Below are 57,671 nucleotides of genomic sequence, written 5' to 3' on the forward strand. Positions count from 1 at the left end.
TATTTATAATTTGGTACGTCTGGCAAAGTCAACGAATTGAAACTTATCCGGACGGTGTCTGGACTCTGTGTACTGAAACACCGTTGCATCCGCCAGATAGACGTAACTGCGGATCACGACAACTTGCGGATGTCCGGCTAGATCCAGATAGCTTTCGTCTTCTTTCGTAACCGGCTCGACAACAATCTCCTTTTTAGCGAAACTGATGACAAGACCTAATTCGTTTTCCAAATACTCGTATAGGGAACGTTCGGCTGCTTCCTTCGTCAAATCCGGAACGATGTCTTCACGAAGGAAGTCTTTATCGAGAATAATCCTCTCTCCTCCTACTTCCCGCGATCGGACAACCTTCCACAGGTTGGTTTGCTGAGGACAGTTCAACCGCTCCCCCAACTCCCCCTGTCCACTGATACGCGCCAATTCGTGAACAGACGTATGGAAGGTCTGCCCCATCTGATCGGCAAGCTCCTTGAAGCTCGTCAATCCGGAAACAGGAAATTCGAATTTCCCGTGATCGAGTACGACAGATCCCTTCCCCCGCACTTTTTGAATATAGCCGTTTTGAGCAAGCAGGTGCAAAGCTTTTCGGATTGTCTCTCTAGATGTCTGGAATTCATCTGTCAGCTCATGCTCGGAAGGAAGGGTATCCCCTGGAGTCAACACTCCACTTTGAATTCTCTCCGCCAATTCACTGTAGATAACAAAATACTTGTTTTTCATCGGTCTTCACCGTTCTTTATTTTAATTATATATCTTTCCAATGGTAAACTACCGACTCATATGGACGAAGTTCCAGTTTTTCATCAAGTGCCGGAGCATTCTCATAATTGTTTACCAACACTTCGGATTGTCCTGAAGTTTCTATATCATCCGGAAGAACAAAATCAACGGATTCCCCGTAAAAGTTGTTAACGACCAATAACCGTTCTCCGTTCCACTCCCGCAGGTACGCAAACACACGATCATGTTCCGGAGAAATCAGGCGGTAGTCTCCATGAGTAATAATATCATATTCTTTCCGCAGACGAATCAGCTCTTGATAGTGTTGGAAAATAGATCCTTCCTCTTTCATGGCTTTTTCTGCATTGATCGTTTCATAGTTGTCCGCTACGTCAATCCACGGCGTCCCGTTCGTGAAACCTGCATTCTTTTCTGCCGTCCATTGTACCGGCGTACGGGAATTGTCACGCGACTTCTGCTGAAGAATCGCAAGGATATCTTCCTCTTTGTACCCTTCCGCTTGGAACGCTTCGTACATATTCAAGGATTCCACGTCTCTGTAGCGATCGATAGAAGAGAAGCCGGGGTTCGTCATTCCGAATTCTTCCCCTTGATAAATGTAAGGAGTACCCTGCATCATGTGAATTGTCGTTGCCAGCATTTTCCCGGATTCCAACGGATAATTCTGCTCGTCTCCAAACCGGGACAACACACGGGGCTGGTCATGGTTACACCAGAATAATGCATTCCATCCATTCCCTCTGTGCATCTCTTCCTGCCATGTGGAGAGGATGCTCTTGAGCTCATGAAAATCAAAGTCCGCCACGGTCCATTTCTCCCCGTTTGGATAATCCACTTTCAGATGATGAAAGTTGAAGGTCATGCTCAATTCATTCCGCTCCGGGGCTGTATAGTTGATGCAGTGGTCAATCGTCGTCGAAGACATCTCACCGACCGTCATAAGGTCATAAGGACGAAACACTTCTTTATTCATTTCCTGCATATATTCATGCACCTTCGGCCCGTCCGTGTAAAATTTACGACCGTCTCCTGGCGCGATGGTACCATCGTCATTCGGAAACTCCTGATCTTTGGATATGAGGTTGATAACGTCCAATCGGAATCCGTCGATACCTTTCTCCGCCCAGTAGCTCATCATATCATAAACATCTTTTCGAACAGCTTCCTTTTCCCAATTGAGATCTGCCTGGGTAACATCAAACAAGTGCAGGTAATATTGGCCTGTCTCCTCTTCATATTTCCATGCACTGCCTCCGAACTTGGACTTCCAATTCGTAGGTGCCCCGCCGTCCACAGGGTCCTTCCAAATATAATAATCCCGATAAGGACTGTCCTTGGACATCCGGGATGCCTGGAACCACTCATGCTCCGTGGACGTATGGTTCACGACGATGTCCATAATAAGCTTCATGCCGCGGTCATGCGTTTCCCGCAGAAGTTGATCGAAATCTTCCATCGTCCCGTACTCTTCGTGAATATCATAGTAATCACTGATGTCATAACCGTTGTCGTTCTGAGGGGATTTGTACATAGGTGTCAGCCACAGGACATCGACTCCAAGCTCTTTCAAGTAATAGAGCTTTTCAATAATTCCTTGAATATCACCGACTCCGTTTCCAGTCGTATCACGAAAACTCTTCGGATAAATCTGATAGACGACTGCTTTCTTCCACCATGGTTGTTCATTCATGATAACACCACCGATTCTTTTTCATTTTTAAACGTCTTGCTTCCGTTTTGCATACAAGTAAGTTCCGACAAGCGGCAGCACGATGACGATTGCCATACCAATGAGGAAGTCTCCCCAATACTCCGGGATGATGGAGAAGATACCCGGTACTCCTCCGACACCAATCGAGCTTGCCAATACACCTTGAGATGAAATATATAAACCTGCAATTGCCGAGGATGCTATAGCGATAACGAATGGATATTTAAATCGTAAGTTCACTCCGAATAAAGCTGGTTCTGTAACGCCAAGCCAAGCAGATATACCGGAAGACACACCAAGACCCTTCAGTTTATCATCTTTCGCAGCGAGCCAGATGGCAAAAGCAGCTGACCCTTGTGCAATATTAGATAGAGCGAGCATCGGCCAGAGGAATGTCCCTTCTGTACTTCCTACCAGCTGAATATCAACAGCCAGGAATGTATGGTGCATCCCCGTGATGACGAGCACTCCGTATAAACCACCATAAATCAATCCGCCAAGCCAAGCAAAGGAGTTAAAGATGGAAACAAGACCATCTGTAATCGCATTCCCTACGGCGAACGTTACCGGCCCGATAATAATGAATGTAAGGATACCTGTTACTAATAGTGCTACAGGGCCGACAACAAGCAGCTGAATACTGTCTGCCACCCGCTTTCTAAGGAATAATTCAATTTTCGTCAATAGATAGGAGGCAGCCAAAACCGGCAGTACTTGTCCCTGATAACCGATTTTGTCGATTTCCCACCCGAATAAGTTCCACGTCGGGACATTTCCTTCCGTTACAGCGTCCCCGTATGCCCAAGCACTTAAGAGGTCGGGGTGAACAAGCACGAGACCGATAACAATACCAAGGATGGGACTCCCACCGAACTTCTTGACAGCTGACCAACCAATGAGACCCGGCAGAAAGGCGAAAGCCGTATTCGCAATGATAAAGATCATGTTAGCAAGGCCGGACCACTGCGGGTACACATCGATGATGGACTGGTCATCCCAGAAGATTCCTGTCGCTGTCAGAATGTTATTGATTCCGAGCAGTAAACCCGCTGTTACAATTGCCGGTAGGATTGGAATGAAGATATCCGCCAGCGTCTTGATGGCACGTTGCAGCGGATTCATCTTTTTACTGGACGCTTCCTTCACTTCCTCCTTCGATGCTTCTCCCACCCCTGCTAAAGCAATGAATTCTTTGTAAACTTTCTCCACTGTTCCTTGACCAACGACAATTTGAAATTGACCGTTCGTCGAAAAGGACCCTTTGACTGCGTCAATATTGTTCAATTTTTCATGATCGACAATGCCCTCATCATGAAGGGCCAACCGAAGACGCGTGACACAGTGAGTAGCTGCAGAGAGATTTTCCTTTCCACCGATCGCCTCTAAAATCTGCTCTGCCTGTTTTTTGTAATTCATACCGTTACCTCCCTAGTTTGGAATACCAATGCCAAAAACCGAGAAACCGCTTACGAAACAGAATGTCGGTAACCGAAGGCGATGTATTTATAACCGTATTCATACTAGTACCCTACTTCGGTTTCCAAAAATCGCAAATATTAAACGCTTCCAAAAACAACTTGTATATACATGTTCTATTGCAAGTATAACTTGTATATACAGGTTATGCAACCGCTAACATCATTTTCATTTACAAACGATAAGCAGAAGACTTTAAGTAGAAATGGAACTGTGCTATATATGTTTAGGGTAACGAAATAAATAGGAAGAAGGGATATTTATCCTGACTAATGAAACGCAAGCGAAGAGAAACCTATGGATTATGTGGTTTGCTAACTTTTTCATTGCTGGTAGTATCACAATGGTATTACCTTTCCTTTCTTTATATATAGAAGAACTCGGAAATTTCACGGATGCTTATGTCCAGACGTGGTCCGGCTGGGTCTTCGGTGTCACGTTCGTCACCGCCTTCCTCTTCTCCCCTGTCTGGGGGAAAATCGGGGACAGATACGGCAGAAAGAAAATCCTAATTCTATCAGCTTCCGGGCTGGCCGTTTCGGTTTTTCTGATGGGCTTCGTCACAAGCGTCTGGCAGCTGTTCCTGCTGCGGATGTTTATGGGTATATTCACCGGGTTCATCCCGATGTCCCAGGCGCTGATTTCCACGCAGACACCGAAGGATATTGCCGGCCAAGTTCTCGGTACTCTGCAGACAGGAAGCATAACAGGCAGTCTGCTTGGCCCGATGCTCGGGGGATGGATCGCCGATTCAATCGGGTACGCGACAACATTTCAGTTCGTATCGATTACAGTAGGGATCTCTGCTTTCCTCGTCTTATTCGGTATAAAGGAGCAGCGGGTTGTCCAGGAAAGCGAGGATGAGAAGTCCAGCTACAACTCAAAAGAGGTCATTCTGCACATTGTCAGGCACCCGATCCTGCTGATGGTCATGATTATCTCTTTATTTGTTCAAGTAGCTCACTTCAGCATCCAGCCGATCCTTTCCTTATTTGTAGGTGATTTACATGGACCGGAGAACTTGGCTCTGTTCTCAGGAATCGCCTTCTCCGCTGCAGGTCTTGGTAACTTGTTGATGGCTAAGCGCTGGGGAAGAATTGCCGATCGGGTCGGGTATATCAAAATTATGATTGCTCTCCTATTCATGGCGGGTATTGTTTATTTTCCCGCCGCTTTCGTAACGAATATCTGGCAGCTGGTTGTACTTCGCTTCCTATTAGGAGTATCCATCGGCGGCATCATACCAGTGCGCACAGCGTACATCCGTCAGGAAGCCCCTGTCGCCATGCAGGGAGAAGTGTTAGGCTACAACACCAGCCTGCGCTTTTTAGGAAACATCATCGGCCCTGCAATGGGCGGTATGATCGCAGGAGCTTATGGATTCTCCATGGTATTCTTTGTGACGAGCGCTCTCCTGATCGCCTGTGGTACGGTAATGTCCGTTGTCGTTAAGAAGAAATCACATGCCATGAAGGAAGCGCCGACCTATTAACCCTCCTGTTCTGCTATGATAGAGTCAAACGATATATGGAGGGATTGTATGGATCGTGCATTACTTATCATCGATTATACAAACGACTTTGTAGCAGATAACGGCGCCCTTACATGTGGAAAGCCCGGGCAGGAGATAGAGGGATATGTCACGGATTTGACCACGTCCTTTCTAAAGAAGAAAGAGTTCGTCATCTTCGGTGTCGATCTGCATGAAAAGGATGACATCTATCACCCGGAGACAAAGCTTTTCCCGCCGCATAATATCCGCGGAACGAAAGGCCGGGAACTTTACGGACGCTTAGCCGAGGTATACGAATCGGCCAAAGCTTCTCCATTTACCTATTGGATGGACAAAACGAGGTACAGCGCTTTTGCCGGAACGGACTTAGACATGCAGCTGAGGGCACGTGGAATACAAGAACTCCATCTGGTCGGAGTCTGCACCGATATCTGTGTACTTCATACAGCAATGGATGCTTACAACTACGGATATGACATTCACATTCATCAACAAGGAGTCGCAAGCTTTAACAACGTCGGACACAACTTTGCTCTGAAACATTTTGAACAGACGCTTGGAGCAGTTCTTCATTAAAAACAACGCCCATCCTTATAAAGGACGGGCGTTGTTTTTGGCTGTTCAGGGTCCACACATCTGATAGCACAATAGGCTTTGAAGAGAAGACGAAAATAGCGCGAGCGTCTTATTTCTCTCCTGATCCACCCGTGTGGTATAGTATGTCGGGTATTACAGGGACTTTTCTTTCATTAATAAACGATGAGGGAGGTCATCAACATGGAAACTCTATCTCGTCCCTCCCAATCTCATTTCCGTACGGTTTTTGTCCTTAGTGCAGCCGTGCTGATTGTGGTTATGAATACAACGATGTTCAACATCGCCTTACCAAATATATTGCGTGAATTTACTTTGCTGCCATCCGAGGGTGCTTGGATCGTCTCAGGATATTCAATTGTTCTGTCTATCTTCACTATTACCTTCACGAGACTGTCCGATTACCTGCCGATTCGTAAGCTGCTGACGATCGGAATTACTATCTTCAGCTTCGCTTCCATTCTAGGTTTCTTCGCTGAAAGTTACTTATGGCTGATGATTGCACGTCTTTGTCAGGCAGTCGGAGCTGCGGCAGTTCCTGGTTTATCCATGGTCTTTGCCGGCCGCTATATTCCTGCATCCCGACGCGGAAGTGCCTATGCTTTAATTGCTTCCTCCACTTCGTTAGGCTTCGGCCTTGGGCCGGTTATAGGGGGGGTGGTCACGGATTACCTGGATTGGAACTATTTGTTCATCGTCACTATTCTAGCTGTGGGCGTCCTGCCTGCGCTCTTCCGACTCATGCCGAAGGAAACGACAGGCAAGGGGCGGTTTGACGGGATCGGTGCCTTCTTATCCGGGAGCAGTGCTACGTTCTTTCTCTTGTATATATCGAGCTTCAGCACAGGCTATTTACTGGGAGGACTGCTCACAGCAGCACTCCTGTGGCTTCGTATCAACAAAACAGATACACCGTTTATCCAACCTGAGCTGTTGGCTGATGCACAGTACAGAAAAATATTGATATTGAGCTTTCTTGGGTTCACCTTACATTTCGCAGTTCTGTTTCTTATGCCTGTCATGTTGGAGCAAGTGTACGGTCAAAGCGCTGCGGCTATTGGTTTCTTTATTTTCCCCGGTGCGATTCTCTCTGCAGTTGCTGCCATATTCATCGGGAGGATGATTGATGCTTATGGGAATATCCGTGTGCTGATTTTATCCCAGTTACTGCTTTCCATAGCAGCATTGGCCTATTTCTTACTCGCCGGCCTCCACCCTTCTATGATCATGATCGCCTACATGTTCACAAGTTTCGGTTTCTCCAGCCTATCGTCCAGTTCTACGAACGAAGTATCGCAGATTCTTCCTAAAGAACAGATCGGTGCAGGAATCGGCTTAAAACAGCAGATTCATTTCATTGGAAGTGCTACAGGATCAGTCCTTGCCGGAATTTTGCTCGAGATGCGTCATGCCCCTTATGGAAAAGAAGACTTCGACCTGCCCTTCGGCATGCTTGTCTTTCTAATGACCTTGTCTTTCTCCATCTTCCTTCTTTACGCAAAAAAAAAGAAAGCGATGGAAAAAGTTCAAACAAGTGACATTTGATTTTTTAAACGTAATTTAATATGATGGAGTATGGACATTTCTGTTATTAATGAGTTTTAGTTTATAGATTTACATTTAGGAGGAATCATATATGAGCTCAAAAGATTATCGAGTTCTGCTGTATTATAAGTATGTCGACCTTCCTGACTATGAAGAATATTGCAAAAACCACTTGAAATTCTGTAAGGATCTTGGGCTGAAAGGACGTATTATCGTATCCCACGAGGGAATAAACGGTACGGTTTCCGGAACAGTCGAACAAGTGGAAGAATATATGGACTATGTGCGCTCCGATGAGCGTTTTGCTGATATTCACTTCAAAATCGATGAGCACGACGGACATGCATTCAAGAAAATGCACTGCCGCGTCAAACCGGAGCTCGTCAACTGGAGCATCGATGATGACGATATCGATCCGAAGACTTTCGGCGGCAAACACTTGAAGCCGAAAGAATTCAACGAATATTTGAAGGACGAGAACACCATCGTCATCGATGGTCGAAACGAGTACGAATACCGAATTGGACACTTTCGTAACGCCATCCGCCCGGATGTAGAGACATCACGCGAATTTCCGGAATGGATTGCTGAGAATGCAGATCAATGGAAGGATAAGAAAGTCCTTACGTATTGCACCGGAGGAATCCGCTGTGAGAAATTGACAGGAATCCTTAAGAAGAACGGTGTAGAGGACGTCTATCAACTGGAAGGCGGAATCACGACTTACGGAAAAGATCCGGAAGTCAAAGGTGAATTGTTCGACGGTAAGATGTATGTCTTTGATGAGCGCATCTCTGTTCCGATCAACCAGGTTGAAGAAAAAGTCATTGCAACTTGCGAGCATTGCGGAAAAGCAGAAGACCGCATGATCAATTGCAGTAATCCGGTATGTAACCGGCAGTACGTCTGCTGTCAAGACTGTGAAGAGAAACACCATGCCGCATGTACAGCAGAATGCAAGGAGCATCCGGAAAATCGTTGGGATGTTGAACGTAAGAAGCAGATTGATAAGTACGATCGTATTAACGGATAATGAAAATCCCCGCCCTGTCATCAAACACAGGGCGGGGATTTTTTTAATCTTTTTTTAATCGATGGGCAGCGTGAAAGGTCGAACCGATGCCGCGGTCGAAGGATAATGCATAACGAATCGCTGTTGTCACAAACGATTTCGCACGGCGGACCGCATCCTCTACAGAACTGCCTTTCGCTAATTCAGCTGCAATCGCTGCGGAATAGGTACAGCCGGCTCCACTCGTATGGATGGTCTGCACTCGTTCCGACTCAAGCTCCGTGATGCTCGTACCATCATATAAGATATCGACAGCTGGATGTCCTTCCAAAGCACCGCCTTTAAGAAGGACGTAAGAAGCGCCTAATTGATAGAGGTCCCTCGCCATCATCTTCATATCGTCTGGGTTCTCAGGGACAGGGCTATTCACCAAACGGGCGCCCTCCTGAAGGTTCGGAGTGATAATGGCAGCCTGCGGAATCAACTTCTCCACAAGCGCTGCGATAGCTTCATCCTTTAGCAGCTGGGAACCCATCTTTCCGATCATGACAGGGTCGACGACGACGTTCGACACATTCGCTTCTTTTATAAGTCTTGCTGTCAGATCAATGATCTCTTCCGTGAATAACATCCCTGTCTTAAGAGCATCGACGCCAACATGTTCCAAAGAAGCATGGATCTGAGCCTCCACTGCTTCTAAAGGCTGTGTGAAAATCCCCTGCTTTGTTGTACTATTATTTGCGACTATGGCCGTTACAGCGCTCATGCCATAGACATCGAACTCCTCAAAGGTTTTTAAATCAGCTTGTATGCCCGCGCTCCCTTGAGCTGCTGAGCCGGCGATACTTAACACTTTCGGTATACTCATAGACGTGCCTACCCCTCTCTTCTTTTCCTATTTCCTAATTGTATCAAATTGTAAGAACGCTCTGCTAACGGAATGGATTCCCCCTCCCCCGCCTTTTTGTTAGGATAGAAGGTGAAAAAGCTAGAAAAGGAGATTCTTCATTGAAACCTTTTACCGAGAAAGTCCTGGCAATTATTCAAAAGATACCAGAAGGGTCGGTCTCGACTTACGGACAGGTGGCGCGCCTTGCAGGAAACCGGAGAGCAGCCAGACAAGTATCGCGCATTCTCCATGCGATGAGTGATAAATACAGCCTGCCTTGGCATCGAGTCGTAAATAGAAACGGAGAAATTGTGCTCTCAGGAGAAGAGCGCGCTCACCTTCAGCAGCTCAAACTTGAAGCAGAAGGAATGACGGTCATCCATGGCAAGGTTTCACTTAACACCTACCAGATCCAGGATGAAGTTGTTCTGAGCTCCTTATCAGATGAAGAAGGATGGTTAGACGATGTTTGAAGTGAAGCCTTACCCGGAATTATCCTGGTCCATATCCAGACATAAAACGATGCTTCAATGTTTAAGAAAGTACGCCTATGACTATTACGCTTCCCACAACGGCTGGTTAAGCCAGTCTGACAGTTTGGCGAAACAAGCTTATCGGTTAAAGAAAATAACGAACTTGGAAATGCATTTCGGAAGCGTTGTCCACGATCTGATCTACCAGACTATCCAACAAGTCCGTAAAGAAGGAACATTCCAATCCGAGGAAGCTTTTACAGAAGAAGTGCGTCATCACTTGAATAGAGGTTTTATCGAATCCATTAAGAAAGAGCATTTGTGGATGAATCGTCCGAAGCACTTTACCATGCTTCATGAAATCTATTACAGCCAGCAGCAAAAGCTCCCGGAACAAAAAGTGAAGAAAATTACCGGGCGTCTTCAAAATACAGTGAAGAATTTCTACGCAAGCCAGACATTCGCAGACGTGCTGAAGAAGGACCGTATGGAGTTCATTGATGCAGAAACGTTCCGGTTCATGAAGAGCGACGGCGTCAAAATATTCGTCGTCATGGACCTGGTCTATAAGGATACATCCGAAAACAAATGGATTATCGTCGATTGGAAAACAGGTAAATCTTCAGAAGAAGACCGGAATCAGCTCGCCCTGTATGCACTCTACCTGAAGCAGAAGTATGACATCGAATCCCTTGATGACATCATCATACGAAATGAATACCTTGTGGAGGGTACGTATGTGGAGCACCAACTGACCGAACAGGATTTAATCAATGTCCAAAACCTCTATCAAGTAAGCATGAAAGAGATGCAGCGTTATTTGGAGGATCCGGAAAAGAACGCTCCCCTTCCTCTGCAGCAGTTTCCAATGCAGGATAATCCGCGTATCTGCGCCCATTGTAATTACCAGGAATTATGCTTCCCCGACTCCCATGTTTAACCCTTTTCCGTTCCGGCTACATAAAGAGTAGTCTTGAATAACCATAAAAGGAGTCGTGATTTTCACATGAAAGTACTAGTTGCAGGAGCAAACGGTCATACAGGTCGTCTTCTCATCCAATATTTAAAAGAAGCCGGCCACGAGCCTTACGGACTGATTCGTAAAGAAGAGCAGAAAGCGATAGTGGAAGAGCTGGGCGGTATCCCTGTCCTTGGCGATGTGACGCGTTCTGATGTCGGGCATGCCGTTAAAGGAATGGATGCCGTCATGTTCGCAGCCGGTTCCGGTTCCAAAACAGGCGATGATCAGACGGAAGCAGTCGACCGGGATGGTGCCGTCAACCTGGCGAAAGCGACGGAAAAACTCGGCATTAAAAAATTCATTATGCTTTCAGGAATGGCGGCCGGTGAGCCGGAACGCGGTCCGAAAGAATTGGAATTCTATATGAAAATGAAGGGCGAAGCAGACGAATACCTGAAGACGACGGAACTCGATTACACCATTGTCCGTCCAGGCGGCTTAACTCATGAGTCCGGTACAAGTAAGATTAAGGTAGGAGATAAATTAGAGAGCGGCACGATATCCCGTGAAGATGTCGCGAAAACAATGATTGCAGCCCTGCAAGAGCCACAGGCCTATCACAAAACTTTTGAAATGATCGAAGGAGACACCCAGATTGAAGATGCATTAAAATCTCTATAAAAAAAGGACAACCCAGCCTTCTTCCGGCTGGGTTTTTCTCGTGCTCCCAAATCCAAAAACCAACCTACACACTCGGAAATGATTTGCATAGAGGTTTTTTTTGTTATAATGTGTATACTTGGCGGCCAAAAGGGAGTTGTGAACATGAAAGGTACGTTGATTAAACAACATCGCAAATTTAAGAATATGACATTGGAAGAATTAGCTTCTGGAATTTGCTCAGTATCCTACTTAAGTAAAATTGAACACAACACAATAAACGCCAGTGACGAGATCTATCGTTTATTAGGACAACGTTTGAACATCAAACTGACCGATATTAACCAAGACTTCGATGAACGTATATATCAGGATCTTCTTGAATGGCACGAAGCAGCACAGATGAGGGACTTTCCACTAATGAAGAAGATGAAGGAGAAGTGCAGAATCTCCCTTGAGGACAATAAGAACATTCTGCTGGTCAACCTTTTCAACGTCATTCTGGTAAGGCATGAAATGACGATGACTGGAAACCCGATTCCTGAACAAACGCTTAAAGAATTGAAAGATATCGTGCAGGATGCTTCCAGTGAATACAGATTTTTCTTCTACAAAACTGTCGGTATTCATTACCTCCTTCAAGGAGAATTACGTGAAGCACTTCGGCATTTCCGTGAAGCAAAGCGGTTAATGTCTACCCTTCCTTGGAAAGAAGGAGAAGTTTATTACCATCTTGCGCTAACCTACTCTAAAACAAGGTCCTATGTAGAATCCACTTACTATGCTTTTCTAGCCTTGGAAGAATACAAGTCCAGTCTCCATTATTCACGAATGGTGGATAATTACATCATCATCGCCATCAACTACAATTCCCTGGGAGTATTGGAAATTGCAGAAGAATTTCTACACAAAGTTTTAAAAGTGGCAAAATATCATCTTCCCCCCGTGGAACGAAGGCGCATCTATCACAACCTCGGTACCAACTACATCTACCAAGAGAAATATGACCTGGCCTTTGAATATTTAAACAAAGCTTATGAAATCCCTACAGAAGAAAGGGACTTCATATCAGGTACCATCTATCTCCTTGCGCTTACCAGCTACCAATCCGGAGATATGGACTTGTGTAAGCAATACATCAGAGATGGGGAAATAGAATCCGAGAAAGATGGACTTCTTAAATTCCAACATAAGTTTTATATATTGAAGAACCGCATCCACGGAAAGACCCGTGACGATGCTTTCATCGATAAATTAGAAAACGAAATCATCCCTGATTTTCGCAGGCTGAATGAATACAAGGACTACAAGGAAGCAGTGGAAATGCTGGCGAACCTGTATTATCAAAAACGAATGTACAAAAAAGCGGCAACGTACTATAAAGAAGCCAACAACTACAAACTTACGCAAAAAGCTGACCTTGTATAAAAAAAACGGAAGCAAAAGCTTCCGTTTTTTTATACACCGACGATGTTCTTCTCCCAGTTTTTAAACTCCAGCTCCTCAAACTTCGCTTTCATCTTACCATCATCAATGTAGAACAAAGCATCATCTAACGAACAATCCACGTCCGCTTCACAATGGATGGCTGCGAGCTTCCGCGACAGATGAAGCATATCGAGATTCTGTTCAATTTTCGTCTTTTGTCCTTTTGTAAGAGCCTCGATATTCTCAAGGATTCCCTCGATGGTTTCATATTGGAGCAGCAGCTTCAAAGCCGTCTTCTCCCCTATTCCCTTAACGCCTGGATAATTATCGCTCGTATCTCCCATCAACGCTTTCAAATCGATCATCTGTGCGGGGGTAATCCCCTTCTCCTCTAAGAAGGAGTCTTCATGAAATTCCGCATAATTGCCGTACCCCTTCTGAAGCAGCACGACACTTACATTCGGTCGAAGCAATTGAAGAAGATCCTGGTCCCCTGTGAGCAGGAAAACTTGGGAATGCTCGCTGTACACACGGCTGAGCGTCCCCATGCAATCATCCGCTTCATAACCGACCTGTCCAATGTTCGGAATATCCAGCGAAGCCACTACTTCCTTCGCAAGGTCGAATTGTGGAATCAACTCTTCCGGTGGTCCTCCGCGGTTCGCTTTATATTCTGGATACAAATCGTTACGGAACGTTTTACTGCCCATGTCCCAACAGCACACGACGTGTGTCGGCTGATACGTGTCGATCGCACGGAACAAATGCTTCATCATCCCATATACAGCATTCGTAGGGGTACCTTTGCTGTTGATCATATAGTAATTACTCATCGCTGTCGCATAGAAAGCCCGGAATAAGAGTGCCATTCCGTCGACGAGTAAAATTCTGTTTGTAGTCGTCATCTTACCCTCTCCTTTATAAACCTATTCTCATTATAACAGGGATAAGCAGTCGTTCGTATCAAAATATTCTCCCCCATCTGCTTAAAATTGACAATTTTCTGATAAAATGATACGTTCAAGGAAAGCACCTGAGTAATTACATAACTTAATTTGTAAGCGTTTGCATTAAATTAGAATCGGGAGGATGAATGAAAATGGTCTATGCATTTCCGAACACAGAAGGCTCTCCGGTACAATTCAAAGAACGCTATGATAACTTTATCGGAGGAGAATGGACGGCACCCGTTAAAGGGCAATACTTCGAAAACGTCACACCGGTGACCGGCAAATCCTTCTGCCAAGTAGCTAGGTCGACAGAAGAGGACATAGAACTTGCACTGGATGCCGCTCATAAGGCGAAAGATGCCTGGGGGCGGACATCTGTGACCGAACGGTCGCTCATCCTGAACAGGATTGCCGATCGTATGGAAGAGAACCTTGAAAAGCTCGCCGTCGCAGAAACATGGGAAAATGGGAAGGCGGTTCGGGAAACGCTGAATGCTGATATTCCTCTTGCTGTAGATCACTTCCGCTACTTCGCTTCTGTTATCCGCTCTCAAGAAGGAACCATCGGCGAAATTGATGAAGATACGATCGCTTACCATTTCCAAGAGCCGCTTGGAGTCGTCGGGCAGATCATTCCTTGGAACTTCCCGATTCTAATGGCGGTTTGGAAAATTGCACCTGCACTTGCTGCCGGGAATGCTATCGTTCTGAAGCCGGCGGAGCAGACGCCTTCTTCTATCCTTTACCTGCTGGAAATGATTGAAGACCTGCTGCCGGCTGGTGTATTGAATGTCGTAAACGGCTTCGGACTGGAGGCAGGCAAGCCGCTCGCCCAGAGTCCGCGTGTCAACAAAGTCGCCTTTACTGGTGAAACGACGACCGGGCGGATGATCATGCAGTATGCATCCCAAAACATTATCCCGGTAACCCTCGAGCTTGGCGGAAAATCACCGAACATTTTCTTCGAGGACGTCATGAGGGAAGATGATGACTTCCTTGATAAGACAATAGAAGGAATGGTGCTATTTGCATTAAACCAGGGGGAAGTCTGTACATGTCCTTCCCGCGCCTTGATTCAGGAGTCTATCTATGACGAGTTCATGGATCGTGCTGTCAAACGGGTGAAAGAGATCAAGACAGGCAACCCGCTCGATCCGGAAGTAATGATGGGAGCCCAGGCATCTTCTGAACAATTGGAAAAGATCCTCTCTTATCTGGAGATTGGTAAAGATGAAGGTGCAGAATGCCTTGTCGGAGGAGCCCGTAATGACATCGGCGGCGACTTCAAAGAAGGATATTATGTCCAACCGACCATATTCAAAGGAAACAACAATATGCGCATCTTCCAGGAAGAGATTTTCGGTCCTGTGTTATCCGTAACGACCTTCAAAGACAAAGAAGAAGCAATGGCCATTGCCAATGACACCCTTTACGGCCTTGGAGCCGGTGTATGGACCCGTGATATGAACACCGCCTATCGTTTCGGTCGTGGCATTGAAGCAGGACGCGTGTGGACGAACTGCTATCACGCCTACCCTGCCCACGCAGCATTCGGTGGATATAAGATGTCCGGAGTCGGCCGGGAAAACCACAAGATGATGCTGAGCCATTACCAACAGACGAAGAATATGCTCGTAAGCTACAGCCCTAAGAAACTTGGATTCTTTTAATCTGAAGCAAAGGAGGAATGACCATGGTGGAACGTGTGAAAGCGACAGCGGAGACGTATGAACTGCTGAATAAGCTGAAAGCGAAGCACGGACCAGTCATGTTCCATCAATCCGGGGGATGCTGCGACGGCAGTTCTCCTATGTGTTATGAAGAAGGGGATCTTTTGATCGGTAGTCAGGATGTGCTGCTCGGCAGCATTGATGATACGCCCTTCTACATGAACAAGAAGCAGTTCGATTATTGGAAGCATACGCAGCTGATCATTGATGTCGTGGATGGCCGGGGCGGAATGTTCTCCTTAGAGGGTGTAGAAGGCAAGCGTTTCCTGACGCGGTCCCGGGCCTTTACAAAAGAAGAGCTGGAAGAACTGAAGGAATCCGAGTCCGTCTAGATCAATTCCACGAAATGGATATCGAGGCAGTCTAAAAAGAGGAAGGAATTCAACCTTCCTCTTTTTTTATGCTTCTAGTACTCTTCGAATTCTGAGAGAAAACGTTCCAGTAGATTTATATACCACTCCGGCTGGTCGTTATGGACCAGGTGCCCGGCAAAAGGGAGGACAGCTGTATGGATGTGATCATAGCCGGAAAAGAGGTGAGCTGCTTTCACTTCCGGTCCATTCTGTTCTCCGGCAAGGTAAAGCGTCGGAACTCCAATTCCCGGCAAAGCCTTCGTTAAGTAAAAGGGATACCAGTTCTCTTCCCTGGATAGATAGATCAGCTCCCGCCAATTCGTATTATGGAGCTGATTAAAGTATTGAACAAACGCTTCTTCCCGCAGGAGCTTCCGTTGATGGTCGACCTCCTGACGGTGCATGTCGCTCCACTTCTTTGGTTTTACTGCTTGAATTCCGGAAATAGTAAGGCTCTTTACGCATTCCGGATACTTGCAGGCAAAACTGAGAGCTGCGAGAGATCCTAACGAACTGGCAGCTATATGTACCGAATCTAATTCGAGTCCGTCCAGTGTTTCCTTTAAATCCTCGCCTGCGTCTTCGAAGTAATTGGTAAAATCACCGCTGAATGAATTCCCGTGTCCCCGCAGATCAGGTCTAATTACCTTAAAGGACTTACTGAAGTGCTCTGCATGCTTTTGGAAGTCACTGCTGCCTGTCTGAAGACCGCTGTGCAGAAATACAAGCGGATCGCCTTCTCCTTGAATATTGGTATACAGCTTCATTTTCCTTCTCCCCTTTTTCTCCATTCATAAACGTATTTCCTTCCCGTCTGGATTCCACCTGCTTTACGGAACACTTTTCTCATCGGTATGTTCCCAGCACTTGTCGAACCCACACTATAAGACGCTCCAAACTGTTCTTTTAATAGATGCAGCCCTTGTACATACAAAGGCAGACTTTTCTTCCTCCCTCTTTCCTCCGGTACGAGACCGAAATAAAAGAACCTGCCTTCCCCTTCTTTTCCCGGCTCGAGGTGAGGCATGAGGACACCGATCGGTTCCTCTTCCTCATAAGCGATCAGGCAGCTGTCCCTGTAAGTTGGGCCGAGTTCATTTGCGACATTGCGCATCTGTTCCTCCATCGACATGGTGGAAGGGGGCATTGGGGGAGCCGGCCATCGTTCTCTGCCATGTCTTTTGAAACACGTGCGGCGGGACATCATGGATGGACCTCAAGATAAAGAGAGAGATTTCCTTTCCCAGCTTATCCAAATCGAAACGCACGAAGATTTTTTCTTCCAAGAAGGTAAATCCGAGTTTCTTCAACCGGGTTTCTACCGTATCATTCATTGCAGAAAGGAGGACACGGACGGAGGAACACCTCCAGATGGAAGCGTCCTTGGACAAAGCTTCCAACACCTCCAACCATTCCTCCGGATCCTCCTTTACAATGGATTCAATAACGATGAAGGATTCCCCCTGTATGTAGGACACCTTTTCCCTCCAGTTCATAGACCCACTCCTTGATCAGTGAAAAGTAAAAATAGAATTAATAGTTCAACTTCCTTTGATATGAGCGGATGATTTCCCTCTCGGTAAATTACGAGTTACCATTAAAAATATGAAAGGAAGTGTTAAGATGAATCGTGAAATTCAATTAGTTCAAAGACCTGAAGCTGTACCAACACATGAACATTTCAAAATGGTCGAAACACAAACACCGGACCCGCAGAATGGAGAAGTACTCGTCAAGCTGCTCTACGCATCTGTAGACCCATACATGCGAGGCAGAATGAATGATACGAAATCCTATGTTGCGCCGTTCCAACTAAACGAGCCACTAGAAGGCGGCGTGGTTGCGGAAGTCGTAAAATCAGAAAGCGATGCTTTGAAAGAAGGCGACGTCATCACTGGAATGCTTCCATGGAAGGAATACGTGATTGCCAAGGCCGATCAAGTACGTAAAGTAGATACAAGCCTGGGGCCTGTGACAACATCTCTTGGAATTCTAGGTATGCCTGGATTGACGGCTTACTTCGGACTCATGGATATCGGCCAGCCGAAACAAGGCGAAACACTTGTCGTATCCGGAGCTGCCGGTGCCGTTGGTTCCGCAGTCGTCCAAATTGGTAAGATCCAAGGACTCCACGTTGTCGGAATCGCCGGATCTGATGAGAAACTTGCCTACGTGAAAGACACGCTCGGCGCAGATGAAGTTATCAATTATAAGAAAGAAAACGTTGCGGAAGCTTTAGAGAAAGCATGCCCGAACGGTGTAGACATCTACTTTGATAACGTAGGTGCCGACATTTCTGATGCGGTTTATCCGTTGCTTAATAAGTTTGCCCGCATTTCTCAATGTGGTGCCATCGCTTCTTACAACGTACCGAACGACCAAGGCCCGCGCATCCAGATGCACCTGATCAAATCCAGTGCGCTTCTTAAAGGCTTTACTGTAGGCGACTATGCAGATCGTTTCTCTGAAGGATTCGAATACTTGTCCAAATGGGTGAAAGAAGGAAAGCTCACCTATGAGGAGACGATTGTGGACGGTTTCGAGAATCTTCCTGATGCATTCTTCGGATTGTTCGAAGGGAAAAACCTTGGTAAACTACTGGTGAAAGTTTCTGAACCATCTTCTAAATAAAAGATAAGACAAGGGCCGTTGGAACAGTTCCAACGGCCCTTTCATTATAAAACAACTTTCACCCTTTTCCAATTTAAGGGTGTTGCAGACTGCTAGACATGTCTGTACATTCCGATTTCCTCCAAAGCCTGGTGCAGCCCAGCCTTAGTATGGACGTGAGCAAAGTCAATCCCCATATCCACCAGCGCTTTTGCCGTTTCCGGACGCAGACCTGTCAATGTTGCGTGGACGCCGACAAGCTCGAGAGCATGTACGACCTGATAGATATAATGAGCAACCACTGTATCGATGACCGGCACTCCTGACACATCGATAAAAAGAAAATCCAAATCCAGTACGGTACTTTTATCAAGTGTGTGTTCCATCATCCACTGCGCTCGTATCGTATCAACTTCCCCGATTAATGGCAGTACAGCCACTCCTTCTGTAATCGGTACGACCGGCACAGATAACTCTTCCAGACGCGTCTCTTTCTTTTCTGTCTCTATCCGGATATTCTCTAAATATACCTGACTGAAGTATAAGGCGACCTTGTCGATCAACGGATTGACAACTTTACATACTTGAAGAATCGAACTCGGGGAGAACCGATTGCCTTCGATCTGGGTTTCGAAAACTTCCCAAAGAGCCCGGCGGACAAATCCGATCGTCTGAAGTGATTGATCCAGCGAGATACCGGCTTCCACTTTCCTCTCCGCCGCCTCTTCCGCCCAACGAAACACTTTATCGTCTACTTGTCCGCTCCCATTCAGAAGCGCTTCTCCGAGATAAACGAACAGTTTCTCCCAGGCAGCTGTTTTGTTATACCCTCTCGGAAATTCCGATCTCCCAATCTCTTCCACCTTGTCTGAGAGCATGACATGGTCGTTTATTAATTTTTCACCGATATACATGTACTCCGTATTCATCATGCATACTCCTCGCGCGGTTATTATTTTGATATAACAAATGTAACATAGATTACCTCCCTTTTAATCCCTTTAAGAGAAGAAAAATAAACTTTATGAACAAAAAAAAGCATCTTTCAAGAATGGAATTCTCCTTGAAAGATGCTCCCTTACCTGCTCATTCATATCTAGGGATATCATAGCGTCCGAACCATTGGTGGCGATGATCGGATACGAACCGGTAGAGCGGGGAACCGATGGTGCTCATCCCGGGTAGAGATAACAGAATACCGAAAACAGAGAACAGCGGAAGGGCCAGCAGCAGTTTGCGGATTGTATGGAACCCCTGAACGATTTCTCCTTCTTTCGTCAACATATGAATCTCTTCCAGAACAGGTCTTCCTTCCAGATAAGGATACCTGTCTGTTTTCTCCGTTTCCTGAACAGATACCCATTTAATACGATTCTGCCAATCGAATGCTCGGAAAGTCTTCTTCACATAGAAACAGAATGGACACTGTGCATCATAAAAAACAATATGTTTCATGACCCCAAACTCCTTTGTTAACCTATGATCATCCTATTCAAAATCCACCCGAATCCACCCACGCACGCTGTTGACCATCCAAACTTCTTCAAAACCGGAGAGGGATGGTTTCTCCAGCACTTTCTCCTCGATCACTCCTTCATCGAGCAGCTTTGCTCTGAATGTCCCGGCAAGCAATCCACTGGAGACTGGAGGCGTATAATACTTCCCCTTATCCTTGACAACGAGATTAGCGAACGTAAATTCCGTCAATTCCTCTCTGGAATTCCATAGTAAAGTGGCGAACATCCCCGGTTTCTGATGCTGTTCGTAAACAGTCCTGTGAGTCGTCTTATGATAAAGAAACGGATCATCCTCATCCACCGCCTGATCGGAAACACCGCAGACGACAGGCCCATGAGGCGGGTCAATAGAATGTACTTCTACAGTACTCTCCCCGTTTCTATCCACTAGTAAACGGACTTTAAATGCTCCATGCGGATGAAGGCGCATCTGCTCTTCCAGCTTGCTCTTCACCGAAGATTCATCCAGACGAAAATCAAAATAATCTGCTGAGTGGCTCAATCTTTGAAGGTGGTAAGAAAGCAGATCCATCCTTCCATCCTCCAGGCGCATCGTTTCCAAAAGCCGGAATTCAGGACGATTTTCCTTCAGCAGTCTCGCTTTCGTATGAAGTTCTTCATACTCTCCCTCCGACGTTGAATCCCACGTCACTCCGCCGCCTGTACCATACACGGCCTTATCCCCTTCCAACATGACCGTTCGGATCGGCACGTTAAAGACAGCCTCTTTCTGTGGTGTCATATATCCGATCGCACCACAATAAACGCCTCGCGGGGACAATTCCAGCCGGGAAATATACTCCATCGTACGAACCTTAGGAGCACCAGTGATAGACCCGCATGGGAACAACGCTTGAAAGATGTCACCCATGCGGCAGATGTCAGGAAGCTCTGCTTCTATCGTTGATGTCATCTGATGAACGGTGGGATATGTCTCCACATCAAACAATCTTGGCACTCGTACCGAACCAGGACGGGCAATACGGCCGACGTCGTTCCGGAGCAGGTCAACGATCATCAAGTTTTCCGACCGTTCCTTTTCTGATTCCACCAACTGCCTCTTCCTCTGCTCATCCTCTTCATAAGTTCTCCCCCTCGGAGCCGTACCCTTCATCGGTTTTGTCGTGATAGTCGAACCGTCAATCCGGAAGAACAGTTCCGGAGACGCAGACAGGACGCGTCGTTCTCCCATATGCAGATAAGCACTGTATTTAGCGCGCTGATTTTCAACTAGCTGACGGTAAAAAGCATAGTCCTCCCCTTTAATCGCCGCTCTTAATCTGGTCGTATAGTTCACCTGATAGGTATCTCCACGCTCAATTCCTTCCTTGATCTTCCCTATCCCTTCTTTATATGTCTCATAATCACCGATCGGCTGCCAATCAGAGACAGAGAAAGAACCGCACCTGTCTTGATCGCCACTGTCTTCCACAGGACCATCATAGACGCCGAACCAGACTAAGGGCCAATCTGTCTCCGTGTGAACAGTAAAGGACTCGTCAAAGGCCGGAGCTGCCTCATAAGCAATATACCCAGCGACGTAGTACCCCTGATTAAGCAGCTCGTCTACTCGTGCAAAGATCTGCTGGACTTCTTCCACACTCGCTGCGGTCAAAACTTCAAGAGGATGCCGGAACCATTGAGGTGTGACCTTTCCTTCCTTGTCCGCAAACTCAAACAACAGGGAGCCTTCTTCGATCATATGCCGGCCACTTCCAAGGACGCACGTTTAAAAACAACCGCCTGACGATACGCACGCTCAAGCATCTCCATCCCAAACTCCGTCAGAATCGATTCCGGATGGAACTGGATCCCTTCAACAGGCAGTTCACAGTGCCGGACAGCCATAACTACTTCATCCTCTGAGACCGCACTAATTTCAAAGACTTGCGGCAGCCTGCTCGTGGATGCTTTCAGGGAGTGGTAGCGGGTCACCTTGATCCGCTCCGGAAGATCACGGAAAATCGTGCGCCCGTCATGTGTCATTTCCGTCACTTTCCCGTGTACGGGCTGCTCTCCCTTTTCAATCACCCCTCCAAAATGCTCCACAATCAGCTGATGCCCAAGGCAGATGCCGAGAATGGGAATGGTTCTGCTGCAAAGGGTAAGAACTTCCTTGGCTACACCTGTTTCTCCCGGATTTCCAGGACCTGGCGCCAGCACAATTAGTGTAGGGTCCAGTTGCTGTACCTCTTCCGCTGTCACTTCATCATTGCGGAAGACGCGGACATCCTCCTCCATTGTTTGAAAATATTGGGCTAAATTATAAGTAAAAGAATCATAGTTGTCGATGATCACAATCATAAGTGTCGTTCACCTTTCATCCTCTTTTTTTGAATCCATTATACTATGCCTGCAGAAGATTGGTAGGACCGATCTTCAAAATCTCTTCCCTTCTGCCCTTTATTGGAAAAAAGATCGTAAAAAGCAGTAACCTGTATTAAAATGTAGAGAAAGATATACGATGATTAGGGGGATATCATGTTCAAAGAAGTCATACACTCGAAGAGCATCTGGCTGCAGGTCGCTCTCATCCTCATCGGTGCAACGATGCCGCTCTGGCTCACGGTCGAACGATCCGGGCTCGCATCCGTCCTTGAGGATTTGGATGAGACGCCTTCCGGAAGTACCTTAATGCTCGCCGCCTTCGGACTCGTCTTATTAAATACCATCAGGGCTCTTCCTCATTACCTTGGAGCCTTACTGCTTGGAGATGAGCTCGGGGATAAGTTACAGCGCCCGTGGCTGAAAGTAGTCATCCCGCTTCTTATCATTCCTCTTGTCTATGCTGTCATCAACGGGTATAATTCCATAAACTATTATTTTGGCGGACCGGCTCTTTTTCTACTTGTCTCCATTTCCATACTCCACTTTCTTGGAAAAGGAAGGCTGCGGCCGCTGTTCAAATCGATTTTGTTCATTCAACTGCTGTTCGGAGCCCAGTGGCTTGATATGGTTCTGTTCCTGACCGCTTTCGGATTCGGCGGCGGGGAGATTTCCCTTCAGGTGAAGGCAGCAGCGGAAGCACTCGGGTTCGGAACGACACTTAATTTCTACAGCCTCGTTTTCTTCCTTGTTTTTGTTACCAATGCGACGGTTCTGGGCGTTTATTTGATCGTCTCAGAACAGCGGACAAAAATGAGGCAGGATCTCGATATCGCCCGCCTCGACATGGTGGAATCAAGATCAGGACGGGAAGCTCTGCACCTAGTGCATGACTTGAAAACACCTTTATCCTTAATGGAAGGCTTAAATTCTCTCATCCAGATGAAAACGCAGGATGAGGACATTCGGCAGTACACACAGAAGATTTCCGCCTCCATTCAATCTACCAGTGATATGGTCTCGGAAATCCTCTATCATGAGAAGAAGAATTGGTGCTCTTTGAAGACGTTCATCGAATACGTCCGAGCCAATAAATTATCGGATGAACCGATCTATCAATTTGAATTAGAAGCGAAAGAAACGATTGAAATTTACATTAACAAGATACGAATGACGCGAGCGCTGGTGAACTTGATAGATAACGCAAGCGATGCCGTCGCCGGGAAGCAGGACGCCAAAGTCATTATCGCCACTAAGGTATCCGGTAGTAACATCCAGATCGGTGTCAAAGACAATGGGCACGGGATCAGCCAGGCAAATATTAATAAAATATGGAATGCCGGATACAGCACCAAATCACACCCAGGCGTCGGACTGACCTTTGTGAAGAATGTCGTTCAGGAACATGGCGCTGACCTTTCTATTGAAAGCCAGCAAGGGGAAGGAACAGCATTTTGGATTCATTTACCGAAGGAGAGAGTACGAGATGAAAATATTGATCATGGATAATGATGAATCACTGCGGTATATGCTGACAGAGTTTTGCAGGCATGCCCAGTGGGAATCGGATACTGCAGAGAACGGCCGTCAGGGAGTGGCTAAATTCCTGGAAAATTCCTATGACGTCATTCTGGTAGACTATCATATGCCGGAGATGGACGGACTTCAAACCGTAAGGGAGATCCGCAAACACAATTCGGTGGTACCCATTCTTGTATTGACGGTGGATGAACGGCAGGAGATCGCAGACAAATTCCTGGAAGAGGGAGCGACGGATTTTGCCTTAAAACCGGTAAAAGCACCTGATTTGATTTCACGAATCAAGCTTCATGCCCAGATTGCCAACATGAAGCTCGTACAAGAGGATGAAGAGGATGTCTTTACCGCGAAAGGTATCAGCCGCGGTACGCTGCAGTCGATTTCCGATTTTCTCAAGAAAAACAAAGAACCGTATCCGGTCGACTATATTTCCAAAGAGATCGGATTGGCCTATCCGACGGTTTATCGTTATCTCATGCACCTTCTGGAAGAAGGAAAGGTCAAGCAGGTCGTCAGTCATCAAAAGATCGGCAGACCGAAGAAATTGTATCAGTGGTACGCTCATTGATGCAGGGAACGATCTCATATATCGTATAAAGGAGGAAGAACATGCGCAGTGGAAATCCCATTTTAAAGAACGATACGTTTCAACGCCGGGGTGAGATGGGCGCGACGATGACCCTAGGGGGTACAGTAGCGAAAATCGCACTCTTATTCCTTTTCTTATTAGGAACAGCTTTCTATACATGGTACCAATATACTCAAGGCGTCGACGTAACGATGATGATGATGATCGGAGTGATCGGCGGATTGGTGTTCGCCATCATAACAGCATTCTTTCCTAAAGCGGCACCCGTAACAGGGCCGATCTATGCGGCATTGGAAGGTTTCTTCATCGGCGGTATTTCAGCCTTTGCCGAGGGAGCATACTCGGGGATTGTCATCCAAGCCGTTAGTCTCACCTTCGCCGTTATGGCAGCCCTGTTGTTCCTTTATGCCACAAGAATAATTAAAGTGACACGCAACTTCCGACTGATGGTCGTTTCCGCGACGTTCGGAATCCTAATTGTTTATTTGATCAATTTCATCATGAATTTCTTCGGTGCCTCGGTCCCCTATCTTCATTCCAGCGGACCTGTAGGTATCGGAATCAGTTTGTTCATCGTAGCGATTGCCGCACTGAACCTTGTTCTCGACTTCGATTTCATCGAGCAGGGAGTCAACCGTGGGGCACCGAAGCACATGGAATGGTACGGAGCCTTCGGTTTGATCGTAACGCTCGTATGGCTCTACATTGAAATTCTAAGACTCCTTCAAAAAATAAGACGATGATTACTAACAAAGAAGCAGCCCCATACCGGGGCTGCTTCCAGCCATTTTTATAAGACAGGGCTGCGGATAATGGAACGCTTTCCAAGAGGCGATTCATTATCCGCAGCTTTTCTATAATTTATAAGACGCGCAGCTTCTGTTCTTCATGAAGGGCGACGACGTCCCTCAGGTAGGCAAGCAGTTCATCCTTCAGCTCTTCGCGCTCCAGAGCGAAATCGATGGTCGTTTGGACGAAACCGACCTTCTCCCCAACGTCATACCGGCGACCTTCCATATTCCAGGCATACACGGGATTGGTACGGTTTAACCGATCAATCGCATCCGTCAGCTGCACCTCTCCCCCTGCCCCAATCTCTTGTTTATCCAAATAAGCAAATATTTCCGGAGTAAGTACATAACGGCCGATGATTGCGAAATTGGATGGAGCCGTCCCCTGCACCGGTTTTTCTACAAAACCACCGACCTCAAACTTCCTGCCCGTGTTGGCTGTCGGGGCAATTACTCCATATCGGTGGGTTTCTTCGGGGGCAACCTCCTGGACAGCGATGACAGATGCTCCCGTTTCATCGTAGACGTCCATCAACTGCCGGATACCCGGGTAATCGGACCTCACAATATCGTCTCCCAACAAAACCGCAAACGGCTCTTCACCAATGAACTTCCTTGCACACCAGATGGCGTGCCCCAGTCCTTTCGGCTCTTTCTGACGGATGTAGTGAATATCAGCAAGCCCTGAGCAGTATTGCACTTCCTCCAGGAGCTCCCACTTGCCTTTCTTCTTCAAATTGGCTTCCAGCTCGAAGGCGTGATCGAAGTGGTCTTCAATCGAGCGTTTCCCTTTCCCGGTCACGATGATGATTTCCTCAATGCCGGCAGCTATTGCTTCTTCTACGATATACTGAATGGTCGGCTTATCGACAATCGGCAGCATTTCTTTCGGCTGGGCTTTTGTAGCAGGAAGGAACCTTGTTCCGAATCCAGCAGCAGGAATGATCGCTTTTTTAATGTTCATCGTTCTACCTCCTGGTTTATGGGATCAAGCCGTATGTCTTCCTCTTAACGTCCAAATCTGATAAAGCATCAGTAATGACGTGTACACGGTAAGGAAGGTCAAAATTGTCCAGCCTGCATCCAAGTATGGATAAACAGCCGTTTGGACCTTCTCACTGGTAAAGAAATCCCTGTGTGTAACGGCTACATAAACGAGCGCGCCGATCAAGACAATGACTGCCAGCATCCCTTCTACAATCTTACTCTTCGTCTGCCCGCGCTCTGCATTATACTGGACTGCCCATCCATCCTTCTTATGGGCAGACAACTTACCAAGCCAAACGTTGGAGAAGGTGATGAAGTTTACCCATAAATAAATCTCAGGGCTGATAAGCAGCGCTGCCAGAATCACATCGATCGGCCTGTGCATCGGCGTCTTCAGAGCAAGAATCGTATTAAGGATCGAAGCAAGCGCAACGGGCGTCAACCATATCCACGCCCAGTAAAATTGATCAGTCGTAATAGATACGAGCAGAAGGGTAAAGAAGATAAGACGGATGGATAGATCAATCATCGTCTTGATTTGTGACCGCCAGATTTTCGCCCTGTGCTTTGATTTCACCCCGATATCGTTATTCGTAAGTAATTCGACCGTTCCTCCCTGCCACTTATTACGCTGCTGACGAAACGTATGATAGGACCTCATAGCATCAACGAAGCAGCGGGCTTTGGGACTGATCAATGTCTTCCAGCGTTTCTGTATCTGCCATGTAAGCAGCATATCCTCTACATCACTTTCATCCTGCCATGGACCGTCGAGTTTGTTCTCGTCTACGATATCCTGCAGCGCTTCCGGACGGAACAGGGTCGCCTGACCTCCAAGAACGTATGTGCTTCCTCCCCTGTATTGCAGATCGAGCAGCCAGCTCGCCATGTCCTGCTTCTGCTGGTGCGTCCACCATCTTGTCACAGGACCTCCATACTGACCGCTCGCCAATAGTTCTTCATAACGAACATCATCCTTCGAAAGCAGGCTCTTCTTCTTAGGCATTCTCATCGTGTACTTGGCCATAACTCCACCGATATTACGAGCACTCATCAATCCTTCCCAGAGTTCTGCAAGAGCATCCGGAGCAAGACGACTGTCCGCATCCATGCCGAGGATGGCTTTGACCGAACTCTTATAATATTCTTCATAGATCGTCGGTTTTTTGTTATACAAGTCCAGCGGATCGCCATAAATACTCTTCCAGGCAGAATTCAATGCTCCAACTTTGCGTTGTTTATTATTCTCCGTTGTCAACACTTTCAAGTTGAGGTTGAACTCTTCACCGGCAAGGAGTGCGATTTCTTCTGTTCTGTCAGTACAGTTATCAGCAATGACGATGACGTCCAATTCCACATCTTTCGGCAGGGTCTGGTCCCCGAGTCCTTCGAGGCAGTCACGAATCGACTTTTCTTCGTTATGTGCAGGAATGAAGGCAGTAATACGAGGCTTCATGTACGTATGTCTTACACCAGAAATATTCAATGAGGGGGATTGTTCGTTTACATTAGGAATAGTCACTACATTTTCCATATCTTAACCTCCTGATTTTTCATGACGGAGTCCAACAAATGACACGTCCAAAACGATGGGTGGAAGACCGCCTCCTCTGTTCGTTTTAACGAATGTTACTTTGATTATAAGATATTTTATGAAAGTGTCAAAGCTAAAATTTCCCCATAAATCCTCTATAACGAACATAAAATGAGTGTTTATGGCTTATTTTCTCAATATATCTACTTTTTTCTTAGTTTATCGACAAAACCTTTTCATTATAGTGAACAGACAACTAAAAAAAGAACCCTAAAGGGTTCTTTTTAAGAGAATATGAATGCTTTTTTATCCGATCACCGGAGGCTGTTTTTGTAAAAAATCCTCAATGAACAACCTATGCTTTTCAAACATTTTCTCAGGCAGATCGTGCAGAGGATAGAATCCTACATCCAACGTCTCGCTGTCCCCTTCATTCAATTCCCCTTCAAAATCTCTGCAGGTAAAAAGAACTTGTACGAGGGCAGCCTTGTCTCCATTTGGGAATGTCTTATGTAAGGAGGTTCCTGAGTAAACACCGAACAATTCCATTTTCCCGAGATCCAGTCCCGTTTCTTCTCTCGTTTCCCTCCTCGCTGCATCTTCCACAGTTTCGTCCATTTCCATAAAGCCCCCCGGGATCCCCCAACTGTTTGTATCCGAACGGAGCTGCAGCAGGATTCTATCCTGTTCGTCAAGAACGAAGACCCCGCTCACTGTCATAATTACCCGCTGCTGTCCGACCATAGAGCGTAAATAACGGATGTAATCCATATGTATTCCTCCTTACTGGTTCACGCCTTCCAGTTATCACCTGTCTTCTTCCGTAGAGACAGAGATTCTGCTTCTTCCTCGTTCTTTAGCGTCATAAAGGGCTCTGTCCGCCCTCGTCATCAAATCATTCCTGTCCCGTCCGTGATCTGGGTAAATAGAAATCCCTATAGAAGCACTGATATGGATAGCGCGGCCCTCTTTGAAGATAGGTTTCGTGATACTGTTCATGATCCGATCGGCCACTTTATTCGGCTGATCACCCGATGTTATACTGGTAAGCAGGATGACGAACTCATCACCGCCGAGCCTGGAGAGTGTATCAGAATCACGCAGCTTCTGTTTCACACGTTTGGTGAAGATGACAAGTATTTCATCTCCGATCTGATGTCCATACCTATCATTGATTTGTTTAAAGTTATCTAAATCAATGAAAAGGAGAGCAAGCATAGACTGATCTTCTTCCGCCTGTTCGAGTTCGCTGTTCAACTTATCAAAAAAGTACCTTCTATTTGCTACATTGGTAAGTTGGTCATAATAGGCCATCGTCTTCAGTTTTTCCTGCTGCATCCTTCGCTCGGAAATATCCCGGCACACGGTTTGTACCGCCTTTTCTCCGGAATAGTGTACAAGTCCCCCGTGTACTTCCACTTCCATGCATGTGCCGTCCACTTTGACTAGTTGACGTTCAATCGGTCCCTTAACCTCCAAACCGGCAAACAGACGCCTGAGACGATCCCTTGTTTTCTCCTCGTTTTCCCCTGAGAAATATCTTTTTATATCCTGTCCATATACGTCTTCCGGTTTATTCACCCCGATCATATGAACGGCCGTCTGATTAATATAGACAATTCTATCATCCTGATCGTGAACGAACACTGCATCCGGTGACGTCTCTACGAGAGAACGATAGCGGTACGCATCCTCCATCCACATCTCTATACTGCCCGCACCTCTCCTCGCTTTCCCATCTATGGAAATGCAATAGACGGCCTCCGGTTTCATGCAATATAATTGATAAGGCTCCTGAAATGGGGAAGAAGGTTCTTCGGCTATAGGTACCACCTGTCCGTTCTTTCGATCTGCCGCTTCACACACACGACACAGATGATTATACATTGCTGCGTGGTCCGTTTTCTTCAGGATGTTCCCTTCCATCCCGGGGTACCTCTCCAGCAAACTTGGGTTCACATAAAGGAACAGAAAACAGTCCTCCTCCTTCTTCACAATCGCTATACCGTCTTCCAATTGTTGAAAAAGGCTTTTCATCCATCTCTCGTTTTTAAACAGACCGGGAAGGTTGTCCATGCAGTTACCCTTCTTTCTTTATCTTCAATTAGTAATAATAAATAGTCGCTATAGAATTATAGCACTTTATAACGAATAAAAACTATTGCGATCTGCATATTTTACCCAATTTTCTAAACAATCAGATATATATAACAAAAAAAAGCAGAGCACCTCGATTTCGTGCCCTGCTCTCTGTTTATTTTGGTGTCATGAAAAGCTGCGTCCAATACGTTGTGTATCTTCCATCACCCTTCACATAACCGACACCGATATGCGTAAAGTCTTCGTGAAGAATGTTGGCACGGTGGCCGTCACTGTTCATCCAACCTTCCACTACCTGTTCCGGCGTCCTTTGACCTGCAGCAATATTCTCACCAGCTGCCCTATAGTCGAAATCAAATTGGTTCATCATATCAAAAGGCGAACCGTAAGTCGGCGATTCGTGGCTGAAGTAGTCTTTATCCGATAAATCCTGCGATTTAACCTTGGCCATACCGCTTAACCGATTATCTATTTTTAACGGGGCAAGGCCGCGCTGCTCCCGTTCTTCATTGACAAGCGCTACAACTTCCTTCTCGAACTCATTCGGTTGATAATCGTCGATGGACCCTTCCTCAGCTGCCGGCTCTGCCTGTTCTTCCACACCATTATTTTCCGCCTGCGGCTGCTCCAATTCAGAGTCCTCTACGTATTTCCATTCGATTCCGTCAAAGAAAGAGCGTAGATCCTCCCCGAATGTTTGAACTTCCTGTTTCACATCCGTACCTTCGACCAGGCCCTGAATATGACGGGTCACCTTCTCATACGATTCTTTCGGGTTATCTTTCCATTTCCATATATCTTGAGCAGAGACAGGGGTTGCAACGACGATGATGACAAGTAAAGCAATCAGAAACAATAGTAACTTTCTCATGGTGGTTGTCTCCTCGTTTAAATAGTATAGTCAACTTCCGTGTCACGGCGTCTGCTAGCTAGCGACGCGCTTCCTGCAGACGTCCCTTATATATTTCTACTTTCTTCAAGTCAATGTCCAAGTCACGGGCATACTTCTTCAACCGCTTCTCCTCGACCGGATTGACGAGTGACACAACCGTGCCCTCCTCCGATCCAATCCTTCCTGTACGACCAGCTCTATGAATGTAGGAAGTTCTGTCCTTAGGCATGTCCAAGTTAATGATGCAGTTGATTTCCTGGATATCCAACCCCCTGGCCGCTACATCTGTCGCTAACAACAATGGGTACTGACCCTGGCGGAATTCCCGGATCGCCTTCGCCCGATGTTCTTTTTTTGCATCACTATGCAGGAGGCCAATGTCCAGCTTATGGTAAGTCAGCTTCTCTGCCATAATATTCAGCTTGGCGATGTCTTGAAGGAAGGCCAGGCCGAAGAAACCATCTGTATAGGACAGTTTACGAACGAGCTCCACTTTATCACGGTCGGAGCAAGCAATATAGGTGTGGGTGACTGCCGGCTTCTGAGCCTCTTCCTGCACCCGGATTACCTCAGCGTCTTCCTTCATAAAGCTTTGAGCTACATCAATGACCGTATCCGGCAAAGTAGCAGAAAATAGCAGGATCTGCGTATCCTTCCTTGTGCTTTTCAACACATTCTCAACCGTCTGAATATGCTCAGGGACAAGCAATTGGTCCGCTTCATCCATCACGACCGCATGCATTTCATGTGCTTTCAGCTTCTTCTTCTGAATCAGCTCGTACACCCTTCCCGGTGTCCCGACCACAATATGAGGTTTCTTCTTCAGCTTATCGATCTGACGCTTCACGTTCGCTCCGCCGATCAAAGTAGTGCTTGTCATACCGCTGTCTTTTGTCCATACCTGTATTTCCTGATGAATCTGCATCACCAGTTCATGAGACGAAGCCATGACCAAAACCTGCGTCTGCTTCTTCTCCGCGTCCACCTGCTGGATTAAAGGCAGTAAATAAGCAAGGGTTTTACCACTTCCGGTCGGCGCCTCCGCAAGGACGTCTTCTTTATTTAAAATAAATGGGATGGCCTGCTCCTGTACATTCGTGAAAGTGTGGAAACCAGAATTCTTCCACGCCTCCTTAAGCGAAGGGGATAGTTCAGCAAACCAAGGCTGTTCTTGTTGAGTCATAATCTATATCTTTCCTTTCCTCATTCCATAAGGCTCCGTCAATGCTTCCGGGAGCTGTCTATAAAAAAATAGGCCTCTTCCCATATTGGATGGCGGAGAGACCTTTCATACATGATCCATAGCTTAATTCCATTATACCACCATTACGGCCTGTTTTCGATAAACTTCTTCAAACGAGGCAGATGGTCCTCATCTTCCTTTTTGATAATCCGCTGGATCAAGGGCTTCATCATGGTGTTACGGATTCCCTCCGTCTTCATTTCTCCTCGGAATGTCACTTCCGTACTCCCCGCTTCCCGCTCCGTGAACACATAGTGATAACGCAAGTCAAGACCGTTCTGGACACTTCGGACAGAATAACTTTCATTCCTTACGAAGTCCGTTACTTCTATAACCGCCGGGATTTTCCTTCCTCTGATCAACCTCGTCTCCTTGAAACGATACCCCTCACGCACAGGCCCCTCACTCAACAGCTCCACATCAACAACGGCGTCCATCACTTCCGGACTATTAGAGAAATCGATGGCGACAGCAAATACTTCTTCCAACGGTTTTTGTATTGTTACAGACTGCTTCATAAATGTCATAGGAAAGCCCTCCTGTCAAAAGTCAGTTCTTCCACCTATTCGTGTGATAGTGATAAAAGTCCTTTTTCAATAAAAAGAATATCCAAGCGTCAACTCACGCATGCTAGAAGAAGATATAGAAGGAAGAGAGGTACATTGTCATGGACTGGTTATCCGTCGTCCCTTTCATTGTGGTCATCATCACTGCCGTCTGGACTAAACAAGTCATTCCAAGCCTGCTTTTCGCCGTCGTCGTCGCAGGATACATATCCGACTTCCACCTGCTGGGTGGCATGATGGCAGCCCTTGGATTCATTATCGAAGGGCTTTCTGATGACAGCAATTTGAAAATCATCCTTTTTCTTTATGTGTTCGCTGCCTTAATCGGTCTGATCAAAATGGCCGGAGGCATCAAAGGCTTCGTAAAAGAAGCTACCGAAAGAATCGAAACCAAACGAGGAGCCTTCCTGCTGACGTGGCTGTCATCCCTTGGCACCTTCTCTGCACCCAGTTTTCGTATTGTGACAATCGGGCCGGTGATGAAAGCAATGAGGAAGAACATTCCTATGTCCAAACAGGAGCTGGGCTTCGTCATTGAAACAACTGCTTCCCCACTCGTCGTGCTGATTCCGGTAGCAACTGCTTTCGTCGGCTATATGACCTCGGTCATCGCCCTTTCTCTGGAGCAGGCGAATACGACAGGAGATGCTTACAGCTTATACATCCAGAGCATTCCATTCAACTTCTTCGCCTTCTCTATGCTCCTTGTAGGCCTTTATTTAAGTTTCTTCCACAGGAATAAAAAAGCTGCCACAGATGCGGAAAATATGGATCAGGAGCCGCGGGAAGATGATGACCAGTGGGAAGACTGTCACCCTGCCGTGACGAAGGAGCTGCCCGCAAAACCCTGGCGTTTGATTATCCCGCTTTTCGCCGTAATTGGGCTCACCTTCCTGCTTATGTATATGTCGGGAGTCCGTGATGGCAAAAGCGGATTTGATGCATTGATCAACGATAACGTACTGGATGCAATGGTACTCGCCGTTCTCATCACGTTAATTGCACTCGTCCTGTTCCTGAAGGTTCGTTCGGAATCACTGAAAAAGATGATGACAGTTATTACAGAAGGCGGCAATGAAATGATGGGCGTTATTATGCTGCTCGCTCTCGTCTGGGGCCTGAGTCGCGGCTCCGAAACACTGGATTTCGCCGGCACTATATCTTCCTCCTTCGGCTGGATTCCCTCCGGATTCGTAGCTGTTGTGCTGTTCATCGTCGGCTGCGGACTGTCCTATTTCATCGGATCTTCCTGGGGCACGTGGGGAATACTGATGCCCGTCGGAATATCCATTGCCACAGTCGCCGGCAGTTCTCTCCCGATGGTGATCGGCGCTGTCTTCGCGAGCGGGACCTTCGGTGCATTCGCTTCACCTTTAAGTGATGATACGAATACGACAGCCGGAATCCTCAACTTGAATCCAATTAAATATGCCAAATTCAAGTTAAAGCCAGCCTTGATCGCCGCTGCCATTGCAGCTGTTTTGTACTTTGGTTTATCTTTTCTCCTCTAAAAAAATCCGAACGATTCCCGGAATGCTGATCAGAGCATTCCAGGAGCGTTCGGATTTTTTATTGCACTTATTTGATAGGAAGATATAGCCGATAGCTGGTTTGGGATCCCGTGTAAGGCTGGTATTCTTCGAAACCGAATCCTTCCACCTGTTCATAACCCTTTTCCTTGATCCATTCGTGGAGATAAAGGTAAGGATTGAACTCATGAAGGGACGGATCATACTCCAACACCGCATACGTATAAGCAGGAATTGTTTTTGTAATCATATCTTGTGGAATCTTCTCGAAACTGTCTACCTCGACACCGGCGATCCAGTAAAAGGCATCCGTCATCTCATTCCAATTGGGAGGATCGACGAACATACCGAGAGAACAGGGAGCATTAATACGATTTTTTACCTTCGGAAGCTTCATCGTATGGAATTGTTCCATTAGTTGCGGAACCTTCACTTCCCTTTCATCCATCATCGTTTGGCAAGAGACACCGACCACTTTGAAATGGGACTTCTTCATGACTTTAGGTTCCACAGCCGTTGTCATTTGTTCACTCATTCAATGGCCACTCCTTTAAGATTTGATCGCTTTCCCTAACTACTTCCACATTCAATCAAAATTCCCTTTATAAAAAAGGTTGTTCGATGTTATTCGTAGTAATTCGACCATATTAGTGAATCGTCCATTAATGAAGTTCCTCATTCCATATCATACGGTTCGGTTCTATAAAAATATGCTTGTTTTTTTACCGCCAGCCGATAATCGCCTGTAAAATTGCCTTCTGTACGTGCATACGGTTTTCCGCCTGTTGGAAAACGGCGGATTGCGGACCGTCGATGATCTCTGCTGTCACCTCTTCTTCTCTGTGAGCTGGAAGACAATGCAGGAAAGAGGCGTCCGGTTTGGCATGAGAAAGAAGCTCTTTATTTACCTGATAGCCTTGGAAGTCTTTTAAGCGCTGCTCCGCTTCCTCCTCCTGTCCCATGCTGGTCCACACATCCGTATAGACAACGTCTGCATCTTTCACCGCTTGGACAGGGTCCGGTTCGATGGTGACAGAACCGTTATATTCTTCCGCCAGAGCTTTTGATTTAGCGGTAATCTCTTCATCCGGCTCATATCCTTCCGGAGCAGATACCACCACTTCCATCCCCATCATCGCTGCAAGGATCATTAGAGAATGAGCGACGTTGTTGCCGTCTCCGATGTAAACCAGCTTGATGCCGCACAATTGGCCTTTCAGTTCAAGGATGGTAAACACATCCGCAAGCGCCTGACACGGGTGATAGATATCACACAATCCATTGATAACCGGGACTGTCGCATGCTCGGCGAGCTCCGTTAAGCGCTCGTTGGAAGTCGTACGGAACATGATGGCGTCTACATAGCCGGATAGGACGCGGGCGGTATCGGCAATCGTTTCTCCACGCCCGACCTGAATGTCTTTCGTGTTGAGATAAAGAGCGTGCCCTCCCATATGCCCCATCCCGACTTCAAAAGAAACACGGGTTCTAGTCGATGATTTCTCAAAAATCATCGCTAGATTTTTTCCTTTTAATGACTGATTGTAGGGATTTTCCTTAATATATTGCGCTTGTGCCAGCAGTTGGCAGACTTCCGACTGGCTGTAATCCAGCCAAGTCAGAATATGTTTGCCCTGCATAGAACTGTTCGTTGAATACATCTGCTCCATTAAATTCATTACGTATGCACTCCTTCCAGGATCATCTCCGGCAATGGGGTAGGTTCGTTCTTCTCTACTTGAAGCCCCTGCCAAAAGGCTTCAAACGTTGTTGTTTCGCTAAACACCTGCACACCGTTCTTCGTTGCCTGAATTCTTCTGCTTCGCGCCAGCTCCGTTTCCTGGTCATTGACATAAAGGACGGCAGATGCGGTCGTCAGCCACTCTTCAAAGTCGAGTTCAGATGACGGAATGTGAGAATATCCCTCCACATCGACGTAACAAATGTCCTTGTCCTCCCGGATATCAGGAAGATGAGCGAATACTTTCTGCAAGGCTTCCTCTACCGTATTACCGAGACACATCCCTTCTCCAGTGGACTTCATGTTCGGTCCAAGCTTGTGGTCCAGTTCCGTCATGGCATAAGAAGAAAAGACCGGATATTTAACAGCTGTTACGGTGATGTTCGGAACCTGCTTCTCAGCGAGTGCGAACCCAGGAGCATCGACGAGCACTTGTACCGCGTAATCGACCAAAGGAACGGCAGCAACTTTACTGATGATCGGCACCGTACGACTTGCGCGCGGATTCACTTCCAGTACGTACACGCGTCCATCGACACAGAGGAATTGAATATTCATGATACCTTTGTATTGGAAGTGCTGGACGATCTGCTCACTATAGCGGCGTACTGTGGATTTGATTTCTTCCGACAGAGTCGAAGGGAAGATCGCCATACTGTCACCGGAATGAACGCCTGCCGGTTCAATGTGCTCCATGACATCCGGAAGGAAGATGGTTTCACCATCCCCGACCAGGTCGACTTCCACTTCCATGCCCTGCATGAAGGAGTCAAGAACGATCGGATAGTGACGGTCTTCCGTTTCGTCGAGCGCCTGCTTCAATTCTGTTTCGTTCTCGATCTTCACCATTCCCTGTCCGCCGATAACGTAGGAAGGACGACAGAGAATCGGGAAATTATAAGTTGCCGCCGCAGACCAAGCTTCCTCTTTCGTATGACATGTCGTTCCGGAAACATGCGGAATATCCAATTTCTTTAATGCTTCATAGAATTTGTCACGGTCCTCCAGCTCATCCAGAACGTCTGTTGATACACCAGCCAGCGGGAGACCTGCTTTTGAAAGCTCCTCGGCCAGGTTGATGGCTGTCTGACCGCCGAATTGTGTGAATACGAGATCGATTCCTTCCTGTTCGACAATGGCTTCCACGATTTCTGTATGAATCGGTTCGAAATACAAACGATCAGCAGTTGCGTAATCGGTACTTACCGTTTCCGGGTTATTGTTGATCATGACCGTCGTCCAGCCCAGCTTTTGGAGACTTTCGATTGCTTTAACGGCACTATAATCGAATTCGACACCCTGACCGATCCGAATAGGTCCGGATCCGAGGATCAATGCTTTCTTCTCCCCCGCCAACGGTGCTATTTCATTGTTGCCGGCATACGTGCTGTACACATAGTTGGTAGCTGCTTCAAACTCAGCCGCACATGTATCGACGACTTTGAACTTCGGCTGTAAATCGAAATCCTTTCTCCAACTCTTAACTTCCTGCACCGACGCACCTGTATGCACGGCAATGGTCGGGTCAGAGAATCCATAGACCTTCGCCTGCTGAAGAAGCTCTTCGGTGACAGGACCGGATTCCAGCTGCTTTTCTGTATGGACGATGTTCTTAAGGACGTTCAAGAAGAACAGGTCAATTTTAGTCACTTCATGAATCTTCTCGATCGTCACGCCTTCTCTCAGAAGCTCTAAAATGGCGAAGTAGCGGAGGTCCGTCGGTTTCGTCAATTGTGTCCACTTATCTGTAATGACAGGAATGCTTGTATCGAGCGATTGGACGGCCTTCTGAAAAGCCCCTTCGAGCGTTCGATCGATCGACATGACCTCTCCCGTTGCTCTCATTTTCGTGCCAAGGCTTCTTTCCGCTTCGGGAAACTTATCAAACGGCCAGCGCGGGAATTTCACAACGACATAATCCAAAGCAGGTTCAAAGCTTGCATACGTATGGCCTGTCAATGGGTTCAACAATTCATCCAACGAATAACCGAGAGCCACTTTTGTCGCCATCTTGGCGATTGGATAACCGGTCGCTTTTGATGCTAATGCAGAAGAACGGCTTACACGCGGATTAACTTCGATGACATAATAGTTTTTGCTGTGTGGATCGAGGGCGAGTTGAACATTGCAGCCTCCGATAACCTCCAAAGCCGACACGATTTTAAGGGAAGCACTTCTCAACATTTGGTATTCTTCATCCGTTAATGTCTGGGAAGGCGCTACAACAATGGAATCACCTGTATGAACGCCAACCGGATCGAAGTTCTCCATGTTACAGACCGAAATACATGTTCCATTATGGTCCCGCATAATTTCGTATTCGACTTCTTTAAAACCGGCAATGCTCTTTTCAACAATGACCTGATGAATCGGACTCGCTTTCAGACCAGTCAGGATCAACTCTTCCAATCCTGATTCTTCGTCCACGATTCCACCGCCTCTGCCGCCAAGTGTGTAGGCTGGGCGGCTGATAATCGGGTATCCGACACGCTCGGCAAATGCTTTCGCCTGTTCCAGCGTCGTAATTACTTCACTCTCAGGAACCGGCTGATCCAGCTCGTTCATCAAAGCACGGAACAACTCCCGGTCCTCCCCTTGTTTGATAGAATCCACGCTTGTTCCAAGAAGTTCTACTCCGTATTTTTCCAGCACTCCTTCTTTTTCCATCTCAACAGCAAGGTTTAGTGCCGTCTGCCCGCCAAGTCCCGCAAGAACGGAATCCGGCTTCTCTTTATCGATGATGGCAGCAATGCTCTCGACCGTCAGCGGTTCACAGTAGACGACGTCCGCTATTTCATGATCGGTCATAATCGTCGCCGGGTTATTGTTGACCAATACGACTTCATGCCCCTCCTCTTTAAGTGCAAGACACCCTTGTGTGCCTGAATAATCGAATTCCGCCGCCTGGCCGATCACGATCGGACCAGAACCGATGACTAATACTTTCTTAGACATGAACGTTCACTCCTTTTTCCACTACCTTTACAAAGTCATTAAATAACCATTGTGCATCCGCAGGTCCCGGATTCGCTTCCGGGTGAAACTGCACAGACATTACCGGTTTTTCTTTATGCATTAAGCCTTCGACAGACCCATCGTTTACGTTATAGAATCGTTTTGTAAGTGGTGTAACATCTAGACTGGCTTCGTCCACCACATAACTGTGGTTTTGAGAAGACAGGAACACCTTTCCTGTCAGCTGGTCTTTAACCGGGTGATTGGCCCCACGGTGCCCGAAAGGCAGTTTCTTGGTATTGGCTCCATAGGCGAGAGCGATGACTTGGTGTCCCATGCAAATTCCGAAACTTGGGTGGGTATCCAACGCCTCTTTTAAAGCCGGAAGATGAGGCAGAACGTCTTTCGGATCCCCCGGACCATTAGATAGGACAAGTCCATCAAGGTGAAGATTGTTCACTTTCTCCACCTGAGTAAAAGGAATAACGCTCACACGGACGTTCCATTTAAGCAGGGATTTCAAAATGGACTTCTTCCATCCGAAGTCGATCATTCCTATATGCAGCGGTCCATCGCCGTGCGTTTCTATTTCCTCCCCATGCACCTCATACATTTGGTTTGTTTCCAATGGTTCGAAGTCACGGACAGGTTCATCTGCCAAAATCGCTTGTCTCGTTCCTCCAGACCGAATGGCCTTAGTCAACTCTCTTGTATCGACACCAGTCAGATACGGGACGTTATTCTCCTCCAAGTACTCACCAAGAGAATGTGTCGCTTTGTAATGGGTCACCATGTCTGCGCACTGAAACATGACGACGCCGCTTACCTGTATCTCCTTACTCTCCCCATCATCGGCGTTGATGCCGTAATTGCCGATTAGTGGATACGTGAAAACAACAATCTGCCCTTTATAGGATGGATCCGTCAAAACTTCCTGATAACCTGTCATACCGGTAAAGAAAACGACCTCTCCCTGAACAGGTTGTTGATAATATCCCGAGACTTTTCCTTCGAACGTTTTTCCATCTTGTAAGCTTAAGTAACCTTTCATACGTTCACCTCATAACTTGAATAAATATTATTTTTAATGAATTTTTATACATTTAATTTCCAGAAAAGGTGGCCCCGAAATGCGAGGTCCACCAATGCTTATATTAAGCTTTTTGAAGTTCCTGCTCATGTTTCTTTAATACTTCGCCCAAAAGCGCAACCGCCTGATCGATCTCCTCTTCTGAAACTGTCAGAGGCGGTAAAAGCCGAAGAACATTAGGACCAGCAAGGACTGTCAATAATCCACTCTCCCTTAAAGCATGTACGAGCTGGATTGCTTCCGTATCCAGTGCAATCCCAAGCATCAATCCTTCGCCCCTCACTTCCTTCACGTAATCGACAGAAGATAGCTCAGACACAAGCTTTTGCTTGAATAAGCGCCCTTTCTCTGTCACATCTTCGAGGAAGGAATCATTGAAAATTGTTTCGAGCGTCGCTTTCACTGCGGCAGAAGCCAACGGGTTCCCACCAAAAGTCGAACCATGGACACCAGCTGTGAATGTTTCCACGAGCTCTGCCTTTCCAAGCATGGCTCCTACAGGAAAACCACTGCCGAGACCTTTTGCAGAAGTAACGATATCGGGATTCAGATCATAATGCTGATACGCGAACGGTCGACCTGTCCTGCCGATTCCCGTCTGCACTTCATCAATGATCAGCAAAGCACCGAGCTCGTCACACTTCGCTTCGACAGCTTTCAGGAACTCCTTCGTACCCGGGACGACGCCGCCTTCCCCTTGGATGACTTCGACCATGATCGCAGCAACATGGCCGTCATGAACCTCTTCAATAGCCTCCACATCATTGTATGGATAGTAGTTAAAGGTAGGCAGCAAGGAACCAAACCCGTCGTGGATTTTCGCCTGCCCCGTTGCACTCATCGTTGCAAATGTCCTTCCGTGGAAGGACTGCTTAAATGTAATGATCTTTTCTCTTCCAGTGTGTTTACGTGCCAACTTAATGGCCGCTTCATTCGCTTCTGCTCCACTATTACAAAAGAAGACATGATCCAGATCGGTCTTTGAAACTAAAAGCTCCGCTGCCCGCTCCTGCACAGGGATCTGATAAAGGTTTGAGACATGCCAAACCTGCTCCATTTGTTCTTTCACTGCAGCTTCCACTTTGTCCGGCCGGTGACCAAGATTACATACGGCGATTCCGGAAACGAAATCGAGGTATTCCTTCCCTTGATCATCCATTACTTTCGTTCCCTTTCCGGAGACGATCGTCAACGGAAACCGATTGTAGGTAGGAAATAAGCTCATTTGACTTTCTCCTTTCGTTTCTCTGAAATCGACGTCCCTTTTATCGTTCCATGTTCCATCAGTGCTGTCTCTCCACTAACGATCAAAACCTCTTCCAAATCGTCGGACAGTGCTTCGACAGCGGATTTCACTTTAGGAATCATACCACCATAAATGGAACCGTCTTCGATCATACTTTCTATCTCTTCCGGCGTCGTTGCGTCCAATAGAGAGCCATTAATAAGAATACCGGGAACATCCGTCACATACAGCAGCTTCTTCGCTCCGACTGCACGTGCAATTGCTCCTGCCGCCATGTCAGCATTGACATTTACCGTCACTCCATCCGATGTTTTACCGAACGGGGCTACAACAGGAAGATACCCTCCTTCGAGAATATGGTTCAGCACTCCTGGTTCTACTGCTTCTACCTCACCAACGTAGCCAAGGTTTTTTTCATCTACGAAGCTGCAGGTTAATAAATCCGCTTCTGATCCTTTGACTCCGATTGCAGATATACCCTGTGCGGCTAAGCTTCCTGTAATCTGTGCACTCACCTGACCACCCAGCACCATCTCGACGACAGCCATCGTCGGAGCGGTCGTTTTACGCAGACCATTGTAGAATTCACCTTCTATTTTCAACTGTTCCAACATTCTGTTGATAGCCGGGCCGCCGCCGTGGACGATAATGCAGTGATAGTGTGCTAGCACTGACCGGAAGCTTTGATAGAATTCGTCCGTAAGCTGGTCTGTCATACTGCCGCCAAGCTTGACGACAATCACCGGTTTATGTTCTGTAGCTTGCATTGATTTTGATGTAGTCATAAGTCAAGTCACACCCCCAAGCTGTGCCGGTACCTTCCCCTACGCCAAGCTTGATGCCGATTGTCACCTTTTCATTCTCCAGGTCTTCTGCTGCTTTCTCTTCAGAGAAGGCACATGCCGTACCTTTACTGAATACGAGTTGGTCTTCCATATGAATATCGCATTCATTCGGATCAAGCGTTGCTTCACTGTGACCAATTGCACTTACAATACGTCCCCAGTTGGCATCCCTACCGTAAACAGCCGTTTTGACAAGACTGGAACCGACGACTTTCTTGGCGATAATTCGAGCTTCATGGTCGGATTTAGCACCGGTAACATTTACTTCAATCAGCTTCGTGGCACCCTCTCCGTCCCGGGCGATCTGCTTAGCCAAGTCTTCACAGACGAGCTGAAGGGCTGCTTGAAATGCTTCCCAGTCCGGATGATCTGTATTTAACGGTTCGTGGCCTGCCTTTCCGTTTGCAAGCGCAAGCACCATGTCATTCGTAGACGTCTCGCCGTCTACGGTGATCTGGTTGAATGACTTATCAATCGTATGGCTCAGGGCAGCCTGCATATCGGCCGTATCAATGACAGCGTCTGTTGTTATGAAGCCCAGCATAGTAGCCATATTCGGATGGATCATACCGGAACCTTTTGCTGCACCGGCGATCGTGACTGTGACTCCGTCGATCTGCACTTGATAACATGTATGCTTTTGACATGTATCTGTAGTGAGGATAGCCTCCTGGAAATCCCCGCTGCCTTGCTCGCTGAGTTCTACAGTCCGGCTACCTTCCGCAATCTTATCCATCGGAAGCTGTTCCCCGATGACACCCGTAGAAGCGACCGCCACGTATTCATTAGGGATCTCGAATCTAGAAGCGATGAGGTCACGCATCTCGTAGGCGTTGGCCATACCCTCTTCTCCAGTACAAGCGTTGGCAATAGCACTGTTGATTGCAATGGCTTGAATCTTTCCGCCCTTAGCGATACTCTCCTGTGTGACCTTCAGAGGTGGAGCCTGAAAGTGACTCTGCGTATAAACAGCCGCGATGGAGGCTGGAGTCTCACTCATCAGCAAACCGAAATCCTTCCTGCGATATCGGAGGCCGCAATGCACCCCTCCCGCTGTAAAGCCTTTCGGCGTCACGATTGACCCTTTTTCTAGTTTTTCAATTTGATGTACGTTCTTCGCTTCTATCAACGTTTCTCCTCCTCTTCTTAAGGATAGACAGGAAATTCTGGTAATCCTGCACTTTCGTCCTTATTGAATATTAGATTCATATTTTGTACCGCCTGACTTGCTGCGCCTTTCATCAAATTATCGATGACGCTGACGATGGTTACCCGCTTCGTCCTCGGATCGATCGTCATACCGATATCACAATAATTCGTTCCGTACACGTCCTTCGTACAAGGGAACGTACCATCTTCCCTGACACGCACGAACGGCTCCTGTGCGTAATAGGAACGGTAGATGGAGCGCAGTTGTTCTTCCGTAACCTCTTGTTTGAGAGTCATATAGATCGTCGACATAATCCCCTTCGTCATTGGAACGAGATGTGTAGAGAACGTAACAGGCTCCGTATCTTCTTCCCACTCAGCAAGCTGCTGTTCAATTTCGGGAATGTGTTGGTGCTGATTCACTTTATATATTTGAAAGTTTTCCTGTGCATGTGCAAAATGAGCAACAGGGTTCGGGTTCTTCCCTGCCCCTGATACGCCGGACTTCGCATCAATAATGATGGAAGAAGGAACGGCAAGGCCTTCTTTGACCAGCGGCCCAAGACCAAGAAGTGTGGCTGTCGGATAACATCCAGGGTTTGCGATGACATCCGCCCCGCGAATCGCCTCTTTATTCCATTCCGGCAGGCCATAGACAGCGGTTTGCAGCACGTTTGAGGCAGCAGGTTCTTTTTTATACCACCGGGAGTAGCTTTCCGCATCCTTCAGCCGCAGGTCTCCCGATAAATCGATAATTTTCGCACGGCTGCCGGCAAGCTGGGGAGTGAGTTTACTGGAAACCCCGGCGGGCGTCGCTAAAAAGATGACATCCTGTTCTTGCTTCATCTTCTCCGGCTCGACATCTTTCAATTCGTGCTTCGTACCACTGTTCATTTGTGGATATATATCTTCAAAATACTCCCCTGCCTGTGAGGAGGAATACAATGTGATTGTTTGTATATTTGGATGAGCCTGTAAAATCCGGAACAGCTCGATGCCGCCGTATCCTGTAGCTCCGACAATTCCTGCTTTCAAACTAAAACCACCTCTATGTATATTTATAATTTCCTCTGTATATTTACAATATTATTAACCCTTAGCCCTAATATGTCAATAGCCAGATGAGACTAATTGATTTTTTTACATATTAATATTTTCCCAGATTCGCTGAACCCTTGTTTTATCAACATTATCCCCAATCGCATCCTTAGGAAAGGATGGGTGGATTTATACACATGTGGATAACCCGAAAAGACTGTGCCACCTCTTTGATTTCCATTCACATATACACAATTTTATACACATTATCAACAGAACCAAAAAACGCACATGAAAGAGTTGTCACCTTTCATGTGCTTCACATTTATTGAACAGAAAAGGATTGAAAAATGTTCTTCTCACTGAGCGGAAAGACTTCGCGGCCGGTCAGCTGATTAATAATTAACTTATTGCGGTAAATGGACAGCCCCAAGTTTGTCGAACCGACACCATGCGTATGGGAAATACCGCTGTGGACGAATATTTCATTCGGCGTGTCTGCATTTTTCTTCAATCTGTAATCTTCTGTCACTTCATAACGGCCTTGATCATCCCAGACAAGGAAGTCCTCCATGTAATGAACGAAATCCGGAACGTAAGGCTTATACCCGGTCGCGGCGATAATGACATCTGTTTCGTGCGTGTACTTCTTCCCTTTTTGATATTGGTAGCAGTCTAGTTCATAGCCGCCGTCTGCTTTTGCATGGACATCCCGGACTTCGGTAAGTACCTGAAGGCCGACTGGAATCTCTTCTCCACCAACGGAGTATTCGTAAAGCAAATTATAGATATCATTCACTGTATGATTACTGATCCCCTTGTAGTATAACCCCTGCGTAGCAAAAATTTCATCTTTCTGCTCCTGGGGAAGGCTGTAAAAGTAGTTTACATAGTCCGGAGAAAAGTGTTCCAGACTCAATTTCGACTCTTCCATGGAAGAGAAGCCGGGCGATCTCGTAATCCAGTCCAGCTGGAAGCCGTACCGGCGCTGTTCCTGCAGGAGATCGCGGAACGTTTCGGCAGCACTCTGTCCGGATCCGACCACTGTGATCGATTTCTTATTCAGGCATGCATCTTTGTTTATAAGGAAGTCTGCCGTATGAAAAACATCCGTTTCCGGTAGTCCTTGGAAAGATTGCGGCATGGATGGAACGCTGCCTGTTCCCATAACGAGATTCCTGGTTCGATACAGCGCAGAATTACCTGTTTCGATATCGAGAACATCGACTTCGAAGGTGTCCCCGTTATCTTTGACATGACGGATCCCCGTGACGCGCTTACCAAACCGGCAGGATGACAACTGATCGGCGACCCATCGGCAGTAATCATTATATTCTCTGCGCGGTATGTCCAGACGCTGCAGGAAATAGAACTGATACATCCGATCGTGCTTGCTGATATAGTTCAGGAAGCTGTACGGGTTCGTCGGGTCGGCCATTGTAACCAGATCCGCAAGAAACGGAACCTGCATCTTCGTTCCCTCGATCAACATACCAGGATGCCATTCGAAGGCAGATTTCTGTTCAAAGAATAATGCATCCACTTCCTCTATATCATCCAAAAGAGCGGCAAGGCTCAAGTTGAAAGGTCCTGTTCCGATTCCGATCAAATCATATATAGGTTCTTGTTGTTCCATAGTCACTACCCCTTTTTTATCTGAAAATACCTTCATTTCAGAAATCGATGTATTGCTTCTATGTTATCATAACCATAAACAAACGATAACTGATGATTAAAGGGGAAAAGAATATGGACATAGAATTGCTGCCTGTGGATAACCGAGAAGAATATAAGCCGTTTCTCTTACTGGCAGATGAAGAAGTGGATATGGTGGACGCTTATCTTCATGAAGGAGAGCTGACAGCCATCCGATTGGACTCCGCTGTAGTCGGTGTATGCCTGTTCGTTTTTCCAGATGAAGAATCGGTCGAAATTAAAAATATCGCCATATCAGAAGCTTACAGAGGAAAAGGTATTGGAAAACACGTGATTACAAAAGCCGCTCAACAATATAAGGAAAAAGGGTACACAAGTATGATTGTGGGCACATCAAACTCCAGCATCGAGAACTTGTCCTTTTATCAAAAGGCGGGCTTCCGTTTCGATCATATCCTTCCCGATTACTTCCTTCGTTACCCTCAGCCGTTTTATGAGAACGGCATCCGCGGCATCGATATGGTGGTATTCCGAAAATCGCTGCTTGATTAAAATAACAATAAAAACGCTCCTGCTCATTAAGAGAGGAGCGTTCGTCTTGTCCAATTAATCCACAACAATATAAGCGATCATCGGACCGCTGGCTGCCTTGTCTGCATGTGTCGTGCAGATCAAACGATACACGCCTTCTTTCTTGAACTTTAAATCGACGACTGTTTCCTTCCCTTTCTCTACAACCCCTTTAATATCCGTACCTTCTATATAGAATGGATGTTCCTCCCCATTCACCCCGTACATACTCAATTGGAAGGGTTCATCCTTCTCGACGACAATTGTGCCGGGATCCCAACGGTAAGCCTCCACCTCTCTGCCGTCTGCGGTCGTCGTTTTAAATTCACCGGTAACTAATTGAATGACCCTGGGTTCTTCATTGGTCGGTGCAGTGGAAGTAGCTACGGCTCCTTTCCAGAAATAGCTCCCCAAAAAATATGCAGCGAAGGCAATGACAACAGCACCCGCAATCCAGCCGATCTTCCGTGCATTTACGATCCACGCATTCATCCACATCCCCCTCTCCCTCTTGATAGTACATATATATGCAAGAATGTGGATAACTTGTCCAGATAACAAAAAAAGAACTGCCAAAGGCAGCTCCTACATAAATAATTTCGGATCGATCCACTCCGTGTAGCCGGACGAAGATTCATCGTCCCCATTCATCAAAAGCGAGTCACAGGATTGGGAGTATTCAAAAGGAATAGCCTGCACATAATCGTGCGGGAGAAGATCTGCATCCTTATATTCCGTAAACGGCCGATCGAGGGGACGCCCATTTACTCTGTCCTTCTTCAACTCATCGACAACGATCCGACCAATTTGTCTGCCCAACCGGAGCCCCTGGTCATTGTCTGCCTGATAATGTACACCCGCATAAAGGCGTGAGCGTGCATCTTCTTCAGCAACCTGATTAAGCTTCCTTCTTTCAGCAGGGAAAAAATAGCCGAGAATTATCTCTGCCGCTCCGGAAACAGTAGCGTGACCGGATGGATACGACGGATGCTTCGGCGTACAGACGACCGTAGCTAAATGGCGGTCCAACTGGTTCGGCCGGGGTACGAGCCATTTATATTTCAGAGACCAGCACACCACGAAGGCATCATTCATGCCGCTGAACAAAGCTCCAAGGATTCTTGCTGCCCGAGGGGCTTCCACTCCATACGTATCAATGAGTCGATCAATGATCGGAATCCACTGTTTGGAAGGCGGACCAGCTCCCCAGTACTTGGCAATGGTAATTTGTTCTTGCGTCAAGTTTGCAAGGGTTTCTTTAACGGTTTCTAATTCCTCATACCAATCGATCGTATCCGGATCTTTAATGGCAAGACGAATGGGACGCCCATCCATTTTCTTAAAACCGTGCCTTCGACTATGCTGAATGAAATATGTTTTCCACTCGCCTGCTTCAAACTCCACTCCCCGTTCTACAACAGGCGGCACCTTCGTCCCTGCATAAGGTATTTCGGTCCAGCTCGGATAGTGACGAGACATGGCATTCCCCTCCTTTTATCCTTACCATATGTAGAGACAATAGGAGTGTTCCATTAATATGTCACTGGTGATGACCTTCCGTTACAGGAGATTGCGCTTTGATCAAATCCGCGTAGAATCCACCCTGATTCATCAGCCGGCGGTGACTACCCTGCTCTATAATTTTTCCGTGCTGCATAACGAGTATTTTATCGGCCGAACGGATGGTATGAAGTCTGTGAGCTATGACAAAACTTGTGCGACCCGCCATCAGCCGCTGTAGCGCCGTATTAATTTTACTTTCGGTCAAGCTGTCGATACTACTTGTCGCTTCATCCAAAATGAGCAGGGAGGGATCAGCGATCATCGCCCTGGCGATGGAAAGAAGCTGACGTTGACCGTGACTCACTCCTTTTCCATCGGAATCCAGAACCGTCTCGTACCCTTCAGGAAGGTTTACGATGAACTCATGGGCACGCGCGGCCTTTGCTGCAGCCTCGACTTCTTCATCCGTAGCCTCCAAGCGGCCGTAGCGGATATTTTCCCTGATAGACAAATGAAACATGGTCGCATCTTGAAGAACCACTCCCATTCTGCTCCTCAGCCAACTTCTGGGTACTCTCTGAAGATCCACCCCGTCCAAATAAATCGCGCCTGCATCCGGGTCGTAAAACCTGGAAAGAAGCGAAAGAATCGTTGTCTTCCCTGCACCCGTCGGACCGACAAGTGCAATTGTCTCTCCAGGTTCTGCAACAAAGTTGATATCCACAAGAGTCGGCTGGCCCTCCTCATAAGCGAAGGACACAGAATCAAAACGGATGTCACCAGATATACTTTCAAGCGGCTCTTCTTTGACCTCACCCTCTACTTCCTCATCCAACACTTGAAATACACGCTGCGCTCCAGCTACTGCCGATAAAATCATATTGAACTGATTAGCAAGGTCATTGAGTGGACGGGTAAATTGACGGGAATAAGTGGTGAAAGCAACGATCACACCAATGGAAATACTGCCATTCAACGCAAGGATACCACCCGCCCCGATAATAATGGCAAAGCTTACATTATTCAGCATGTTCATTAATTTCGGGATGAATCCTGTGTAAACCTGTGCATAATAACCCGATTCCCTGAGTGCTTCATTCTTCTTTTCAAAACGCTCTATTACCTGCTGCTCCTTGGAAAACATGCGGACGACCGGCTGGCCGGTAAACATCTCTTCCACATACCCGTTCACTTCCCCCAGATCTGTCTGCTGCTGCTTAAAGAAAGGTCCTGTCCGTTTCGTAATCCATTTCATTCCGAAATACATGACAGGAACGATAGTCAAAGTCAGCAATGTCAGCAAAGGACTCAGCCATAACATAAGCACAATAGTGCCGGTCAAAGTAAGAACACTGGTAATGAACTGGACGACCGCTGTGTTCATGGTTCGGCTCACATTCTCGATATCATTAGTCAACCGGCTCATCAGCTCTCCTTGCTGCATCCGTTGAAAATACAGAACCGGAAGTTTTTGTACATGGGAGAATAAGTGATTCCGCATTCTGCGAACCGATCCTTGCGCGATATCGATCATCCAGTAGTTTTGCAGCCACAGGAAGACAGATTGACATACGTAGAGTATGAGCAGCAGGACAAGCATACCGACAAGTGTGTCACGGGAAGGAACTTCGATCACTAAGTCCACGGTTTTGCCAAGTAAATACGGACCTAATAGTGACAAGGAAGAACTGACCAGAATAGCCGTTATCACCATAATAAACCGCTGCTTTTGGGTCGCCATATATCCCCATATCCTCTGCAGCGTCTCCCACACACGGTCAACCTTCGGGGGACTTGTGCCTAATCCTTGATGACGCCTGCTCATGAAATCACCCCTTCCTGCTGGGTTGCATGAACTTCCCGATAAAAATCGTTTGAGTCCAGTAATTCTTCATGGGTTCCGTTCGCGATCAGCCTGCCGTTCTGAAGCAGCAGAATGGTGTCCGCATTTTCCACGGAGCTGATTTTCTGTGCAACGATGAAGACGGTGCAGCGCAGTTCATTTAATGCTTGAAACAACCGTTGTTCCGTATGTGCATCGAGCGCACTTGTACTGTCATCAAGCAAAAGGATTTTAGGCTTTCGGACGAGCGCTCTCGCTATGGAGAGTCTTTGTTTCTGGCCACCGGAAAAGACGACACCCTTTTGACCGATTTCCGTATCATAGCCGTCAGGAAGGCTTGAAATGAAGGAGTGAATTTGAGCCCTATCAGCGGCTTCCTTTACTTCCTCTTCCGTCGCATCCTCTTTCCCCCAAGCGATGTTCTCTCGTACGGAACCAGAGAAGAGATGGACGTCCTGTGGAACCAGACTTATTTGTTTCCGTAATGGCAGGAGGGCGAAGTTCTCCAATTCTTCCCCATCCAAAGACAATTGCCCGGAGTTTTTTTCATACAGGCGGGGTATTAAATGTAACAAGGACGTTTTTCCTGAACCTGTTTCTCCAAGAATTCCTACGGTTTGACCAGCTTCGATCTGAAAGGAAATTTCCTGAAGTACACATTCGCCGGATCGCTCAAAAGAAACATCCTGAAAGGTTACAGATCCTTGCAGCTCTTTCGTTACAGGAGAAGACGGTTCTGCGATGTCCGTATCCTCCCGTCCGACTTCTTCCAGGCGGACCGCTGATGCGTAAGCTCTTGAGAACACCATGATAAGAAACGTAAAAACAGAAAAAGTAAACAAAATCCTTGTTGCGTAATTGATGATTGCGACCACTTCTCCTGCCTGCAAATCTCCAGCACGCAGCCACTCCCCGCCGAAGAAGAGCAGGAAAAGAATCACGACGTTCATACCGAGCATAACGACCGGCATCGCCGTTTCCACGAGCCATAGTGCGCGCTTATTCTGCTTTACAAGGTCATCGTTTCTTTCGCTGAACCGGTCCTTCTCATGTGCTTGTCTATAGAATCCCTTAATGAGACGGATGCCTGTTAAATTCTCACGGATGACGGTATTCAGGGCATCCAGCTTAGTTTGGACGTTTCTAAAAAGCCGGACTCCTTTAGTCAGAACAAAATACAAAAAAACGAGCAGAAACGGAACACTGCCGAGCATGATTACAGCCAGACGGACATCAATTGTAAAGGCCATTATTAATGCGAAAACTATGAATAATGGCGCCCGGAGACCGATACGAACAAACATGAACAAAAAGTTCTGAATCTGGATGACATCGTTTGTGACCCTTGTTACCAGACTCGGCGTAGGAATACGCTGGAAGTTTTCATCTGTGAACGCCTGTACCTGCCGGAAGAGGTCCCTGCGGAGATCATACCCTACCCCCTGACTAAAACGGGATGCATAAAAAGAGTTCGTAATTCCGGCTGCAAACGCGGTTAAAGACAACAACAACAAGATCCCTCCCCAAAGAGCTACGACAGAATATTGTTCCTGAAGAATTCCATCATCAATGATCTTAGCCATTAAAAGAGGCTGGACTAACTCCACAACCAGTTCCAACAGCATCAAAATTAACGCTATGGATGCCGAGCTTTTATAAGTCTTTGTATAAGCCAACACGTAACGCATGAAGGAACCTCCTCCTCTCCTTACAGGTTTCTTGAAACCTACTTCAGCCAGGGTTATACAGACATTCTCTTTTTTAAATATTTCAGTATAACTTTTGTACAACCCTTACGACAGTATACGGGGCCTTACCCCTATCCAAAAACCCGGGCTTAGTCGTTGTTTAATAAGCAAAAATCCGGCATAATGGGAATGTATCGCTAACATATATGTAAGTACTTGTGGGAATTGCACAAACAAAATAGAATTATATTAATAATGCTTTAAGTACGACGGAGGAAGGTGATGCTTGATGGACAATATAAAACCGATTTTTCCAGTGACGGAAGAGCTCCTCGAACTCGTCGATTTGCTCAATCAGGTCTCTACGGACAACGAAGACCAGGTCATTCCTCAAACCATGGCTGTTCTGAACAAGGTTTATGCTCAAGGCATCATGGAAGGTTATGAAAAAGCGATGGAGAAACAAAAAACAAAAAAATAAAAGAACGAGGTGGATGGAGTGACAGGGAAAACCACCGGGATCGATGTCACCCTTGATATTGTCTGCGGCAAATGGAAAGGACTGATCCTTTGGCAGCTGCTGCATATTGATTCAATCCGATTCAACGAGTTACGCCGCTCTATAGAGGGGAACATCTCCTCCCGAATCCTTACCAGGGAATTAAAGATGCTGATTGATGACGGTTTAATCGAGCGAATCGATTATGGAACCGTCCCTCCCAAAGTGGAATACCGCATCACTCCTTATGGGAAAACGACATCCACGTTTTTGGAAAGTATGAACCGCTGGGGGCTTATACATAATCAAATAAGTCTGTCAGATAAGGACATTACCAGTGAAATACAACATAAGAAGGATAACAGCTGCTGAAAGAAGAAGAGGCCCTTGAACGAGTGAAGAGGCCTCTTCGGAATGGATCAAAACGAACGATCTGCCGGATAAGTAAGGCCGATTTGTCTACGGGCTTCTTCCATTACCTTCGCTGCGATCAAAGTATGTGTCAATGAATTATTTCCAGCATGATTTTTCTCACCTTTAACAAGAGAAACGAATGCTTCGGTCTCATAGTACATAGGAAGAAACTCCTTTTCTTCCACTTCCAACTCCTCCACGCTTCCATCTCTGTATCTAATCTGTATGTCCTTCGGTTCTGAAATATTAGGAATGACTATGGTACCTTCTTCTCCCTGAATTTCCGACGGTGCATACGCATTGATGATTTTCGAATGCATGACGACACCTTCCATATCCTTATATCGGGCTAAGACGGTACCTTCTCCATCCACGCCGGATTCAAGCATCACCCCGTTTGCCTTTACTTCCTCCGGAGCCCCGAACAGGGTGACCATCGGATAAATCCCATAAATACCGAGATCCATCAGAGACCCGTTGGATAGAGAAGGTTGGAAAGCATTTAATACTTCCCCTTCTCTGTAAGCATCATAACGGGAAGAATATTTGCAGAAAACACCTACGTACCTTCTGACCTTTCCAATCTTATGTAAATTCTCCTGAACAGCAAGAAAACCGGGCATCACCGTGGATTTGACAGCTTCCATAAGGACGACACCATTCTCCTTTGCCACTTGAATCATCGATGCGATCTCCTGTTGATTGGACGCCATCGGCTTCTCACACAGAACATGCTTCCCAGCCTTCATAAGCTCAACAGCCTGTCGGGCATGAAAGGCGTTTGGACTGGCAATATATACAGCATCCACTTTATCACTTTCAGCCAGTGCATGGATGTTTGTGTACGTTTGGGAAACTCCATAATTCTCCGCAAATGCTTTGGCACGGCTTTCCGTCCTGGAATAGACTGCTGTCAGTTCTACCTCTTTATGCTGACGGGCCGCCTCTATCCACTTCTCTGTAATCGTATTTGTTCCGATCACTGCGAACCTGATCATTCCTAACACCCCATTCGTTAATGTAGCACTATTATACAACACACCAATGAAAAGACCTACCTGATGGAAATTTCAGTCGATGTGCTTCAGACCAATTTCAGCAAGGATTTCCTGGCCTTCTGTCGTCGGGTGGACGTCTCCTTCGATGATCAGCTTCGGCTTTCCCTCAAAAGCCTTATGGGCATCGATCAACTTCACAGAAGCGAAATGCTGGAGCAGTTTAATGACAGATGCATACTGCTGATTGATATAGGATAATGGTGTCGAAAGTTTCTCCCCTGCTGCCGGATAAGGGTTATAGATATTGTAGACGAGAACCTTCCCGTCAGTCAGTTGATCGATTTCTAATATAGTTGAATAAACATTGTAGATAAGGTCTCTGATAATCGGCGCCGCTTCCTCCATCTTCAAACCCTTCAAGCCACCATTTTTCTTAAGAATATTCAGCAGGTCATTCCCTCCAATATAGAGGACGACATAGTCGGCGTCATGAAGCGCTTCACGAAATATATCATTAGAACGGACGGCCTGAAGCAGTTCTTCCGATGTAAGACCAGGGATGCTTAAGTTGATGACCTCCATATCACGCTCCGTACCAATAAGGGATGGGAACGATTGCTTAGGAGGATTTAAGTTCCCTTCTACCAGGTTGTATCCAAACGGAATGGAGTCTCCTACCGCGACCATTCTTTTATCTTGAAAAGCTCCGGCGGTAAGCGGAAAGGACAAGACGAGAAACAGAGCAGTCAATATCGATATAACTTTCACCTTATACATCCCCTGTTCTTGAATTATGTAAGACAGGGCACCCGCTAAGGCACCCGTCTGACTATTTCCGAATAAACATCTGTACCCATTGGTTTCCGTCTTCGGAAAATCCGACTCCTACATGGGTCATGTTCTTATCCATTATGTTCTTGCGGTGTCCGGGACTGTTCAACCATCCTTTGACAACCTCATCCGGTGTGCTTTGTCCTGCCGCTATGTTTTCAGAGGCCTTTCTATAATCGACCCCATACTCTTTCAACATTTCAAACGGACTTCCATACTTCGGTGATGTATGAGAGAAGTAATTGTTTTCTGCCATATCTTCGGATTTATCCTGGGCTACCTCTTCCACCTCATTACTATTCTTCAAAGGCTGAAGTCCTTGTTTTTCTCTAGCTTCATTTGTAAGATCCAAGACCTTCTGTTGAAAATCCCCTTCTGGTGCGGCAGACTGATCCTGACCGTCTTTTTGCTCAAATAAGTATGGATCCTGCGCTGTACCATTCGGGTTCATCCCTTCGAAAGGAATGTTCGCGTCAAAACGATTCTGTCCGTTCCCATACTGCCCATAATTTCCGCGATCCTGCGTCCCACGGTCTGCAGGATCAAAACTGACCTCATTTAAATTATTCTGCTGTCTTTCCCGTGCAGATTGGTCTGTTGTATTACAAGCCGCAAGCATGATGAGCATCATGACGGCAAATGCTGTGTACCATAAATGTTTAGGCATGTTTCTTTATCCTCCTCAGGAATTTCATCAGTTTTACTATGTACGCCCAATCAAAACTTATCCATGAGAAGATGTTCCATCCCAAATAAAAAAAGAGCGGAATCCCGCTCCCTTTTCCCTTACATATGACAATCCGGACAACAATGTTGGCAGCCATTGACCTTGTCAAATGTATTTCGCGCTTCCTCGAGTGCACTGCTGCACTCGCTATGTCCGCCTAAAGCAAGCAGGTTCTTCTCGAAAGGCATGAAATTACAACCTTCGACATGCACCTCATGTCCGCCGTCTGCCTGCTGATTCTGATTCGCAAAATATTGAGCCACTAATATCTCCTCCTTAGCCTCTTTGTACCCGGACAAGATGAATTGAAACCGGAAAGGAAGCGTTATCCACACTGTTTTAAATGCTTCATGGTAGGATAAAGCATAGAACCAAAACCATAACGAAAGGCGGAACAACTATGCAACGCGTATCTATTACGGAAGACATGTCTTACTCAAGACTCATCCACGGCCTTTGGAGGCTGGCAGACTGGAAGCAGACGAAGGAAGAAACATTGGAGTTAATGGAATATAACCTTGATCTCGGCATCACAACTTTCGATCATGCAGATATTTACGGAAGTTACACGTGTGAGGCTTTATTCGGGGAAGCTTTGGCTCTAAAACCATCCTTACGAGAAAAAATGGAGATCGTGACGAAATGCGGCATCGTCCTTCCTTCCAAAAACCGGCCTGAGCATAAATCACACCATTACAATACAAGCCGGGAGCATATACTCACCTCTGTGGATCATTCGTTGACCAACCTCCAAACCGATTATATCGACACTTTGCTTATTCACCGCCCGGATCCTTTCATGGACGGAGAGGAAGTGGCGGCCGCTTTCACTCAATTGAAAAAGGAAGGCAAAGTCCGGCATTTTGGTGTGTCCAATTTTAAAAATCACCAATGGACTATGCTTCAATCCTATTTGGATTTCCCATTAGTGACCAACCAACTGGAGCTCTCCGCCATACAGCTTGAAAATTTCGAAGATGGTACGCTGAATGCATGCCAGGAGAAACGTACGGCACCAATGGCATGGTCTCCTTTGGGCGGTGGAGATATTTTCCACTCCAATGACGAGAAAGACGTGCGCCTGCGCGACAGCTTACATAGGGTGAAGGATGAAATCGGAGCGGATGGTATCGATCAAGTGCTTTATGCCTGGCTGCTGGCACACCCGGCCTCGATTATGCCGATTATCGGTTCCGGCAAGAAGGAGCGGGTTCTCCAAGCTGTCCGCGCGCTCGATTACCAATTAAACCGCGATCAGTGGTTTGATATCCTGCAAAGTTCAATGGGGCATGACATCCCATAATGGATGTGTTAACGGCTTTAAGTGTTACACAGACTTTTTAAAAAAGGAGTTCCGGCAATGTTTGCCGGAACTCCTTTTGTTTTTATAATGACTGAACCGCTCGTTCAATGTCCGCGGCTTTCGTCACGGCCGATACGACAGCGACGCCGGCCGCCCCTGCCTCCATGACAAGATGCGCATTATGCTCATCAATGCCCCCGATACCGACGACTGGTAATTCGGGATGAGTCATCCGTATATCACGAATAAACTCCGGACCCGTAACTGGATTAGCATCACGCTTCGTGGAAGTAGGAAAAATCGGCCCGGCACCAACATAATCGACTAGATGAAGAGGACTTTGTTCCAGGTGATTCCTATCGGACAAAGATAGGCCGATCACAGCGTCAGGGTATGCCGCCCGGATACTCTCTACCTGAGCATCTTCCTGCCCCACATGAATGGCCTCGGCCTCCAAAACTTCGAACAGTCGGATGTCATCATTGACGACAAATAAGACGTTGTTTGCATCACATACCCGCTTCAAAGCACGCCCGAGTTCGACTTTATCTTCCCACTCCATAGAACCATCCCCCTTTTCCCGGAATTGAAAAGCCGTGATTCCGCCGGAAACAGCTTCAGACAGCGTTTCCAAAGGATCTTTTACACAGTCTTGGCTACCCATGACTAAATACTTCCGCAGACGATGGGAAAGTGTCATATGCCTTCCTCCAGATCCCGGCTGAGTGCATCAAGGAAATGCGGCAGGAATGTTCCAGGGCCCTGAACAGATGGGAGAGAAGCGGCCTGCTCCGCTGCACGACCGTAATGCTTCAACGCCGTTTCCAGTTTCTCGTACACTCCGCCATCGACACTAAGAACAGCGGCGAGAATGGAACCCAGGAGACAGCCGGAACCGGTGACGCGGCTAAGCAGCGGATGACCGCTCTCGTTCCGACCGCTTTTTCCATCGGCACAAAAGCGGTCAACGGCACCTGTGCAGACGACCGCTGTGCGGAATGCTTCAGCAACCGCTTGAACAATTTCCCCGGTATTCCCTTCCCCGACAGAATCGACTCCCTTCGTCTCCACTTCTATATCAACCAGCCGAGCCAGCTCTCCTGCATTTCCTTTGATGACCGTCGGTTGAACCTCCTTTACGATGCGTTGAAATGCTTCATAACGATACTTGGTCGCCCCTACCCCGACGGGATCGAGAACGACAGGAATACCTTTCTCATTAGCGGCTCTTCCTGCCAAGATCATGGATTCCACCTGGTAATCATTCAATGTTCCGATATTCAACAACACCCCGTCTGCCAACATCGCTACGTCCGC

57 protein-coding genes (1 of these 57 only partly in view) are annotated in these 57,671 nt (G+C 46.8%); 19 read left to right on the forward strand and 38 right to left on the reverse strand.

What is annotated here, in order from left to right; translation table 11 throughout:
• Nucleotides 1-3: 3 nt before the first annotated feature.
• Genes treR through treP form a run of 3 tightly spaced genes read right to left on the reverse strand, consistent with a single transcriptional unit; the run spans nucleotide 4 to nucleotide 3,868 of the window.
• Nucleotides 4-720 carry a trehalose operon repressor gene (treR, locus tag M662_RS18120; RefSeq protein WP_008639660.1) on the reverse strand — a complete coding sequence of 239 codons (717 nt, stop codon included), beginning with the start codon at nucleotides 718-720 and terminating at the stop codon, nucleotides 4-6.
• Between the two features lie 25 nt (nucleotides 721-745).
• Nucleotides 746-2,431, reverse strand: a complete 1,686-nt coding sequence (gene treC, locus M662_RS18125; RefSeq protein ID WP_026577791.1) for an alpha,alpha-phosphotrehalase — start codon at nucleotides 2,429-2,431, stop codon at nucleotides 746-748.
• Between the two features lie 27 nt (nucleotides 2,432-2,458).
• Nucleotides 2,459-3,868 (reverse strand): PTS system trehalose-specific EIIBC component, encoded by a 1,410-nt coding sequence (treP, locus tag M662_RS18130; protein WP_026577790.1) that lies wholly within the window; start codon nucleotides 3,866-3,868, stop codon nucleotides 2,459-2,461.
• Nucleotides 3,869-4,232: 364 nt separating this feature from the next.
• Here treP and M662_RS18135 point away from each other — a divergent pair, with 364 nt between their 5' ends.
• The 4 genes from M662_RS18135 (at nucleotide 4,233) to trhO (ending at nucleotide 8,613) form a co-directional block, all read left to right on the forward strand.
• Entirely contained in the window at nucleotides 4,233-5,420 is a 1,188-nt protein-coding gene (locus tag M662_RS18135) for an MFS transporter (protein ID WP_008639946.1), read from the forward strand.
• A 48-nt stretch (nucleotides 5,421-5,468) separates the two neighbouring features.
• Nucleotides 5,469-6,017 carry a cysteine hydrolase family protein gene (locus M662_RS18140; RefSeq protein WP_026577788.1) on the forward strand — a complete coding sequence of 183 codons (549 nt, stop codon included), beginning with the start codon at nucleotides 5,469-5,471 and terminating at the stop codon, nucleotides 6,015-6,017.
• A gap of 201 nt (nucleotides 6,018-6,218) precedes the next feature.
• Nucleotides 6,219-7,580 (forward strand): MFS transporter, encoded by a 1,362-nt coding sequence (locus tag M662_RS18145; RefSeq protein WP_026577787.1) that lies wholly within the window; start codon nucleotides 6,219-6,221, stop codon nucleotides 7,578-7,580.
• Nucleotides 7,581-7,671: 91 nt separating this feature from the next.
• A complete protein-coding gene (gene trhO, locus M662_RS18150) occupies nucleotides 7,672-8,613 on the forward strand; it encodes an oxygen-dependent tRNA uridine(34) hydroxylase TrhO (RefSeq protein ID WP_008639949.1) in 942 nt (313 codons plus the stop codon).
• A gap of 43 nt (nucleotides 8,614-8,656) precedes the next feature.
• On the opposite strand, the gene thiD is transcribed toward trhO, so the two are convergent.
• Nucleotides 8,657-9,460, reverse strand: coding sequence for a bifunctional hydroxymethylpyrimidine kinase/phosphomethylpyrimidine kinase (gene thiD, locus M662_RS18155; RefSeq protein ID WP_026577786.1), 804 nt, complete (start codon nucleotides 9,458-9,460; stop codon nucleotides 8,657-8,659).
• Nucleotides 9,461-9,600: 140 nt separating this feature from the next.
• Here thiD and M662_RS18160 point away from each other — a divergent pair, with 140 nt between their 5' ends.
• From M662_RS18160 to M662_RS18175, 4 genes are all read left to right on the forward strand, one after another.
• Nucleotides 9,601-9,954 (forward strand): MGMT family protein, encoded by a 354-nt coding sequence (locus M662_RS18160; RefSeq protein WP_008639952.1) that lies wholly within the window; start codon nucleotides 9,601-9,603, stop codon nucleotides 9,952-9,954.
• Nucleotides 9,947-10,894: a PD-(D/E)XK nuclease family protein gene (locus tag M662_RS18165; RefSeq protein WP_008639953.1), complete on the forward strand. Its 948-nt coding sequence runs from the start codon at nucleotides 9,947-9,949 to the stop codon at nucleotides 10,892-10,894. The genes M662_RS18160 and M662_RS18165 overlap by 8 nt, the downstream gene beginning before the upstream one ends.
• 66 nt (nucleotides 10,895-10,960) lie before the next feature.
• Nucleotides 10,961-11,596: an SDR family oxidoreductase gene (locus M662_RS18170; protein ID WP_008639956.1), complete on the forward strand. Its 636-nt coding sequence runs from the start codon at nucleotides 10,961-10,963 to the stop codon at nucleotides 11,594-11,596.
• Between the two features lie 144 nt (nucleotides 11,597-11,740).
• On the forward strand, nucleotides 11,741-13,003 hold the full coding sequence (locus M662_RS18175; protein WP_026577785.1) for a tetratricopeptide repeat protein: 1,263 nt from the start codon (nucleotides 11,741-11,743) through the stop codon (nucleotides 13,001-13,003).
• A 29-nt stretch (nucleotides 13,004-13,032) separates the two neighbouring features.
• Here the strand turns inward: M662_RS18175 and M662_RS18180 are convergent, their stop codons facing one another.
• Entirely contained in the window at nucleotides 13,033-13,908 is an 876-nt protein-coding gene (locus M662_RS18180; protein ID WP_026577784.1) for a 5'-3' exonuclease, read from the reverse strand.
• Between the two features lie 194 nt (nucleotides 13,909-14,102).
• Between M662_RS18180 and exaC the strand changes: the two genes are divergently transcribed.
• Together exaC and M662_RS18190 are read left to right on the forward strand one after the other, a co-directional pair.
• Entirely contained in the window at nucleotides 14,103-15,623 is a 1,521-nt protein-coding gene (exaC, locus tag M662_RS18185) for an acetaldehyde dehydrogenase ExaC (protein WP_026577783.1), read from the forward strand.
• A gap of 23 nt (nucleotides 15,624-15,646) precedes the next feature.
• A complete protein-coding gene (locus tag M662_RS18190) occupies nucleotides 15,647-16,015 on the forward strand; it encodes a DUF779 domain-containing protein (RefSeq protein WP_008636865.1) in 369 nt (122 codons plus the stop codon).
• A 74-nt stretch (nucleotides 16,016-16,089) separates the two neighbouring features.
• Here M662_RS18190 and M662_RS18195 read toward each other — a convergent pair whose 3' ends face one another.
• Genes M662_RS18195 through M662_RS18205 form a run of 3 tightly spaced genes read right to left on the reverse strand, consistent with a single transcriptional unit; the run spans nucleotide 16,090 to nucleotide 17,532 of the window.
• Nucleotides 16,090-16,803 (reverse strand): alpha/beta fold hydrolase, encoded by a 714-nt coding sequence (locus tag M662_RS18195; protein WP_026577782.1) that lies wholly within the window; start codon nucleotides 16,801-16,803, stop codon nucleotides 16,090-16,092.
• Entirely contained in the window at nucleotides 16,800-17,150 is a 351-nt protein-coding gene (locus tag M662_RS18200; RefSeq protein ID WP_026577781.1) for a hypothetical protein, read from the reverse strand. Before M662_RS18200 ends, M662_RS18195 begins: the two co-directional genes overlap by 4 nt.
• The gene (locus tag M662_RS18205) at nucleotides 17,131-17,532 is read right to left on the reverse strand and encodes a hypothetical protein (protein WP_026577780.1); all 402 of its coding nucleotides are present in this window, start codon (nucleotides 17,530-17,532) and stop codon (nucleotides 17,131-17,133) included. The genes M662_RS18200 and M662_RS18205 overlap by 20 nt, the downstream gene beginning before the upstream one ends.
• A gap of 127 nt (nucleotides 17,533-17,659) precedes the next feature.
• Between M662_RS18205 and M662_RS18210 the strand changes: the two genes are divergently transcribed.
• A complete protein-coding gene (locus M662_RS18210) occupies nucleotides 17,660-18,667 on the forward strand; it encodes an NADP-dependent oxidoreductase (RefSeq protein WP_026577779.1) in 1,008 nt (335 codons plus the stop codon).
• 92 nt (nucleotides 18,668-18,759) lie between these two features.
• Here the strand turns inward: M662_RS18210 and M662_RS18215 are convergent, their stop codons facing one another.
• The 4 genes from M662_RS18215 to M662_RS18230 form a co-directional block, all read right to left on the reverse strand.
• The gene (locus M662_RS18215; protein ID WP_008636860.1) at nucleotides 18,760-19,575 is read right to left on the reverse strand and encodes an STAS domain-containing protein; all 816 of its coding nucleotides are present in this window, start codon (nucleotides 19,573-19,575) and stop codon (nucleotides 18,760-18,762) included.
• Between the two features lie 157 nt (nucleotides 19,576-19,732).
• The gene (locus tag M662_RS18220) at nucleotides 19,733-20,101 is read right to left on the reverse strand and encodes a thiol-disulfide oxidoreductase DCC family protein (protein ID WP_008636859.1); all 369 of its coding nucleotides are present in this window, start codon (nucleotides 20,099-20,101) and stop codon (nucleotides 19,733-19,735) included.
• Between the two features lie 33 nt (nucleotides 20,102-20,134).
• Nucleotides 20,135-21,865, reverse strand: coding sequence for an aminodeoxychorismate synthase component I (pabB, locus tag M662_RS18225; RefSeq protein WP_026577778.1), 1,731 nt, complete (start codon nucleotides 21,863-21,865; stop codon nucleotides 20,135-20,137).
• Complete coding sequence (locus tag M662_RS18230; RefSeq protein WP_008636857.1) at nucleotides 21,862-22,467, reverse strand: anthranilate synthase component II; 606 nt, start codon at nucleotides 22,465-22,467, stop codon at nucleotides 21,862-21,864. The genes pabB and M662_RS18230 overlap by 4 nt, the downstream gene beginning before the upstream one ends.
• A gap of 177 nt (nucleotides 22,468-22,644) precedes the next feature.
• Here M662_RS18230 and M662_RS18235 point away from each other — a divergent pair, with 177 nt between their 5' ends.
• Genes M662_RS18235 through M662_RS18245 form a run of 3 tightly spaced genes read left to right on the forward strand, consistent with a single transcriptional unit; the run spans nucleotide 22,645 to nucleotide 25,359 of the window.
• Entirely contained in the window at nucleotides 22,645-23,997 is a 1,353-nt protein-coding gene (locus M662_RS18235; protein ID WP_026577777.1) for a sensor histidine kinase, read from the forward strand.
• A complete protein-coding gene (locus M662_RS18240; protein WP_008636853.1) occupies nucleotides 23,975-24,595 on the forward strand; it encodes a response regulator in 621 nt (206 codons plus the stop codon). The genes M662_RS18235 and M662_RS18240 overlap by 23 nt, the downstream gene beginning before the upstream one ends.
• A gap of 41 nt (nucleotides 24,596-24,636) precedes the next feature.
• Nucleotides 24,637-25,359, forward strand: coding sequence for a Bax inhibitor-1/YccA family protein (locus M662_RS18245; protein WP_008636852.1), 723 nt, complete (start codon nucleotides 24,637-24,639; stop codon nucleotides 25,357-25,359).
• 118 nt (nucleotides 25,360-25,477) lie between these two features.
• Here the strand turns inward: M662_RS18245 and galU are convergent, their stop codons facing one another.
• From galU to M662_RS18280, 7 genes are all read right to left on the reverse strand, one after another.
• Nucleotides 25,478-26,371, reverse strand: coding sequence for a UTP--glucose-1-phosphate uridylyltransferase GalU (gene galU / locus M662_RS18250; protein WP_008636851.1), 894 nt, complete (start codon nucleotides 26,369-26,371; stop codon nucleotides 25,478-25,480).
• Between the two features lie 24 nt (nucleotides 26,372-26,395).
• A complete protein-coding gene (locus M662_RS18255; RefSeq protein WP_026577776.1) occupies nucleotides 26,396-27,928 on the reverse strand; it encodes a glycosyltransferase family 2 protein in 1,533 nt (510 codons plus the stop codon).
• Nucleotides 27,929-28,234: 306 nt separating this feature from the next.
• Nucleotides 28,235-28,699, reverse strand: a complete 465-nt coding sequence (locus M662_RS18260) for an NUDIX hydrolase (protein ID WP_026577775.1) — start codon at nucleotides 28,697-28,699, stop codon at nucleotides 28,235-28,237.
• A gap of 36 nt (nucleotides 28,700-28,735) precedes the next feature.
• Nucleotides 28,736-30,004: a sensor domain-containing diguanylate cyclase gene (locus M662_RS18265; protein WP_026577774.1), complete on the reverse strand. Its 1,269-nt coding sequence runs from the start codon at nucleotides 30,002-30,004 to the stop codon at nucleotides 28,736-28,738.
• A gap of 178 nt (nucleotides 30,005-30,182) precedes the next feature.
• The gene (locus M662_RS18270) at nucleotides 30,183-30,899 is read right to left on the reverse strand and encodes a CAP domain-containing protein (RefSeq protein ID WP_051348889.1); all 717 of its coding nucleotides are present in this window, start codon (nucleotides 30,897-30,899) and stop codon (nucleotides 30,183-30,185) included.
• Nucleotides 30,900-30,957: 58 nt separating this feature from the next.
• Nucleotides 30,958-32,103 carry a DEAD/DEAH box helicase gene (locus tag M662_RS18275; RefSeq protein WP_008636839.1) on the reverse strand — a complete coding sequence of 382 codons (1,146 nt, stop codon included), beginning with the start codon at nucleotides 32,101-32,103 and terminating at the stop codon, nucleotides 30,958-30,960.
• Between the two features lie 143 nt (nucleotides 32,104-32,246).
• A complete protein-coding gene (locus tag M662_RS18280; RefSeq protein ID WP_026577773.1) occupies nucleotides 32,247-32,690 on the reverse strand; it encodes an SRPBCC family protein in 444 nt (147 codons plus the stop codon).
• 140 nt (nucleotides 32,691-32,830) lie between these two features.
• On the opposite strand from M662_RS18280, the gene M662_RS18285 reads away from it, so the two are divergent.
• Nucleotides 32,831-34,240 (forward strand): Na+/H+ antiporter NhaC family protein, encoded by a 1,410-nt coding sequence (locus tag M662_RS18285; RefSeq protein WP_026577772.1) that lies wholly within the window; start codon nucleotides 32,831-32,833, stop codon nucleotides 34,238-34,240.
• 67 nt (nucleotides 34,241-34,307) lie between these two features.
• Here M662_RS18285 and M662_RS18290 read toward each other — a convergent pair whose 3' ends face one another.
• The 9 genes from M662_RS18290 to M662_RS18330 form a co-directional block, all read right to left on the reverse strand.
• A complete protein-coding gene (locus M662_RS18290) occupies nucleotides 34,308-34,793 on the reverse strand; it encodes a GyrI-like domain-containing protein (protein WP_026577771.1) in 486 nt (161 codons plus the stop codon).
• Between the two features lie 187 nt (nucleotides 34,794-34,980).
• Entirely contained in the window at nucleotides 34,981-35,937 is a 957-nt protein-coding gene (argF, locus tag M662_RS18295; protein ID WP_035388135.1) for an ornithine carbamoyltransferase, read from the reverse strand.
• On the reverse strand, nucleotides 35,937-38,954 hold the full coding sequence (locus M662_RS18300) for a carbamoyl-phosphate synthase (glutamine-hydrolyzing) large subunit (protein WP_026577769.1): 3,018 nt from the start codon (nucleotides 38,952-38,954) through the stop codon (nucleotides 35,937-35,939). The genes argF and M662_RS18300 overlap by 1 nt, the downstream gene beginning before the upstream one ends.
• On the reverse strand, nucleotides 38,947-40,005 hold the full coding sequence (locus M662_RS18305) for a carbamoyl phosphate synthase small subunit (RefSeq protein WP_026577768.1): 1,059 nt from the start codon (nucleotides 40,003-40,005) through the stop codon (nucleotides 38,947-38,949). Before M662_RS18305 ends, M662_RS18300 begins: the two co-directional genes overlap by 8 nt.
• Before the next feature lie 103 nt (nucleotides 40,006-40,108).
• The gene (locus M662_RS18310) at nucleotides 40,109-41,269 is read right to left on the reverse strand and encodes an acetylornithine transaminase (protein ID WP_008636830.1); all 1,161 of its coding nucleotides are present in this window, start codon (nucleotides 41,267-41,269) and stop codon (nucleotides 40,109-40,111) included.
• On the reverse strand, nucleotides 41,266-42,075 hold the full coding sequence (gene argB / locus M662_RS18315; RefSeq protein WP_081694886.1) for an acetylglutamate kinase: 810 nt from the start codon (nucleotides 42,073-42,075) through the stop codon (nucleotides 41,266-41,268). The genes M662_RS18310 and argB overlap by 4 nt, the downstream gene beginning before the upstream one ends.
• On the reverse strand, nucleotides 42,038-43,264 hold the full coding sequence (gene argJ / locus M662_RS18320) for a bifunctional ornithine acetyltransferase/N-acetylglutamate synthase (protein WP_026577766.1): 1,227 nt from the start codon (nucleotides 43,262-43,264) through the stop codon (nucleotides 42,038-42,040). Before argJ ends, argB begins: the two co-directional genes overlap by 38 nt.
• A 17-nt stretch (nucleotides 43,265-43,281) precedes the next feature.
• Nucleotides 43,282-44,319: an N-acetyl-gamma-glutamyl-phosphate reductase gene (argC, locus tag M662_RS18325; protein ID WP_026577765.1), complete on the reverse strand. Its 1,038-nt coding sequence runs from the start codon at nucleotides 44,317-44,319 to the stop codon at nucleotides 43,282-43,284.
• Nucleotides 44,320-44,647: 328 nt separating this feature from the next.
• Nucleotides 44,648-45,958 (reverse strand): lysine N(6)-hydroxylase/L-ornithine N(5)-oxygenase family protein, encoded by a 1,311-nt coding sequence (locus M662_RS18330; protein ID WP_026577764.1) that lies wholly within the window; start codon nucleotides 45,956-45,958, stop codon nucleotides 44,648-44,650.
• Between the two features lie 113 nt (nucleotides 45,959-46,071).
• On the opposite strand from M662_RS18330, the gene M662_RS18335 reads away from it, so the two are divergent.
• Nucleotides 46,072-46,530 (forward strand): GNAT family N-acetyltransferase, encoded by a 459-nt coding sequence (locus tag M662_RS18335; protein WP_026577763.1) that lies wholly within the window; start codon nucleotides 46,072-46,074, stop codon nucleotides 46,528-46,530.
• 54 nt (nucleotides 46,531-46,584) lie between these two features.
• Here M662_RS18335 and M662_RS18340 read toward each other — a convergent pair whose 3' ends face one another.
• From M662_RS18340 to M662_RS18355, 4 genes are all read right to left on the reverse strand, one after another.
• Nucleotides 46,585-47,046, reverse strand: a complete 462-nt coding sequence (locus M662_RS18340) for a cupredoxin domain-containing protein (RefSeq protein ID WP_008636814.1) — start codon at nucleotides 47,044-47,046, stop codon at nucleotides 46,585-46,587.
• Nucleotides 47,047-47,133: 87 nt separating this feature from the next.
• Entirely contained in the window at nucleotides 47,134-48,027 is an 894-nt protein-coding gene (locus M662_RS18345; protein WP_026577761.1) for a vanadium-dependent haloperoxidase, read from the reverse strand.
• Nucleotides 48,028-48,088: 61 nt separating this feature from the next.
• A complete protein-coding gene (locus M662_RS18350) occupies nucleotides 48,089-49,876 on the reverse strand; it encodes an ABC transporter ATP-binding protein (RefSeq protein ID WP_026577760.1) in 1,788 nt (595 codons plus the stop codon).
• Entirely contained in the window at nucleotides 49,873-51,582 is a 1,710-nt protein-coding gene (locus M662_RS18355) for an ABC transporter ATP-binding protein (RefSeq protein WP_026577759.1), read from the reverse strand. Before M662_RS18355 ends, M662_RS18350 begins: the two co-directional genes overlap by 4 nt.
• A 289-nt stretch (nucleotides 51,583-51,871) precedes the next feature.
• On the opposite strand from M662_RS18355, the gene M662_RS18360 reads away from it, so the two are divergent.
• Together M662_RS18360 and M662_RS18365 are read left to right on the forward strand one after the other, a co-directional pair.
• Entirely contained in the window at nucleotides 51,872-52,063 is a 192-nt protein-coding gene (locus tag M662_RS18360; protein ID WP_008636808.1) for a hypothetical protein, read from the forward strand.
• An 18-nt stretch (nucleotides 52,064-52,081) separates the two neighbouring features.
• Entirely contained in the window at nucleotides 52,082-52,453 is a 372-nt protein-coding gene (locus M662_RS18365) for a winged helix-turn-helix transcriptional regulator (protein WP_026577758.1), read from the forward strand.
• Between the two features lie 47 nt (nucleotides 52,454-52,500).
• Here the strand turns inward: M662_RS18365 and M662_RS18370 are convergent, their stop codons facing one another.
• The 4 genes from M662_RS18370 to M662_RS18385 all read right to left on the reverse strand — a co-directional run bounded on the left by M662_RS18370 (nucleotide 52,501) and on the right by M662_RS18385 (nucleotide 55,314).
• Nucleotides 52,501-53,493 (reverse strand): Gfo/Idh/MocA family protein, encoded by a 993-nt coding sequence (locus M662_RS18370; RefSeq protein WP_026577757.1) that lies wholly within the window; start codon nucleotides 53,491-53,493, stop codon nucleotides 52,501-52,503.
• Nucleotides 53,494-53,565: 72 nt separating this feature from the next.
• Nucleotides 53,566-54,261: an SGNH/GDSL hydrolase family protein gene (locus M662_RS18375; protein WP_026577756.1), complete on the reverse strand. Its 696-nt coding sequence runs from the start codon at nucleotides 54,259-54,261 to the stop codon at nucleotides 53,566-53,568.
• A gap of 61 nt (nucleotides 54,262-54,322) precedes the next feature.
• Nucleotides 54,323-54,991, reverse strand: coding sequence for a CAP domain-containing protein (locus tag M662_RS18380; protein WP_026577755.1), 669 nt, complete (start codon nucleotides 54,989-54,991; stop codon nucleotides 54,323-54,325).
• A gap of 119 nt (nucleotides 54,992-55,110) precedes the next feature.
• On the reverse strand, nucleotides 55,111-55,314 hold the full coding sequence (locus M662_RS18385) for a hypothetical protein (RefSeq protein WP_008636796.1): 204 nt from the start codon (nucleotides 55,312-55,314) through the stop codon (nucleotides 55,111-55,113).
• A gap of 137 nt (nucleotides 55,315-55,451) precedes the next feature.
• Here M662_RS18385 and M662_RS18390 point away from each other — a divergent pair, with 137 nt between their 5' ends.
• A complete protein-coding gene (locus M662_RS18390; RefSeq protein WP_026577754.1) occupies nucleotides 55,452-56,354 on the forward strand; it encodes an aldo/keto reductase in 903 nt (300 codons plus the stop codon).
• 82 nt (nucleotides 56,355-56,436) lie between these two features.
• Here the strand turns inward: M662_RS18390 and thiE are convergent, their stop codons facing one another.
• Together thiE and thiM are read right to left on the reverse strand one after the other, a co-directional pair.
• Nucleotides 56,437-57,054, reverse strand: a complete 618-nt coding sequence (gene thiE, locus M662_RS18395) for a thiamine phosphate synthase (RefSeq protein WP_008636793.1) — start codon at nucleotides 57,052-57,054, stop codon at nucleotides 56,437-56,439.
• A protein-coding gene (thiM, locus tag M662_RS18400) for a hydroxyethylthiazole kinase (RefSeq protein WP_026577753.1) crosses the window boundary here: on the reverse strand, nucleotides 57,051-57,671 show its 3' portion. It continues 141 nt past the right edge of the window; only the last 621 of its 762 coding nucleotides appear in the window; the start codon falls outside the window, past its right edge; it ends in the stop codon at nucleotides 57,051-57,053. The genes thiE and thiM overlap by 4 nt, the downstream gene beginning before the upstream one ends.

This window comes from Bacillus sp. SB49 (genome assembly GCF_000469135.2).
Lineage (GTDB): Bacteria > Bacillota > Bacilli > Bacillales > Halobacillaceae > Halobacillus.

What these genes read in the sequence shown, in the direction of transcription:
- M662_RS18170 (WP_008639956.1), top strand. Translation starts at nt 10,961, where the DNA reads ATGAAAGTACTAGTTGCAGGAGCAAACGGTCATACAGGTCGTCTTCTC.
- M662_RS18220 (WP_008636859.1), bottom strand. Translation starts at nt 20,101, where the DNA reads ATGAAACATATTGTTTTTTATGATGCACAGTGTCCATTCTGTTTCTAT.
- treP (WP_026577790.1), bottom strand. Translation starts at nt 3,868, where the DNA reads ATGAATTACAAAAAACAGGCAGAGCAGATTTTAGAGGCGATCGGTGGA.
- M662_RS18175 (WP_026577785.1), top strand. Translation starts at nt 11,741, where the DNA reads ATGAAAGGTACGTTGATTAAACAACATCGCAAATTTAAGAATATGACA.
- M662_RS18165 (WP_008639953.1), top strand. Translation starts at nt 9,947, where the DNA reads ATGTTTGAAGTGAAGCCTTACCCGGAATTATCCTGGTCCATATCCAGA.
- M662_RS18245 (WP_008636852.1), top strand. Translation starts at nt 24,637, where the DNA reads ATGCGCAGTGGAAATCCCATTTTAAAGAACGATACGTTTCAACGCCGG.
- M662_RS18285 (WP_026577772.1), top strand. Translation starts at nt 32,831, where the DNA reads ATGGACTGGTTATCCGTCGTCCCTTTCATTGTGGTCATCATCACTGCC.
- M662_RS18330 (WP_026577764.1), bottom strand. Translation starts at nt 45,958, where the DNA reads ATGGAACAACAAGAACCTATATATGATTTGATCGGAATCGGAACAGGA.
- M662_RS18390 (WP_026577754.1), top strand. Translation starts at nt 55,452, where the DNA reads ATGCAACGCGTATCTATTACGGAAGACATGTCTTACTCAAGACTCATC.
- M662_RS18345 (WP_026577761.1), bottom strand. Translation starts at nt 48,027, where the DNA reads ATGTCTCGTCACTATCCGAGCTGGACCGAAATACCTTATGCAGGGACG.
- M662_RS18340 (WP_008636814.1), bottom strand. Translation starts at nt 47,046, where the DNA reads ATGTGGATGAATGCGTGGATCGTAAATGCACGGAAGATCGGCTGGATT.
- exaC (WP_026577783.1), top strand. Translation starts at nt 14,103, where the DNA reads ATGGTCTATGCATTTCCGAACACAGAAGGCTCTCCGGTACAATTCAAA.
- M662_RS18310 (WP_008636830.1), bottom strand. Translation starts at nt 41,269, where the DNA reads ATGAGCTTATTTCCTACCTACAATCGGTTTCCGTTGACGATCGTCTCC.
- M662_RS18370 (WP_026577757.1), bottom strand. Translation starts at nt 53,493, where the DNA reads ATGATCAGGTTCGCAGTGATCGGAACAAATACGATTACAGAGAAGTGG.
- M662_RS18235 (WP_026577777.1), top strand. Translation starts at nt 22,645, where the DNA reads ATGTTCAAAGAAGTCATACACTCGAAGAGCATCTGGCTGCAGGTCGCT.
- M662_RS18240 (WP_008636853.1), top strand. Translation starts at nt 23,975, where the DNA reads ATGAAAATATTGATCATGGATAATGATGAATCACTGCGGTATATGCTG.
- trhO (WP_008639949.1), top strand. Translation starts at nt 7,672, where the DNA reads ATGAGCTCAAAAGATTATCGAGTTCTGCTGTATTATAAGTATGTCGAC.
- M662_RS18335 (WP_026577763.1), top strand. Translation starts at nt 46,072, where the DNA reads ATGGACATAGAATTGCTGCCTGTGGATAACCGAGAAGAATATAAGCCG.
- M662_RS18290 (WP_026577771.1), bottom strand. Translation starts at nt 34,793, where the DNA reads ATGAGTGAACAAATGACAACGGCTGTGGAACCTAAAGTCATGAAGAAG.
- treR (WP_008639660.1), bottom strand. Translation starts at nt 720, where the DNA reads ATGAAAAACAAGTATTTTGTTATCTACAGTGAATTGGCGGAGAGAATT.
- M662_RS18135 (WP_008639946.1), top strand. Translation starts at nt 4,233, where the DNA reads ATGTGGTTTGCTAACTTTTTCATTGCTGGTAGTATCACAATGGTATTA.
- M662_RS18210 (WP_026577779.1), top strand. Translation starts at nt 17,660, where the DNA reads ATGAATCGTGAAATTCAATTAGTTCAAAGACCTGAAGCTGTACCAACA.
- M662_RS18180 (WP_026577784.1), bottom strand. Translation starts at nt 13,908, where the DNA reads ATGACGACTACAAACAGAATTTTACTCGTCGACGGAATGGCACTCTTA.
- M662_RS18205 (WP_026577780.1), bottom strand. Translation starts at nt 17,532, where the DNA reads ATGAACTGGAGGGAAAAGGTGTCCTACATACAGGGGGAATCCTTCATC.
- M662_RS18360 (WP_008636808.1), top strand. Translation starts at nt 51,872, where the DNA reads ATGGACAATATAAAACCGATTTTTCCAGTGACGGAAGAGCTCCTCGAA.
- M662_RS18190 (WP_008636865.1), top strand. Translation starts at nt 15,647, where the DNA reads ATGGTGGAACGTGTGAAAGCGACAGCGGAGACGTATGAACTGCTGAAT.
- galU (WP_008636851.1), bottom strand. Translation starts at nt 26,371, where the DNA reads ATGAACATTAAAAAAGCGATCATTCCTGCTGCTGGATTCGGAACAAGG.
- M662_RS18230 (WP_008636857.1), bottom strand. Translation starts at nt 22,467, where the DNA reads ATGATTGTGATCATCGACAACTATGATTCTTTTACTTATAATTTAGCC.
- M662_RS18380 (WP_026577755.1), bottom strand. Translation starts at nt 54,991, where the DNA reads ATGCCTAAACATTTATGGTACACAGCATTTGCCGTCATGATGCTCATC.
- M662_RS18260 (WP_026577775.1), bottom strand. Translation starts at nt 28,699, where the DNA reads ATGGATTACATCCGTTATTTACGCTCTATGGTCGGACAGCAGCGGGTA.
- M662_RS18275 (WP_008636839.1), bottom strand. Translation starts at nt 32,103, where the DNA reads ATGACTCAACAAGAACAGCCTTGGTTTGCTGAACTATCCCCTTCGCTT.
- M662_RS18215 (WP_008636860.1), bottom strand. Translation starts at nt 19,575, where the DNA reads ATGAATACGGAGTACATGTATATCGGTGAAAAATTAATAAACGACCAT.
- M662_RS18265 (WP_026577774.1), bottom strand. Translation starts at nt 30,004, where the DNA reads ATGGACAACCTTCCCGGTCTGTTTAAAAACGAGAGATGGATGAAAAGC.
- pabB (WP_026577778.1), bottom strand. Translation starts at nt 21,865, where the DNA reads ATGATCGAAGAAGGCTCCCTGTTGTTTGAGTTTGCGGACAAGGAAGGA.
- argF (WP_035388135.1), bottom strand. Translation starts at nt 35,937, where the DNA reads ATGAATTTAATGGAGCAGATGTATTCAACGAACAGTTCTATGCAGGGC.
- M662_RS18350 (WP_026577760.1), bottom strand. Translation starts at nt 49,876, where the DNA reads ATGAGCAGGCGTCATCAAGGATTAGGCACAAGTCCCCCGAAGGTTGAC.
- M662_RS18280 (WP_026577773.1), bottom strand. Translation starts at nt 32,690, where the DNA reads ATGACATTTATGAAGCAGTCTGTAACAATACAAAAACCGTTGGAAGAA.
- thiE (WP_008636793.1), bottom strand. Translation starts at nt 57,054, where the DNA reads ATGACACTTTCCCATCGTCTGCGGAAGTATTTAGTCATGGGTAGCCAA.
- M662_RS18305 (WP_026577768.1), bottom strand. Translation starts at nt 40,005, where the DNA reads ATGAAAGGTTACTTAAGCTTACAAGATGGAAAAACGTTCGAAGGAAAA.
- M662_RS18140 (WP_026577788.1), top strand. Translation starts at nt 5,469, where the DNA reads ATGGATCGTGCATTACTTATCATCGATTATACAAACGACTTTGTAGCA.
- M662_RS18300 (WP_026577769.1), bottom strand. Translation starts at nt 38,954, where the DNA reads ATGTCTAAGAAAGTATTAGTCATCGGTTCTGGTCCGATCGTGATCGGC.
- M662_RS18195 (WP_026577782.1), bottom strand. Translation starts at nt 16,803, where the DNA reads ATGAAGCTGTATACCAATATTCAAGGAGAAGGCGATCCGCTTGTATTT.
- thiD (WP_026577786.1), bottom strand. Translation starts at nt 9,460, where the DNA reads ATGAGTATACCGAAAGTGTTAAGTATCGCCGGCTCAGCAGCTCAAGGG.
- M662_RS18355 (WP_026577759.1), bottom strand. Translation starts at nt 51,582, where the DNA reads ATGCGTTACGTGTTGGCTTATACAAAGACTTATAAAAGCTCGGCATCC.
- M662_RS18270 (WP_051348889.1), bottom strand. Translation starts at nt 30,899, where the DNA reads ATGAGAAAGTTACTATTGTTTCTGATTGCTTTACTTGTCATCATCGTC.
- M662_RS18200 (WP_026577781.1), bottom strand. Translation starts at nt 17,150, where the DNA reads ATGCGCAATGTCGCAAATGAACTCGGCCCAACTTACAGGGACAGCTGC.
- M662_RS18145 (WP_026577787.1), top strand. Translation starts at nt 6,219, where the DNA reads ATGGAAACTCTATCTCGTCCCTCCCAATCTCATTTCCGTACGGTTTTT.
- treC (WP_026577791.1), bottom strand. Translation starts at nt 2,431, where the DNA reads ATGAATGAACAACCATGGTGGAAGAAAGCAGTCGTCTATCAGATTTAT.
- M662_RS18255 (WP_026577776.1), bottom strand. Translation starts at nt 27,928, where the DNA reads ATGGAAAATGTAGTGACTATTCCTAATGTAAACGAACAATCCCCCTCA.
- argB (WP_081694886.1), bottom strand. Translation starts at nt 42,075, where the DNA reads ATGACTACATCAAAATCAATGCAAGCTACAGAACATAAACCGGTGATT.